The organism is Proteus vulgaris, from assembly GCF_023100685.1.
In the GTDB taxonomy this organism is placed as follows: domain Bacteria; phylum Pseudomonadota; class Gammaproteobacteria; order Enterobacterales; family Enterobacteriaceae; genus Proteus.
This window is the reverse complement of record NZ_CP090064.1, coordinates 1,726,805-1,784,475: the sequence shown is the minus strand read 5'-3', so window position 1 is coordinate 1,784,475 and position 57,671 is coordinate 1,726,805. Positions and strand designations below refer to the sequence as shown.

57 protein-coding genes and 6 pseudogenes (1 of these 63 cut by a window edge) are annotated in these 57,671 nt (G+C 36.3%); 18 read left to right on the top strand and 45 right to left on the bottom strand.

Translation table 11 applies throughout. From position 1 onward, the window contains the following. Window positions 1–188 precede the first annotated feature (188 nt). Window positions 189–1,274, top strand: coding sequence for a YedE family putative selenium transporter (gene yedE / locus LW139_RS08670; RefSeq protein WP_166541406.1), 1,086 nt, complete (start codon window positions 189–191; stop codon window positions 1,272–1,274). Beyond that, window positions 1,264–1,515 (top strand): putative Se/S carrier-like protein, encoded by a 252-nt coding sequence (locus LW139_RS08665; protein WP_109408620.1) that lies wholly within the window; start codon window positions 1,264–1,266, stop codon window positions 1,513–1,515. The genes yedE and LW139_RS08665 overlap by 11 nt, the downstream gene beginning before the upstream one ends. A gap of 165 nt (window positions 1,516–1,680) precedes the next feature. Here the strand turns inward: LW139_RS08665 and LW139_RS08660 are convergent, their stop codons facing one another. The 3 genes from LW139_RS08660 to LW139_RS08650 all read right to left on the bottom strand — a co-directional run bounded on the left by LW139_RS08660 (window position 1,681) and on the right by LW139_RS08650 (window position 3,198). Continuing rightward, window positions 1,681–1,902: a YdcH family protein gene (locus tag LW139_RS08660; RefSeq protein WP_072070432.1), complete on the bottom strand. Its 222-nt coding sequence runs from the start codon at window positions 1,900–1,902 to the stop codon at window positions 1,681–1,683. Between the two features lie 252 nt (window positions 1,903–2,154). Further along, window positions 2,155–2,496 carry an immunity protein Imm33 domain-containing protein gene (locus LW139_RS08655; RefSeq protein ID WP_247851067.1) on the bottom strand — a complete coding sequence of 114 codons (342 nt, stop codon included), beginning with the start codon at window positions 2,494–2,496 and terminating at the stop codon, window positions 2,155–2,157. Between the two features lie 546 nt (window positions 2,497–3,042). After that, window positions 3,043–3,198 carry a hypothetical protein gene (locus LW139_RS08650; protein ID WP_166541409.1) on the bottom strand — a complete coding sequence of 52 codons (156 nt, stop codon included), beginning with the start codon at window positions 3,196–3,198 and terminating at the stop codon, window positions 3,043–3,045. A gap of 202 nt (window positions 3,199–3,400) precedes the next feature. Between LW139_RS08650 and LW139_RS08645 the strand changes: the two genes are divergently transcribed. Both LW139_RS08645 and LW139_RS08640 read left to right on the top strand, forming a co-directional pair. Next, window positions 3,401–4,048, top strand: a complete 648-nt coding sequence (locus LW139_RS08645; protein WP_247851066.1) for a hypothetical protein — start codon at window positions 3,401–3,403, stop codon at window positions 4,046–4,048. A 267-nt stretch (window positions 4,049–4,315) separates the two neighbouring features. Next, window positions 4,316–6,481, top strand: a complete 2,166-nt coding sequence (locus LW139_RS08640) for an autotransporter outer membrane beta-barrel domain-containing protein (RefSeq protein ID WP_247851065.1) — start codon at window positions 4,316–4,318, stop codon at window positions 6,479–6,481. Window positions 6,482–6,556: 75 nt separating this feature from the next. Here the strand turns inward: LW139_RS08640 and LW139_RS08635 are convergent, their stop codons facing one another. From LW139_RS08635 to LW139_RS08610, 6 genes are all read right to left on the bottom strand, one after another. Then, window positions 6,557–7,060 carry a hypothetical protein gene (locus LW139_RS08635; RefSeq protein ID WP_166541413.1) on the bottom strand — a complete coding sequence of 168 codons (504 nt, stop codon included), beginning with the start codon at window positions 7,058–7,060 and terminating at the stop codon, window positions 6,557–6,559. A 110-nt stretch (window positions 7,061–7,170) separates the two neighbouring features. Further along, on the bottom strand, window positions 7,171–7,635 hold the full coding sequence (locus LW139_RS08630; RefSeq protein WP_109408615.1) for a hypothetical protein: 465 nt from the start codon (window positions 7,633–7,635) through the stop codon (window positions 7,171–7,173). Between the two features lie 272 nt (window positions 7,636–7,907). Continuing rightward, window positions 7,908–8,048 carry a hypothetical protein gene (locus LW139_RS08625; RefSeq protein WP_419894627.1) on the bottom strand — a complete coding sequence of 47 codons (141 nt, stop codon included), beginning with the start codon at window positions 8,046–8,048 and terminating at the stop codon, window positions 7,908–7,910. 7 nt (window positions 8,049–8,055) lie between these two features. Further along, window positions 8,056–8,268 (bottom strand): transcription antiterminator/RNA stability regulator CspE, encoded by a 213-nt coding sequence (gene cspE / locus LW139_RS08620; RefSeq protein WP_166541414.1) that lies wholly within the window; start codon window positions 8,266–8,268, stop codon window positions 8,056–8,058. Window positions 8,269–8,526: 258 nt separating this feature from the next. Then, the gene (locus LW139_RS08615; RefSeq protein WP_247851064.1) at window positions 8,527–9,030 is read right to left on the bottom strand and encodes a GNAT family N-acetyltransferase; all 504 of its coding nucleotides are present in this window, start codon (window positions 9,028–9,030) and stop codon (window positions 8,527–8,529) included. Window positions 9,031–9,098: 68 nt separating this feature from the next. Continuing rightward, a complete protein-coding gene (locus tag LW139_RS08610) occupies window positions 9,099–9,968 on the bottom strand; it encodes a LysR family transcriptional regulator (protein ID WP_247851063.1) in 870 nt (289 codons plus the stop codon). 230 nt (window positions 9,969–10,198) lie between these two features. On the opposite strand from LW139_RS08610, the gene LW139_RS08605 reads away from it, so the two are divergent. Continuing rightward, complete coding sequence (locus LW139_RS08605) at window positions 10,199–10,822, top strand: agmatine deiminase family protein (RefSeq protein WP_247851062.1); 624 nt, start codon at window positions 10,199–10,201, stop codon at window positions 10,820–10,822. A 415-nt stretch (window positions 10,823–11,237) separates the two neighbouring features. Here the strand turns inward: LW139_RS08605 and tnpA are convergent, their stop codons facing one another. The 7 genes and pseudogenes from tnpA to LW139_RS20730 all read right to left on the bottom strand — a co-directional run bounded on the left by tnpA (window position 11,238) and on the right by LW139_RS20730 (window position 16,521). Further along, the gene (gene tnpA, locus LW139_RS08600; protein ID WP_227336774.1) at window positions 11,238–11,669 is read right to left on the bottom strand and encodes an IS200/IS605 family transposase; all 432 of its coding nucleotides are present in this window, start codon (window positions 11,667–11,669) and stop codon (window positions 11,238–11,240) included. A gap of 126 nt (window positions 11,670–11,795) precedes the next feature. Then, window positions 11,796–12,296 carry a hypothetical protein gene (locus LW139_RS08595; RefSeq protein ID WP_161710458.1) on the bottom strand — a complete coding sequence of 167 codons (501 nt, stop codon included), beginning with the start codon at window positions 12,294–12,296 and terminating at the stop codon, window positions 11,796–11,798. 324 nt (window positions 12,297–12,620) lie between these two features. After that, window positions 12,621–12,998: a DUF6979 family protein gene (locus LW139_RS08590; RefSeq protein ID WP_227336773.1), complete on the bottom strand. Its 378-nt coding sequence runs from the start codon at window positions 12,996–12,998 to the stop codon at window positions 12,621–12,623. Between the two features lie 168 nt (window positions 12,999–13,166). Next, window positions 13,167–13,544, bottom strand: coding sequence for a lysis protein (locus tag LW139_RS08585; protein ID WP_247851061.1), 378 nt, complete (start codon window positions 13,542–13,544; stop codon window positions 13,167–13,169). A 288-nt stretch (window positions 13,545–13,832) separates the two neighbouring features. Then, window positions 13,833–14,246: pseudogene (locus tag LW139_RS08580) on the bottom strand (lysozyme). A gap of 513 nt (window positions 14,247–14,759) precedes the next feature. Then, entirely contained in the window at window positions 14,760–15,332 is a 573-nt protein-coding gene (locus LW139_RS08575) for a hypothetical protein (RefSeq protein WP_247851060.1), read from the bottom strand. Next, window positions 15,220–16,521 (bottom strand): annotated as a pseudogene (locus LW139_RS20730) (IS3 family transposase). Before LW139_RS20730 ends, LW139_RS08575 begins: the two are co-directional and overlap by 113 nt. A 612-nt stretch (window positions 16,522–17,133) precedes the next feature. Between LW139_RS20730 and LW139_RS08560 the strand changes: the two are divergent. Further along, window positions 17,134–17,349, top strand: coding sequence for a KTSC domain-containing protein (locus tag LW139_RS08560; RefSeq protein WP_247851059.1), 216 nt, complete (start codon window positions 17,134–17,136; stop codon window positions 17,347–17,349). A 27-nt stretch (window positions 17,350–17,376) separates the two neighbouring features. Here the strand turns inward: LW139_RS08560 and LW139_RS08555 are convergent. From LW139_RS08555 to LW139_RS08530, 6 genes are all read right to left on the bottom strand, one after another. Further along, a protein-coding gene (locus LW139_RS08555) for an IS3 family transposase (protein ID WP_247851058.1) occupies window positions 17,377–18,587 on the bottom strand; the annotation gives its coding sequence in 2 pieces (ribosomal slippage) (window positions 17,377–18,245 and window positions 18,245–18,587; 1,212 coding nt in all). A 152-nt stretch (window positions 18,588–18,739) separates the two neighbouring features. Then, entirely contained in the window at window positions 18,740–19,201 is a 462-nt protein-coding gene (locus LW139_RS08550) for a lysis protein (protein ID WP_247851057.1), read from the bottom strand. A 2-nt stretch (window positions 19,202–19,203) separates the two neighbouring features. After that, complete coding sequence (locus LW139_RS08545) at window positions 19,204–19,362, bottom strand: hypothetical protein (RefSeq protein ID WP_247851056.1); 159 nt, start codon at window positions 19,360–19,362, stop codon at window positions 19,204–19,206. Further along, window positions 19,344–19,814, bottom strand: coding sequence for a lysozyme (locus LW139_RS08540; protein ID WP_247851055.1), 471 nt, complete (start codon window positions 19,812–19,814; stop codon window positions 19,344–19,346). The genes LW139_RS08545 and LW139_RS08540 overlap by 19 nt, the downstream gene beginning before the upstream one ends. Next, window positions 19,814–20,083, bottom strand: a complete 270-nt coding sequence (locus LW139_RS08535) for a bacteriophage protein (protein WP_046334538.1) — start codon at window positions 20,081–20,083, stop codon at window positions 19,814–19,816. The genes LW139_RS08540 and LW139_RS08535 overlap by 1 nt, the downstream gene beginning before the upstream one ends. 64 nt (window positions 20,084–20,147) lie before the next feature. After that, complete coding sequence (locus LW139_RS08530; protein ID WP_247851054.1) at window positions 20,148–20,570, bottom strand: hypothetical protein; 423 nt, start codon at window positions 20,568–20,570, stop codon at window positions 20,148–20,150. A 618-nt stretch (window positions 20,571–21,188) separates the two neighbouring features. Between LW139_RS08530 and LW139_RS08525 the strand changes: the two genes are divergently transcribed. After that, a complete protein-coding gene (locus LW139_RS08525; protein ID WP_247851053.1) occupies window positions 21,189–23,585 on the top strand; it encodes an AAA family ATPase in 2,397 nt (798 codons plus the stop codon). Window positions 23,586–23,756: 171 nt separating this feature from the next. Here LW139_RS08525 and LW139_RS08520 read toward each other — a convergent pair whose 3' ends face one another. The 6 genes and pseudogenes from LW139_RS08520 to LW139_RS08495 form a co-directional block, all read right to left on the bottom strand. Further along, window positions 23,757–24,917 (bottom strand): IS30 family transposase, encoded by a 1,161-nt coding sequence (locus LW139_RS08520; protein ID WP_247851052.1) that lies wholly within the window; start codon window positions 24,915–24,917, stop codon window positions 23,757–23,759. 193 nt (window positions 24,918–25,110) lie between these two features. Beyond that, window positions 25,111–25,569, bottom strand: coding sequence for an Hsp20 family protein (locus LW139_RS08515; protein ID WP_247851051.1), 459 nt, complete (start codon window positions 25,567–25,569; stop codon window positions 25,111–25,113). Window positions 25,570–25,770: 201 nt separating this feature from the next. Further along, window positions 25,771–25,893, bottom strand: a pseudogene (locus LW139_RS08510) (cold-shock protein); the annotation flags it as partial. A gap of 7 nt (window positions 25,894–25,900) precedes the next feature. After that, window positions 25,901–26,113 carry a transcription antiterminator/RNA stability regulator CspE gene (gene cspE, locus LW139_RS08505; protein ID WP_006537195.1) on the bottom strand — a complete coding sequence of 71 codons (213 nt, stop codon included), beginning with the start codon at window positions 26,111–26,113 and terminating at the stop codon, window positions 25,901–25,903. A gap of 340 nt (window positions 26,114–26,453) precedes the next feature. Then, window positions 26,454–26,840: pseudogene (locus LW139_RS08500) on the bottom strand (antiterminator Q family protein); the annotation flags it as partial. Between the two features lie 12 nt (window positions 26,841–26,852). After that, window positions 26,853–27,964 (bottom strand): annotated as a pseudogene (locus tag LW139_RS08495) (IS3 family transposase). Window positions 27,965–28,063: 99 nt separating this feature from the next. On the opposite strand from LW139_RS08495, the pseudogene LW139_RS08490 reads away from it, so the two are divergent. Further along, window positions 28,064–29,197 (top strand): annotated as a pseudogene (locus tag LW139_RS08490) (site-specific integrase). 96 nt (window positions 29,198–29,293) lie between these two features. Here the strand turns inward: LW139_RS08490 and icd are convergent. Beyond that, the gene (gene icd / locus LW139_RS08485) at window positions 29,294–30,547 is read right to left on the bottom strand and encodes an NADP-dependent isocitrate dehydrogenase (RefSeq protein ID WP_006537208.1); all 1,254 of its coding nucleotides are present in this window, start codon (window positions 30,545–30,547) and stop codon (window positions 29,294–29,296) included. 138 nt (window positions 30,548–30,685) lie between these two features. Between icd and rluE the strand changes: the two genes are divergently transcribed. The 8 genes from rluE to LW139_RS08445 all read left to right on the top strand — a co-directional run bounded on the left by rluE (window position 30,686) and on the right by LW139_RS08445 (window position 38,665). Further along, entirely contained in the window at window positions 30,686–31,315 is a 630-nt protein-coding gene (gene rluE, locus LW139_RS08480) for a 23S rRNA pseudouridine(2457) synthase RluE (protein WP_227336726.1), read from the top strand. Continuing rightward, window positions 31,308–31,757 (top strand): NUDIX hydrolase, encoded by a 450-nt coding sequence (locus tag LW139_RS08475; RefSeq protein WP_109409357.1) that lies wholly within the window; start codon window positions 31,308–31,310, stop codon window positions 31,755–31,757. The genes rluE and LW139_RS08475 overlap by 8 nt, the downstream gene beginning before the upstream one ends. A 109-nt stretch (window positions 31,758–31,866) precedes the next feature. Further along, on the top strand, window positions 31,867–32,970 hold the full coding sequence (gene mnmA / locus LW139_RS08470) for a tRNA 2-thiouridine(34) synthase MnmA (protein WP_166540163.1): 1,104 nt from the start codon (window positions 31,867–31,869) through the stop codon (window positions 32,968–32,970). A 2-nt stretch (window positions 32,971–32,972) separates the two neighbouring features. Then, entirely contained in the window at window positions 32,973–33,602 is a 630-nt protein-coding gene (hflD, locus tag LW139_RS08465) for a high frequency lysogenization protein HflD (RefSeq protein ID WP_109409359.1), read from the top strand. Window positions 33,603–33,633: 31 nt separating this feature from the next. Then, window positions 33,634–35,004, top strand: a complete 1,371-nt coding sequence (gene purB / locus LW139_RS08460; RefSeq protein ID WP_166540164.1) for an adenylosuccinate lyase — start codon at window positions 33,634–33,636, stop codon at window positions 35,002–35,004. A 214-nt stretch (window positions 35,005–35,218) separates the two neighbouring features. Further along, entirely contained in the window at window positions 35,219–35,893 is a 675-nt protein-coding gene (gene phoP / locus LW139_RS08455; protein ID WP_109409361.1) for a two-component system response regulator PhoP, read from the top strand. 1 nt (window position 35,894) lies between these two features. Beyond that, complete coding sequence (phoQ, locus tag LW139_RS08450) at window positions 35,895–37,358, top strand: two-component system sensor histidine kinase PhoQ (protein WP_109409362.1); 1,464 nt, start codon at window positions 35,895–35,897, stop codon at window positions 37,356–37,358. Window positions 37,359–37,543: 185 nt separating this feature from the next. Beyond that, a complete protein-coding gene (locus tag LW139_RS08445; protein ID WP_075672658.1) occupies window positions 37,544–38,665 on the top strand; it encodes a cupin domain-containing protein in 1,122 nt (373 codons plus the stop codon). Window positions 38,666–38,763: 98 nt separating this feature from the next. Here LW139_RS08445 and LW139_RS08440 read toward each other — a convergent pair whose 3' ends face one another. Further along, a complete protein-coding gene (locus tag LW139_RS08440; RefSeq protein ID WP_166540165.1) occupies window positions 38,764–39,042 on the bottom strand; it encodes a hypothetical protein in 279 nt (92 codons plus the stop codon). Window positions 39,043–39,327: 285 nt separating this feature from the next. Here LW139_RS08440 and LW139_RS08435 point away from each other — a divergent pair, with 285 nt between their 5' ends. Then, a complete protein-coding gene (locus LW139_RS08435; protein ID WP_227336725.1) occupies window positions 39,328–40,038 on the top strand; it encodes a vWA domain-containing protein in 711 nt (236 codons plus the stop codon). An 88-nt stretch (window positions 40,039–40,126) separates the two neighbouring features. On the opposite strand, the gene pepT is transcribed toward LW139_RS08435, so the two are convergent. From pepT to lolC, 5 genes are all read right to left on the bottom strand, one after another. Beyond that, window positions 40,127–41,371, bottom strand: a complete 1,245-nt coding sequence (gene pepT, locus LW139_RS08430; RefSeq protein ID WP_109409365.1) for a peptidase T — start codon at window positions 41,369–41,371, stop codon at window positions 40,127–40,129. Window positions 41,372–41,423: 52 nt separating this feature from the next. Continuing rightward, on the bottom strand, window positions 41,424–42,281 hold the full coding sequence (gene cobB, locus LW139_RS08425) for a Sir2 family NAD+-dependent deacetylase (RefSeq protein ID WP_109409366.1): 858 nt from the start codon (window positions 42,279–42,281) through the stop codon (window positions 41,424–41,426). 84 nt (window positions 42,282–42,365) lie between these two features. Next, window positions 42,366–43,613, bottom strand: coding sequence for a lipoprotein-releasing ABC transporter permease subunit LolE (gene lolE / locus LW139_RS08420; protein ID WP_109409367.1), 1,248 nt, complete (start codon window positions 43,611–43,613; stop codon window positions 42,366–42,368). Then, a complete protein-coding gene (gene lolD / locus LW139_RS08415) occupies window positions 43,613–44,323 on the bottom strand; it encodes a lipoprotein-releasing ABC transporter ATP-binding protein LolD (RefSeq protein ID WP_166540194.1) in 711 nt (236 codons plus the stop codon). Before lolD ends, lolE begins: the two co-directional genes overlap by 1 nt. A 40-nt stretch (window positions 44,324–44,363) precedes the next feature. Continuing rightward, window positions 44,364–45,566, bottom strand: coding sequence for a lipoprotein-releasing ABC transporter permease subunit LolC (gene lolC / locus LW139_RS08410; RefSeq protein ID WP_109409368.1), 1,203 nt, complete (start codon window positions 45,564–45,566; stop codon window positions 44,364–44,366). A 193-nt stretch (window positions 45,567–45,759) separates the two neighbouring features. Between lolC and mfd the strand changes: the two genes are divergently transcribed. Beyond that, on the top strand, window positions 45,760–49,203 hold the full coding sequence (mfd, locus tag LW139_RS08405) for a transcription-repair coupling factor (RefSeq protein WP_227336722.1): 3,444 nt from the start codon (window positions 45,760–45,762) through the stop codon (window positions 49,201–49,203). 86 nt (window positions 49,204–49,289) lie between these two features. Here mfd and umoD read toward each other — a convergent pair whose 3' ends face one another. From umoD to holB, 10 genes are all read right to left on the bottom strand, one after another. Beyond that, window positions 49,290–49,790: a flagellar biogenesis regulator UmoD gene (gene umoD, locus LW139_RS08400; RefSeq protein ID WP_109409370.1), complete on the bottom strand. Its 501-nt coding sequence runs from the start codon at window positions 49,788–49,790 to the stop codon at window positions 49,290–49,292. An 854-nt stretch (window positions 49,791–50,644) separates the two neighbouring features. Beyond that, on the bottom strand, window positions 50,645–51,952 hold the full coding sequence (locus LW139_RS08395; RefSeq protein ID WP_166540170.1) for an NAD(P)/FAD-dependent oxidoreductase: 1,308 nt from the start codon (window positions 51,950–51,952) through the stop codon (window positions 50,645–50,647). Between the two features lie 450 nt (window positions 51,953–52,402). Next, complete coding sequence (gene ycfP, locus LW139_RS08390; RefSeq protein ID WP_109409372.1) at window positions 52,403–52,942, bottom strand: alpha/beta hydrolase YcfP; 540 nt, start codon at window positions 52,940–52,942, stop codon at window positions 52,403–52,405. Next, entirely contained in the window at window positions 52,939–53,958 is a 1,020-nt protein-coding gene (gene nagZ / locus LW139_RS08385; protein WP_072069890.1) for a beta-N-acetylhexosaminidase, read from the bottom strand. The genes ycfP and nagZ overlap by 4 nt, the downstream gene beginning before the upstream one ends. Before the next feature lie 38 nt (window positions 53,959–53,996). Beyond that, window positions 53,997–54,896, bottom strand: coding sequence for a phosphotransferase (locus tag LW139_RS08380; protein WP_166540171.1), 900 nt, complete (start codon window positions 54,894–54,896; stop codon window positions 53,997–53,999). Further along, complete coding sequence (locus tag LW139_RS08375; protein ID WP_166540172.1) at window positions 54,874–55,455, bottom strand: penicillin-binding protein activator LpoB; 582 nt, start codon at window positions 55,453–55,455, stop codon at window positions 54,874–54,876. The genes LW139_RS08380 and LW139_RS08375 overlap by 23 nt, the downstream gene beginning before the upstream one ends. A 17-nt stretch (window positions 55,456–55,472) precedes the next feature. After that, window positions 55,473–55,874, bottom strand: a complete 402-nt coding sequence (locus LW139_RS08370; protein WP_072069893.1) for a YcfL family protein — start codon at window positions 55,872–55,874, stop codon at window positions 55,473–55,475. 39 nt (window positions 55,875–55,913) lie between these two features. Continuing rightward, the gene (hinT, locus tag LW139_RS08365) at window positions 55,914–56,264 is read right to left on the bottom strand and encodes a purine nucleoside phosphoramidase (protein WP_098943364.1); all 351 of its coding nucleotides are present in this window, start codon (window positions 56,262–56,264) and stop codon (window positions 55,914–55,916) included. 42 nt (window positions 56,265–56,306) lie between these two features. Beyond that, complete coding sequence (locus tag LW139_RS08360) at window positions 56,307–57,092, bottom strand: metal-dependent hydrolase (protein ID WP_166540173.1); 786 nt, start codon at window positions 57,090–57,092, stop codon at window positions 56,307–56,309. Between the two features lie 84 nt (window positions 57,093–57,176). Further along, on the bottom strand, window positions 57,177–57,671 hold the 3' portion of the coding sequence (holB, locus tag LW139_RS08355) for a DNA polymerase III subunit delta' (RefSeq protein WP_247851050.1). 483 nt of this gene lie beyond the right edge of the window; the window shows 495 of its 978 coding nt (coding positions 484–978); its start codon lies beyond the right edge, outside the window; it ends in the stop codon at window positions 57,177–57,179.

The following is a 57,671-nucleotide window of genomic DNA, read 5'->3' as shown; positions in this document are numbered from 1 at the left end:
ATTTATTTAATTTATTATTAACTTATTGCTAATTAAATTAACATTTAAACTTTTAAATTTTGTTTTTATATGGTTTATTAATTTTGCCGTGATCTATATAAAAGAATCATGCTTCATTCTTATATATAGTTGCCCGTACTTAATAGGTTCTATTAGTCAGGGGGTTACCCCACCAACGGAGGCATTTAATGTCTATAAAATGGGTTTTAATTATATCTGGAATTGCTATTGGTGCTATCGCTTTACTTCTTGGTATTAACGGAAATCCCCCTAATATGGGTGTTTGTGTTGCTTGCTTTATTCGTGACAGTGCGGGCAGCATGGGATTACATAATACTGAAACAGTACAATATCTTCGTCCTGAAATATTCGGTTTTATTCTCGGTTCATTTGTAGCTGCTTTACTATTCAAAGAGTTTCAATCAAAAGCTGGATCAGCGCCAATTATTCGTTTTACATTGGGCTTTTTAATGATGGTCGGTTGCTTAGTTTTCTTAGGTTGTCCATTAAGAATGGTACTTCGTATTGGTGCGGGAGATTTAAACGCAGTAATAGGATTAGTTGGATTAATAATCGGAATTGGTATCGGAAGCTTATTCATAAAAAAAGGATTTTCCCTTCCCAGAAATTATCGACAATCTCCTGTAGAAGGTTTTATTTTACCAGTTATATGCGTATTCCTGTTTGCTTTATTCTTATGGAATAGTGATATTTTTAATTCCAGTGTGAAAGGCCCTGGCGCAAGTCATGCTCCAATATGGATGTCTATTATTGCAGGACTTATTATTGGCTTTATTATTCAACGAACTCGGTTTTGTTTTATTGGAATGGCAAAACATGTCTTTTTATCACGTAACTATAATATGGCGCTTGGGGTAATCGCATTAACACTTGTTGTACTCTTAGGTAATCTCTACTTAGGCAAATTTAATCTTGGGTTTGAAAATCAACCAATTGCTCATAGTGATGGACTATGGAATTTTCTCTCTATGGTGCTTGTAGGCCTTTGTGGTGTATTTATTACTGGTTGTCCATTACGCCAACTTGCCAATGCAGGACAAGGCAATTCCGATGCTGCAATTAGTGTATTAGGTATGTTAGTAGGTGCTGCTTTTGCTCATAATTTCTCTTATGCCTCAAGCCCCGCAGGTGTTACAGATAATGGCAAACTCGTTGTTATTATTGGTCTATTGGTTACATTCATTGTTGGTGTTATTTATACTTATGCCGCAAATAAAATAAACCACCATGAGACTAATAAAAATGACGCATAATTATTTATTTCTTTTTCATGAACAATATGCGGTCAAGAAACTTCACCATCAACTCCAAAAGGATAATTTTTTCTCAAGCATAATTGATGCACCAAGAAAATTATCTTCTGAGTGTGAATTAGCAGTATCTGTTTATTTTTCTAATAATGAAACTTATAAGCATTATATTAATGATAACATTAGAGTTATTTATAAAATAAATTCAGATCAATTTGATGTCCTATGGAAAGATAAAACTTGAAGTAAGATATTATTGAAACCTCAACAATGAAAGGCTACATGAGTAGCCTTTCATTAATCAAATAAATTTAGTGATTATACTTATTGTATTATTCAAATATAAAAAACCACCCAGATTTACAAAGGATGGTTTCAATATTTTAACTATTTATAAAATAATAATTTGCTATTCTTCTTCTGGTGGATTTTTGAGGATCTGATGAATTTCCTCTTTTAGTCTTAATTTTTGTTTTTTTAACTCTACAACTTCTTCACCATACCCTCTTCTATCCTTATGTTCCAATCTTACTATTTTATGGTCAAGTTCATTGTGTTGATCAAAAAGAGCGCGAAAATGAGGGTCTGTTTGGCGAAGCTTTGAAATTAAATCACGATATTCTGGAAACATAAATAGCTACCTTCCTTATTAATTGTGAATTAAGTACTATTTTAAGTCTTACTCAAACTGATTAACCTGTCATTGTCTTTATGTTAAAAATAAGACTAACATCAATTAATATTTCTAATTTAAAAATTACTAAGTATTTTTATATTAAACACTTTAATTATGATTTTTATACGTAATGCATTGAGTTATATGGCTTTATAAAGCTACTTATACTTAAGCAAATAAAAAGGAACAATACTTAGTTAATTTTTCCTATTCTGACCAAACATCTTCATAACCATCTCTATCAATAATAAAGTTATATCCTTCAGGGAGATAAAGATATTTCATTACCTCAGGTAACACTGTGTTTAAATGTTCTGTATGTAATGCCTGGTAAAAATCATCTCTTTTACAATATTCGCCACAATAAAAAAACCAACTTATCGTACCATCTTTAGATCTTTTTATACGTGTTCCATAGATAGGCGTTAAATTTAAGGTATCTAAAGCAATTGCTACCATCTCTTCCGGGTTTTCAGGTAAGACACCATATTTTTTGCATACGCTTTTTTGTTGTTCAACAATATGTAATATCTTGTTTTTATTTATCATCATATTCCAAAATTAAAAATGAGCTCAGTTAAAGCACTTTCCCCAGACAGGATTATAACGAGTTTGCTACTATGCACCTAACACCATAAAAACGAGCATTAATTTATTCAAACAGCTAGATACAAAAAACAGATAAATTCAAACAGAAAAGAATAAAAAAACACCAATTCACCTTAAAACTAGACAAAAAGCAGTATCACCGCATTTTTTGTTGAAAAAAAAGCACTTATTGTTAACTCATAAAATATAAATTCTCTATATTTGTAGTGATCTCTAATAGTTATTTATACCCATCTATTTGAGTCACTAAGCCCAATGCCGCCACATTGGGCTTTTTTATGAAGAATAGATCGATATTATTTTTCATTACAATAGCTTCAAACCTCTTTAAGTTTGTTCAAAAATACTAAACTGTAAAATCAATGGGTTTAATCAAAAATGTTTTAATTTTATATGATTTGAACAGTTTCCAGTAACCCTTAAATTTATACTAAAAATAGTAAAGTGGTTATTGCCGACCAACTCCTTTTTTACCGGCATCAATAACTATTTATTAGGTAAAAGATCCTGCTCTTGTAATTTAGAAAGTGCTAACTCTTTCATCCAATCTGCAAGTAGTGGCGCTGTTTTTATTGAATCCAATAATGCACGCTCTTTTTTTGTTAAACGAATAATAATAACTTCTGTTTTCATTGTAGACATAATAATTCCCCATTTATAAAAGAGAAAATATTGGCACAAAATAGTAACAGAAAGGTCTGACTTACACGGTTTTACAAAATCATCATTTAAAGATAATTAGTAATACGTTATCGATAGGACATTGGCAATATAGTTCATTGTTTATTTTTAGAAAAAACATTAACATACTTATGATAAATTAGAAAATAGATAGGTATTATTCATGTTTCTAAATCCCAAAAGAACCGTAAAAGCCAATGTAAGAAAAAGAAACTCCATTTTTCCTGGTTTGGGAACTACATACAGTATTAGTCTTTCTGATGATGGGCCATCACCACAAGAAATTCAAAAAATAGAATTTAATAAATTTGCAGATAAAGCTATTGATGAAGTCACTACAATGATCGGTTGTTTTGAAAGATCAGAGAAAAAAAGTAAAAGCCCCAACTCTGATAAATCTTTGCATTATGAGAAATTAGACAATGAGTTTCTCAGGCTTACTGTTTCATTTTTTCAAATTATTCAAGAAATTAGATATTCTGGTGACACTAGTCAACATGCAAAGAATAGAATTACCACCTCATTATTTGGGATAACACGCTGGCTAGATAATAAATATCCATCATGGAATAGTGAAAGAGCTGAAGTAGAAAGAAATAGTAAAGAAATTGAGAAAAGAGTTAAAAAAGAATTCAAAGCAAAAAGGTTTTATAAAACAAAATTTGCCATTTTAGCAGTTGCCACTTTTTGGGTTCCCTTTGTTTTTTGCTGGTTTTCTCTACAAAAAAAATATCCTAAATGGTTCAAAGTCATCAGTTTCTTATGGGCTATATTTGTTGCTCTTTTAGTATACAGAACACCTAAAATATAATAACTAGCTATTATATTACTCTCTTATCTTTATCTTATGGTGTTTCTTTTAAAATAAAAAATACCATAAGTCAAATAACCCACCTAAGATATATTATTATATATATTAAATAATTATATTTTTCTTTAATAGATTTCACCTTAAGAAAGATTATATTCTAAATATATTTTTTTAAGGTTATTTAAATTGATAAATAAAGCAAACAATATGATCATTAAGAATAATTTAATAGTTATTACACAATAAAAAATAAAAAGGTTATTTTTCATGATACTGAATAAACATTTTAGTAAAAATATTATTACTATTAGTCTTTTATCTTTCTTCGCTAATTCGGTTTATGCCAAAGAAAATAGTACAACGGACGGTCATCTCTCTAATAATGAAATTACATCTAATTCGACTTATAGCAATAAAACAAATCTTTATATAGATACAAACCACAAAATTCAAAATATTACTCTTGAAGATGAGGCAGTATTACGAATGAACGGCGACAGTCTAGCAATAGATACAATTATTAAAGATGATGCCAATATTAGTATGTATGCTCATGGTATAAAAGATGTGGGTATTCCCACGATTAAAGATACTATAATAACAGGTACAAGTAATATTGATATGAACGCAAATTCATCATCTATAGGCAAATTATTTATAGATAAAAATGCCAAATTATATATTGATAACATTGATTCTGAAACTACTGATGTATCCAAAAATGATCCTGTTCCTTCAGCTAACATCTTTATAGAAAATTTAACACTAGCAGGTAAAACATATATTGCACCTACATGGAACGAAATTTATGGTGATGATGGTGATGCCCCGAGACCAGAAAAATCAGGCCCAGAATTAATTACTCATATTAACAATTTAGAGATGCAAGCTAGTAGCCAATTAGAAATGGGTCATTATGCTTCTGGCATGCAATTTAATCGACTTGAATTAAAAACACTCGCTGGTGAAGGTACTTTTATTTTAAGTAGTAGCTTAGCTGATGGTTTAAGCGATAATATTTATATTTCAGATCATGCAACTGGATATTTCGGTTTAAAAATAAATGATATCGGAGAAGAAATATATGACCCTAAAAATGTTCAATTAGTTTATGTGAATAGTGGTGATGCTAATTTTAATTTATTAAATAAAGGTGGTAATGTTGAAATTGGTGTTTGGAAATATAAATTAAATAGCAAGACTAATGATGGTCATACAGAATGGTATCTTGTAGGTGGAAAAACTGGTGAACCGGATATTTCTAAACAGCCTGATACCTCCAAACAGCCTGATACCTCTAAACAGCCTGACACCTCTAAACAGCCTGACACCTCTAAACAGCCAGACACCTCTAAACAACCTGATACCTCTAAACAACCTGACACATCTAAACAGCCTGACACCTCTAAACAACCTGATACCTCTAAACAACCTGATACCTCTAAACAACCTGACACCTCTAAACAGCCTGACACCTCTAAACAGCCTGACACCTCTAAACAGCCTAGTATTAGTCAGCCTGTATTAAGTAATAGTGCTCAAGCCGTTATTAACATGGCCTCAGCACCGCAACATATATTAAGTGTTGAGACGAGCAATTTACGTCAAAGAATGGGTTTCTTACATGAGAATAACAATGATCTCGGTGTGTGGGTTCGCTATTTAAATGATAATTCTCATTTGAACGATAAAGGTTATAGTCAATTTCATTCAAATTTAAATGGAATGCAAATTGGTATAGATAAGAAAATAGCTATAAATAATGATCAATTGTTATTTGGTTTAATGACTTCTTATACTAAGAGTAAAATCAAATTTGATAATATTAATAATGGTGATATTAACAGCTATGGTGGTGGTATTTATTTAACTTGGCTTGATCATTCTGGCTTTTATGTAGACTCTTTATTTAAAATTAATCATCTTCATAGTGAAATCAATACTAATATGAATGAAGGAAGAAGAGTTAAAGGGAATTACAATCAACATGCAGTTACAGCATCAACAGAAATAGGTTATCCTATTGATTTTTCCAATAAATTAACTTTCACACCATACAGTCAGGTCATTTATTCTCATGTTAGTAAATCACATTATTTATTAGATAATGGAATGAAAGCAAACATCCACAATGCTGATAGCTTAAAGAATGAATTAGGAACTATATTAGAAAGCAATTTACTTATTGCAAACCATAGTGTTAAGCCTTATATAAAAGCAGCTATATCTCGTGAATTCATAAAAAATAATGAAATAGAAATTAATAATATATCATTTGATAGTCATTATTCTGGAAATGTTGGTAAATATGGTGCTGGCTTAACAACTAGCATAGGTAATGATGCTCTTTTCTATACAGAAATAAACTATCAAAATGGAAATAAAATAGAAACTCCAATATATATAACAGCAGGATTTAGAATGAATTTTTAACAATTTTATTTTATAAACCCAATACATAAAAAAACCTCATAAATTTTAATATGAGGTTTATATTTTAGCTTATTATTAGTATGTTTTGGCAGATATTAACTCAAAACCAAAAGTATTCGTTTTCTTAAAAATTACTGCATTCCCAGTTTCATAAATATTGCCATGAATAATTTTATTACAAACCTTTATTTCACCTTCATTCTCATCATTTACTTTTATACCTGAGCATGACCTTCTTCCTTCAACATATGAATAATTAGATTTATAACTACTTACTTCTCCACCAGTAAAATAAACGATATTAGAAAGTATAAAATATTGAATAAAAAATATAATCATAATTAGTGCTAAAGGATAAAATAATATTTTTTTTGCTGTCTTATTAAAAGTTTGTTTTTTATATATGAAAAAAAAGCATACTATAGAAATAATAACAGAAAATACTAATGCCATTTTAATTGATACTATTGAAACTATAACGTACTCTTTAATTTCAAACTTCCAATAGAAAAACACAGCTATGATAAATAAAATTAAAAATGTGTAACTGAATAGCTGAGTATATGAATATTTTTTCATATCAATCCTAATCTATTTATTATAAATACAATACTAGTTTTTATATAGCGAAACATTCTATATCAATCTAAAAGCATTAGATTTATAATCTAAGCAAAGTTAACACCACATTATATGATTAACTCACCATTAAATGTATACGTACAACAAGAACAATAGATAGGAATACTTCCTTTATCAAATAATGGATTTACTTTTTGTAAATATCCTTTATTATCAATATATAGTTGTGAATAATATGAACTATCACCGATCCGAACATATTCACGTTTTTCAGTATTATCTAAGGAAACCATCCAATATATTGGTTCTGTTTTATCTAAACGATTAACCACTTCACTAAAAATATCATTCCATAAACGACCTACTTTACTTAATAAAAATTGGAATAATGGTGTATAGTCATAACCTCTATTTACCTTTCCTTTCATTGATAAACGAGCGATGGAAAGCTCATTGATTTTATTATATTTTGTTCTTTCCCATTTATACTTTCCACCAGCATGATGTTCACAAGGGTGAATTCGTGTTGTTGTATTTTGTTTTCTGTATAATGGTTTTTTACCATATTTCATAAATCACCTATATAAATCTTTCTTATTCGTCAAATGTTTTTAAGTAATTTATGTTCTATACTAATTTTCTTTCGCTGACTTAAAAAGTAATTTTTTTATTATATTTTAATACCATTAATTAAAATTTACTTAACACTACCATAAGTTAATTTTTTATAGTTAAATTTTTTATTGGCTCATTTATAAATATAAAATACTAATACAACTTAAATGGGAAATACCATAAAAAAACCCCGCCGAAGCGAGGTTTTGTATATTCAACTATTTAATGCTTAACTCATTTGTGCTGTCATCACACTTTTGCAAAAGATACATTTTGCGCCGTGTGGATTATTCACTGTGACATCAAATTGTGATGTTCTATATTGTGAACTGCTACAACAAGGGCATTTAAAATAGAGGCGAATAGTAATAGCGCCTTTAGAGACCCACCACGTTGCCTGCTGCTGGGCCTTTCATACCATTTTCCATGGTGAATGAAACTTGTTGGCCTTCCGCTAATGTTTTGAAGTTATCACTTTGGATTGCAGAGAAATGTACGAATACATCTTTGCTGCCATCAGCTGGAGTAATAAAACCAAAACCTTTACCTTCATCGAACCATTTTACTGTACCAGTCATTGTATTAGACATAGAATTTCCTTTAATTTATTTAATTTGCCATAAGGCATAGGCGGTTTGTTTTGTATTTTTACTTATGGGAATTAATTAGAAGGAATTCGCAGTGAAGTGGTATCAAGGATAACGCTAAATGGGAACAACTTTAAACTTACTAACATAAATAGGCCTGTACTTCCAAACCAGTGACGCTATTAAGCCATAGAAAAAATCAGATAGCAAACTTTATTTTGAGAACAATATTTTTTATATTGAATATCCTCTTATAATTTTTTATTTAATCAATGTATAAACATGGTCATCAAAAGTAACATCACCTATAACATAATTATCTTTTAGAACTTGAGTAAGAATGAAACCATTTTTTTCTAAAACTCGTTCAGATGCTATATTTCCTGCAGTAACAATCGCTTGAAAATTTTTCAAACTAGCTAATTCAGGTAAATTTAATAATTGAGCTAAAGATTTTGTCCCTATAGACTTTCCTGTTTGTTCTGGAGATAGTATATAACCAATCTCTCCAATTAACTCTCCATCTTGATGAATAAGTCTTAATCCTGTTAAACCCAAAGGAGTGGTGTTTGTTTTATCATAGATAACAAAACATAACCAATGCAAAGATGACAAATTCCATTCAGGTAAACGACTATTAAATGCTTCTTTGATCTGCTCCTCAGTCATTGTATTTGAGATAAACTGCATAGCCTTTTCTGAATCATATAATTCTTTAAAAAAAGGCCAATCATCTTCAGTTATTTTCTTAAATATAAACTCCATAAATATCCTTAATAAATAAAATATTTTATATTATTATAAACTTCCACATGCTAAATCTTCAATAAATACTAAATAAATTCAGCAGTACATTTTGATAATTCATTCTCTAGCCATTGTAAAAAATATTGTGTCATCAAACCTAGTTCACTTTCATGATGAATAAGACATGACCAAACATTTCCTTTAATAGAATGTTTTGAAAGTGAACTGATTTTTTTATCTTTTTTAACTTGAAGTGTAAGTAGTTGACTTACCAAACCGATCCCTAACCCTTGGCAAATAGCATCTAATAATAGGCTTGGGTCTGAAAAATTAATTCCATTTAGTTGTTGCCCTACCGATTCGCCCCCCTGCAATGTCCAGTTACTCCAATCCATAATTCCTTCTCCATGTAAGGTTAACCTTTTCTGAGTATTGAGTAGAATTGGATTACATGCAGGATAAAGCTTATCGTAATAAAGTTCTTTATAAATACATTCTTTTTGTGCCGATATATCATCACGTATAGCAATATCAATTGTCTCTATTGCCATATCTGGTACTGCATAAGTAGTAAAAAGCCAAATATCTATTTCAGGGTATTTTTGATGAAATAAATCAAGACGAGGTAATAACCAATAACAAGCAAATGCGGGTGTAGTGTTAACAATCAATTGATTTGATTTTTTATATTGATCTAAACGACGTACACCAACAGCTAATTGCTGTAAGACATCTTGGGTACTATTGTAAAAGTCCACTCCAGCATCAGTTAATGTGACGCTTATACCTTCTCGAAAGAATAATGGTTGTTCAAGATAACTTTCCAAGCTTCTTATTTGCTGGCTAACAGCTGATTGAGTGATATTCAATTCTATTGCGACTTTATGAAAGCTACCAAGTCGAGCTGCAGATTCAAACCCTCGTAATGCATTTAGTGGTGGCCAATATTTTAACATCGCTGATAAGTCTATCTAATCAATTGTACGCTAATTATATCGTTAGTTCTTAGAGTATCAATACCAATAAAATGAAGCACTCTACTAAGTAGTTAGTATAGTTAAATTAAGAAAAAAGGAAGGTATTAATGAATTCAACTCGTCGCCAATTTATTCAACAAGCTACGGTGATTAGTGCGCTCAGTTTAGCTACATCTTTTGGTATTTCACTCTCAGCAAAAGGATAAAGTATGGTTGATAAACTAGGAGTAATGCCTGATGAAGGTGAATTACAACAATTGGCCTTTATAGCCTTTGGAGCACAACGGACTATATGGGGAAAGATAACTGAAGATGTACAAATTGCATTGGGAAACATTGCCCAAGCTATTGCAAAATATCAACCTGTAGTTATTTTCTGCCGTGAAAGTGAGCTAGATATTGCTGATGCACATGTAGATTTTTATGCTCGCTTTGTGAGGCCGGGTATTGTGGTCGCAAATTTAGATAATGATCCAGATTCGTACGATTATGATGTAACAAGAAACAATATAGAAATATTACAGAATTCTACTGATGCAAATGGAAGAAAACTACAAATCCATACAATGGAACCACCTTTATATCCTAGAGAGAGTATTTTCAGTAAAAACAATCCTGATTTTGCAGCTGGGTACATAAATTATTTCGTCATTAATGATGCTGTCATTGCTCCTGAATTTGGTGATGAGGAAGCAGATAATAAAGCCCAAAAAATGTTAACTGAATTATATCCAACCCGTGATATTGTCATGTTAAATATCGATGCTATCGCAGCTGGAGGTGGAGGAAACCATTGTGTTACACATCAGTTACCTTCTTTTAAGTCTATATAAGCATTACACTTTAATAATAAAGGCAGTAAAATAATGTTACTTGCTTCAGCAAGATGATGAAAATACGTCACCTTTTACAGGGTAAGGCTCATAGATATTTCTTTGCTAGATTAATGGTTCTTTACACTGATTAAGTCCATCAAAAAAGCGGTACCAAAAATACCGCCTATTTTAGTTAAATAAAATTCGTAAAGTTCAAGCAAAACGTCAGTGGAAGAGAATTAGGTAACACTGATTCGCATTTCAGGGGGAATATATTGCATATTAGCTTCAATCATAACCACCCGTAAAACGGGTGGTTTGCTCTTGCCCCTATAAGGGCTTATTACCGACCGCGCCTAAATGACGCTGCTTTCTCTTCGTTCAAGCTAAGTGTCTTTGCTACTTTGGCTTACCCTTTGAAGGGATTTACATATTATTTACTACTCAATTTATCCGAAATTAAATCCGACTTTTCTTGCTCTCTGATATACTTCTGAATTGTGGCTTCGTTTAGCCCCACTGTCGTGACATAGAACCCTTCAGCCCAAAACTTTCTGTTGCCAAATTTATATTTTAGATTGGCATGTCTATCAAAGATCATTAGCGAGCTTTTACCCTTCAGATATCCCATAAAGCTTGAAACACTTATCTTCGGTGCAATACTCACTAATATATGTACATGATCTGGCATGAGGTGACCTTCGATTATTTCCACACCTTTATACTTACAAAGGTCTCTCAGGATCTCACCTATACTTGAACGAATATTATTAAAAGTTACTTTCCGTCTATATTTCGGCAAAAAGACGATATGGTATTTACACAGCCACTTTGTATGTGCTGAGCTTTGTGCTTTAATGCCCATAAACATCTTTCCTTATTTAAGTTACGAATATTAGCTTGAACATCTATATCGTAACGGAAAGGTGTTTTTCTTGGTATAACCTTTGAATGCCTCCCGCATAGCGGGTGTTCACAGTGGTATTTAACTTTATTGTGTTAGGGAATCAATATAGTCAAAAAGAAATTGAGCATCTATCTCGTTTAATTTTTTAAAATATTCATCTTTTCTATCTTTAAAATCTTCACCTCTATGAGGCCATTTATTACACCAATAATCTATATTGGTATTTTTCTTGAACCATTGCTTTTGGTATTCATGTTCGTTGACCAATTTATAAAGTTCTTTTTTTGTCTGGCCTCTAGTTCTTGTTGCAGAAATTATGAAATTACAATTTTCTCCAATTAACTCTTCTACTGCTTTTTTTATAATTTTTTCGTTGTCACCACCTGTGGATATCCCTATTTTTAAACCTTTTTTCTCAAAAATAGCTATTTTGTCATTTTTAGCAAAAGGGTTTTCTTTTGGTTCTAAACGAACAGAATAGCTTTTATCTGATCCTAATTTTCTAATCAATTGAATTAGTGTTTGTGTTTTACCACGCTTACTTGCACCAAAAACACGTAACATTAATTTCTTTTCAAGTTTCATTATGAAAATTCCATTGTGAATAATAAATTATGATATACGTGCTGAATGTAATAAATACAAGTTACTACATCACATTCTTATGAATATTAAGAGAAATTCCTGTGGAAAATAATGAAACGTAAAATATGTTGATGAACAAAAAAACGTTCAAAACCATCAACACTTATTATTTATATATTTAAAAATCAATAGGTTGATTATGTAGTGATGATGCTGAAATAAAATGAAAAAATTTGGCGTTTCCCGCGAAGCCCCCGCCCCGTGGGAAGGGAAGCTATTGGGAGTACCTTTTCAATTAACTAACTGTTCTTCAGTCTAATTATATTATTTAATAAGATTTGCTTCTAAAAGGCTAATAACTACATCGGCTTGCCCATTATGATTTTTAGGTAAATCATTATTACTTTTTTGATATAGTCGAAAACACTCGGTAGCTGTTATGTTTGGATTCTCTATTGCTAATGCTAAAAGTTCTTTTGCATGGCGTTTATTATCGGCGCCCGCTTTATAATCATTTGGTGGGATGCTTTTCACTAAACCAAGCTCACATAAACCAAGAAATGCACTTTTAGGACATCCTTTATTAATTGATGATTTGCTAGTTGTTTCTTTTGATATTGCATTCATCCATTGTTCACGCAAATCTACTTTATTATCGTAATTCAATACAGTCTGTACTGCTGCTTTACCATAGTTTCCCATATATAACCTCATGCCTGATTAATATATTAATATTCGATAATACTAACACTCCGTAATAAATAATTAACTAATTTTGACCACACTTTGTGAAATTATTTATTTCTATTTAACAGTATTTATAATTTCCTTAATTATTCAACTTGTTTTTAGTTCATTTGAATAATTTCATTATTGTGAACACTCATATCTTATATATTCCTGCAATCCCTTAATCATTCTTTCAGACTTGGCAATTCTTTCTCTAAATAGCCAATAATTTCGGAGAGCAGTGTCAGTAGGTCTCGTGGGCATTGCATCATCCATGCTGGAGGTGAATTTTGTGATGATACGGGAGGGGCACTCTGCTCTGATATTCATTCGCTTAGGATTACGATCAGCCAAAATACGCAACCCATCAATTTCCTTTTTCGCATTAACTAATTCCTTAGTGTGTTTAATATCGAGCTGATTTAATAGAGTTACCCGTTTTCGATAATCGTAATTTATATTCACTAGCTCTTTTAAACGACTGGCTAGCTCCTTATTAGCATCGTTTAATCTATTCATTTTTTTTGATTACTCATTTACTACCATATAACCACCCGCAATGATAACTATCGCCATAGTCGCGATATAAACTTTCCAATTCATTATTGATTAATACCTATGATGAGTAATAGCGCGTCGACAGCGTTTAGCTAAACTCGCTTTATCATTGGAACAATGAAGGATCAATTGAGAAGGAAACAACGAAGATAACAATAAGAAAAAGAGTAATAATAAAACACAATACAATAATTAAAGATTTCCATGACATAAAGCAGATTCCATTTCACGGCGATTAATTAAACCCTTCTATACTTTTCCATCAGCATAAACTCAATGTTTCATTTCTTCACAAGCACCATGTTGATCACCCACATTTAATTTTTTGAGTAAAGTAGAACGTGCAAATGTTGTTATTCCAACATTATAAGCAAAAGAATATAAAGAGGCTTTAGTATGATTATCGAGAAATACTTTAACTAAAGCATCAACTTGTCGTTGTATTTTAATAAAACTCTTGTGTAAGAATACATCACATTCTTGTTGTGTGTATATTCTATTTTAAATAATGTCATTGCCAGTATGGCCATAGCAAACTGTCAAAACACCTGTAACATCATAATAGGATTTGTATTTTATTCCTTCCAAATAACTAATAAGGGTTAAGGCTATAGTAATGGCACTGGTGCTACTTAATACAATTAATTTTCGTTTTAATTTCACTTAAAATCCTTTTTATTAAAAAGCATCACTTCATAAATATAATTAAATCTTATAATTTAACTTTATATTTAATTATGTTATTATTGGATATAAAGATATAATTTAGAGATAAAAATATAATGAAAAAATTCGATATAGATAAAATAATGAACAACTTATCGGATAAAGATATAAAAAAATAAATCAAACTTACAACAACCAAAACAATAAAGAAGAAAATTTTAAAAAATGGTTTTTTGACACATTTATCTTTGATCGTATCTTATTTGAAGGATTATTTATTTCACTTACTATAGTTTTTATTTGCATAATTACATCAGAATCTACACCTCATCTATTCTATTCATTCTTAGTTTTAGTTTTTATTTACTTCACCATGAGTTTAGTAATTACTATCTATGATTGTATAAAGAATAAAATATCACTAATTTTATTCTTTAGAGTAAAGAAAATTGCAGTAATGACCTATATAATGAAAAAATGATCTGTTTTTAATTAGAGTATTAATCTAATTTATTTAATATTTTCAATAGCTAATTCTTCGTTGTTATATTTTTTCAATATTAAGATAAGTTTCCCAATATTATAGCCTAAAGTAGTGAGTAATATAGGATTGCTATGAACACTAAATTTTCGCTTAAAATCTAATGAACTCCAACGAAATAAGCGAGTACCTTTACTGATAAACAACCGATCAAAATGTGTTGCTCTATAAGTTCTCCCGCCCATCGTGACAGGTAAATGAATAATACGATTAGGTGAATCATATTTAGCAAAAGTAGCGAATCCATTATATACGCTAACAGTCATATCAATAACATCATAACCTATCTCACCATGACTCTCATTCAAACCTAAAAATTCAAATCCTTTCTGAATTCTCTCTTTAACGGGATCTCCACCAAAATTAATATCGCCATCAGTAAATTCATACACTATATCTGATACACCGTCAAAAAACTTACTGTAGTGGTCAACTAAAACTGGCCATCGTTTTAGAGTTTTTCCAGTATCTCTTTTCGGATTCGTTTGGTGATAATCCTCCGTTATATTCGTGAGGTCTGTGTACGCTGTAATACCCGACAATATAGTCCGTTATTGCATGGACAGCATCACTAAAACTTATGTAGCCAGTCATGGGTACCCACTCGTTCTTCAGGCTCCTAAAGAAGCGCTCCATTGGACTATTATCCCAGCAGTTTCCGCGTCTACTCATACTTTGTTTGATCCGATATCTCCATAGTAACTGCCGAAACTGATTACTTGTATAGTGGCTACCCTGATCACTGTGGAACATCATCCCTGCTGGTTTATCCCGAGTTTCCCACGCCATTTTCAGCGCTTTGATGGTCAATCGACTGTCCGGAGAGAACGACATTGCCCAGCCCACCGGTTTTCTGGCGAACAAATCGAGAACAACGGCGAGATACGCCCAGCGTTGGCCTGTCCAGATATAGGTGACATCGCCACACCACATTTGATTGGGCTCAGTCACTGCAAATTGACGTTCGAGATGATTCGATATAGCAATATGTTCTTGTCCGCCACGTTTGTAGCGGTGTTTCGGTTGTTGACAACTTACAAGGCCGAGCTATTTCATGAGCCTACCAGCAAGCCAACGCCCCATTGGGAAGCCCTTGAACGTTGCCATTATGGCAATACTCCTTGCCCCAGCAGAGCCATGGCTGATGTTGTGTAGTTCCTGAACTTGACTGCGCAATACGGTGCGTCTTCTATCAGGCTGAATAGGACGGGCATTCCAGTATTTATAACTGCTGCGATGAACCCCGAATACATGGCAGAGAGTGAGAGCCATGGCTGATGTTGTGTAGTTCCTGAACTTGACTGCGCAATACGGTGCGTCTTCTATCAGGCTGAATAGGACGGGCATTCCAGTATTTATAACTGCTGCGATGAACCCCGAATACATGGCAGAGAGTGGTTACGGGATAACGCGCCCTGAGCTTTCCGATTAACGTAAATTGTTCAGGGAGTCTGACATCAAGAGCGCGGTAGCCTTTTTTAATATTTCATTTTCCATTTCAATACGTTGAAGTTTCTTTTTGAGTTCACGTATTTCAATTTGCTCTGGCGTGATGGGAGAGGCTTTCGGCGTTTTGCCAGCCCGTTCATCGCGCAACTGTTTTACCCATCGGGTCATAGTGGAAAGACCGATATTCATGGCTTTAGCTGCGTCAGCAACAGTGTAGTTCTGATCAACAACTAACTGAGCAGATTCATGTTTAAATTCTGCACTGAAATTTCGTTTTTTCATTAAGGCACCTTTATTGTTTGAGGTAAGCATATCACCTCTATTCAGGTGGCCAAATTTATTAAACCACTACAGCTATAGCTGACTTCCTCGAAGGCTCATATCAAAGTGATCGGATTCGACGTTTGTGAATTGCTCTGTGAATGAGCGATGAAATGTGTATAAAAAAAGCCACCAGCGATTAACTGATGGCTATCCATATAAATAACTTATAAGGTCAGGCAGTTTTAATACCGCCTATTTGCATGTTTGTTATTACTAGCCTAATTTAATATGAACAAAGCTACCTTTAACCTTCAATAAATTATAAAACTCACCTAATTTTTCAGTACTGTCAGATAATTATTCATTTATTTTTTTAGCTAATAACCATTCTGCTTATTAACTTCTTGCAAGTGGGCAGGTAAGTGTTGGTATTTAAAATATTTCATTAATTATGTTAGGTACCCCACCAATAATTATTAAAATTTTCTTTATATTATCATTGTATCTAAAAAGAGCAACGATGTACTAATTACTGATTATTAGGTGTTCGTGATCAATGTCGAAGTTATTTTAGTTAAAATATTTTAATATTTTATAGGGATTTTCCCCCGTTAATAGGAGATTTAAAAATTGAATCGTGTTCCCGTCTCATCTTCAAACCTTCATTCTGTTGGTTACGATCAAGCGACTCAAACCTTGGAAATAGCGTTCCATAGTGGCGGTGTTTATCAATACTTAAATGTTCCACCCAAAATTCATCAAGACTTAATGAATGCAAGTTCAAAAGGTCAATATTTTGATGTGAATATTAAAAAAGCAAACTATAAGTTTCGTAAAATTGGATGACTAGTCCTGATATAGGTTGACAACTTTTCAGGCATAAAACGCTCGATGTACTTCATCGGGCGTTTTATAGTTTAACGATAAGTGTGGCCGTTTTTCATTATAGAGTTGAATTGATTCTTCTACTAATTTTCTTGCTTGTTCTAGATTACTCGGTTTTATCAGTAGATACTCCATTTTTAATGTTCCATTAATTCGTTCTGCTAAGGCATTTTGATAACAATCATACCCATCAGTCATAGAACATTGAATATTATGCTCTTTATGTATCTCCTGATATTCCGAAGAACAATACTGTATCCCTCGATCTGAATGATGGATTAACGAAGTTGTCGAAGTCCGTTTTTTTAACGCCTGAACCAACGATTTCTTCACTGAACTTGTTTTCATATTGTTATCTAAATGATATCCCACGATTTTTCGTGAATACGCATCCGTAATTAAACTTAAATAAGTATCACCTTCATGCGTCGATAAATAGGTAATATCTGCCACCCAAAGCTGTTCTGGTTGTGTGGGGATAAACCCTGACTTAATTAAATTTGGATGCCGATGAAAACGATGATGGCTTAAGGTTGTTCGATGATAAGCCCGTTTATTAGGCACCAGTAACTGATGTTCTTTCAATAAAGAAAATAGCCGATCACGACCAATAACCATCTGTTTTTGCTTTAAAATAAAATGTAATTTACGCCCACCCAGTCGAGGTTGTAAGACTCGTTCAGATTTAACAACATCAATAATGGCCGAATCTGCTTTCTTTCGTTCCTCAGTTCTATCCAGCCTCTTGTAATAAGCCTGTCGGCTGATCTGCATAAAACGGCAAGCAATTGTTACGGTGAGGTTTTTAACCGTTTTTTCTTTAATAACTCGGCTTTGCGCTTTTTTGACAAACGAACTCCAAAGTCTCTATCCATGACTTTAACCACAGCTTCGAAAAAATCGGATTTAAGCCGAGCTTCTTCAAGTTCCTTTTCAAGGATCTTAATGCGTTGTTCCGGCGTTTGTTGTTCAGAAGATTGGGTCATAGCTGAACCTCTATAAAAAGTATCAGGGGTACCGTTTGACCAATCTAACCTACCATGCTTACGAAGCCAAACTAAAACAGTAGAGCATCCTTGTATACCATAGTGATCTTGGGCTTGTTTATAGGTTATTTCGCCTTTTTCAACTTGGTCAACAAGCTGTAATTTAAAAGCGAGAGAATAATCGCGTTGAGTTCGTTTAGTGATTGGTTTCATTACATTCTCCAATTTCAGATTGGAAAAGTGTCAACCTTATTCAGGACGGGTCAGGATAATTAATTAAAGCGGGAACATCCCGCTTTTTTCAATTTATCGAATAAATTTATTTACCACTTCTAAGTAAACTCCTTCAATTAATTATGACCGGATCATCGTATACACACCACTCTAATGTAATCTTGCAGTCCCAATATCATTTGCTCTGACTCTGCAATTCGCTCTCTGAGTAACCAATAATTTCGGATAGCGGTGTCAGTAGGTCTGGTGGTGGTTGCATCATCCATGCTGGTGGCGGGAGTGGTTTCACTTTTGGGACACTCGGCTTTGATATACACCCGCTCAGGATGACGCTCGCTAATATCACGCAAGCGACTAATTTCATTCTTAGCATTCGCTAGCTCCTGCGTATATTGAATATCCAGTTGGTTTAATCGCATTATGCGTGCTTGATAATCAGTATTAATAGACTTTTGTTCTTCGAGAGCAATCGTTAGTTCTTTGTTTGTTTCTACTAACAGATTAATTCTGTTAGCTTGCCTGTTAATCACCCAATAGCCACCCACAATAATGCCTACCATCGCGATGACGGCATAGAGTTTTCCGTATTTCATGATTAATACCGATGATATGAGAGTGCAATTTGACAGCGTTTTTCTAAACTGACTTTGTCGTTAATACATGAATTATCAATTGAGAGATAAATGCCACCAGCGACTGTAATGAGTAATGCAAGGATAAAGCTGATAATGATGATTAAAGGTTTCCATGACATAGTGCTGACTCCGCCTCTCGACGACTGACAAGCCCTCGCCAAACCTTTCCACCCGCATATACCCAACGTTTCATTTCTTCACAGGCACCAGCTCTATCACCTGCATTTAGTTTCTTGAGTAATGTTGAGCGAGCAAATGCAGTTGTTCCCACATTAAAAGCAAAGGAATATAAAGCAGCTTTGGTGTAGTCATCAAGTGGTACTTTGATTAATGCATCGACTTGCTGTTGTGTCTTAATAAAATCGTTTTGTAATAACGCATCACATTCTTGTTGTGTGTATCTCTTACCCTGAATAATGTCTTTGCTTGTATGCCCATAACAAACCGTCAAAACACCTGCCACATCACGATAAGGTTCATAACGTACACCTTCAAAATGTGCTATTACTACTAACGCTATTGCTGTGGCTCCTGCTGTTGTTAGCGCAGCTATTTTCTGTTTGAGAGACATTAAATATCCTTTGGCGCTTTTACCATTAATTCAGCAAGCCTTTTTAAGGTTTCGGTCGGGTTTTGTGGGTCAACATGACGAACAAGCTCTTCAAATAATTGAGTGCGTTTTCGTTGTTCTCGACGAGTCATAAAATAAGTGGCTAAACCTAAAACCATGCTAAACGCCATCCCGATAACAAATCCCCATTCATATAATGAGAGACTGGCAAAAAAGGCCGTTAGGCCTGCTGTTCCATAAGTTACATTGGTTAATTTTTCCATACGCATAGTCACCCCCAGAGGAGTGTCCGTTGATGATTAGTGTGAGAGTTAAAAATGAAACGATAAAAAATTAGGCGGGTATTGATACTTTAAGTACCTTTAATAAACCTTCAGGCAACTGCTCTTCAAGTGACGCATTAGAAACAATCACAAGACCATACATAGATATCCATGTATTCGTTTGTTGTAAGTGTCCTTGAATAAATTGCTTCGCTTTCTCTAACAAATAAACACAACTCTCTTGTATGTTTTTGCGCCAATAGGATTCAATCGCCACCAGCAATGGGTCGCCTGCATCATTAATCTTTTGTGTACCGATTCGATATTGTTTTTTACCTGCGGGAGATGTTGTACAAATTAATTGTGTGAGTTGTTGAGTTTCGCCATCAGCCGTATGGATATTCGCCGTTAAAATGACGGAGGTATTCTTTTCACTGTCTGTTTCTGATGCATAGTGAAGACTAAACTGTAATTCGCTTATCTCTTTTGACATAAATATTTACCGATTTATTTAGTTAATAAGGTGCCGACTCACAGCTCTTGTGTGAACGGTATAAGTGGGTGTTGATTCTGTGGTCGGCGTAGACGGAAAGGCTACAAAGTAACCTTATTTAATTTAGGGTTGAATATATTAATGAGAATAATTATCATTACACATGTATCAAATTGACAGGTTTGATACGAATTAGTACGACATGACTTACATTGCTTCTTGCGTTTATTTTATATGCCGATATGACTCCTAGCGTATCGGCATTTTTTTATTTTGTGTTGGGTAGTTTCATATTAATAATTTAGATGTGTGTGATCAGATTCAACCTAATACTGCTATGATTTAAGGATAAAACTAATCAGATAGTCCACACAGTGCCAATAGTGGATATTGATACCATTCTATCTGCTTGTGCGGAGCAGAACACAGTTTCATTACCCTAGGCTATGTCTATGAACTTTTTATGGCCTTTAGATGGATGTTGAACCCCGCTTCATATAATACGTTCTATGCTGTATTAATAACCAGCCCAAACATTCCTTAATCTTAGAGTAAACTAAATGAACAATTTGTTTATTTGCAAATTGGCAACTAATAGCCAACATTAGAGGAGTGTTCATGTTCAGTCAGGTTGACATTGATAATTTTGGTAGTTTCACAAAACTTAGTTGGAGAAATAGCCTTAAAGATACAGGTAATAATGTCCAGAATTTCAAGAGGCTCAACATTCTCTATGGACGAAACTACTCTGGTAAAACTACACTCTCGCGAATTTTCCGTGCTTTGGAAACAGGACGCATTCCACACAACTTTGTGGATCCAAATTTTATTATTCGCGGTGATAACGGTGATGTAACACAGGCAAACCTTGTCGGTCATAGCTACGATGTTCGGGTCTACAATCGAGACTTTGTGAGCGATAACCTAAGCTTTTTGGTCAATCAAAGCGACGGAGAGATCAAGACGTTTGCTATCGTTGGTGAAAAGAATAAAGAGATCGAAGATGCCATTATCGCAATCCAAACTAAGTTAGGCAGTGTTGAGTCGAAGGCAGGCCTCCGACATGAACTTGAAGTTAAAAAGAAAGAACGAGATCGAACGAAAGGCATTCATAAAACTGCGTCTGATGCTCTGGAAGGCAAACTTCGTTCTCATGCCAACAGTAAGATTAAGCTGAATCGCATCTACGGCCCTGCTGTTTACAATATAGACAGTATCAAAAGAGACATTAGCTCTGTCAAAAAACCTAGCTTCATACCGCTGACAACCGAAGAACAAGCTACCAAGGTCAACCTCTTGAAGCAAGAGGCCCTACCTGATATTACCGATACCGTATCATTAAGCCTCAACATAGAATCAATAAGCAAGGAAGCTGAAGAACTCCTTTCAAGATTGATTAAGCCAACCCTGCCAATTCAGGAACTGTTGAATGAGGCGGCTCTTCAAACGTGGGTAAAGCAAGGCATACCGCTACATAAAGATAAACGAGACACTTGCGCCTTCTGTCGCCAAAGCCTTCCCCATGACATCTGGCAGGTATTAGACTCTCACTTTAGTAAGGAATCCTCGGATCTGGAGTCGTGTATCGATTCATGCCTGTCTTCCATCGCCACAGAAATCCAAGCCATTCCTAACTTTTTGGCTTTGACTGGTGATAAGTTCTATGCAGAAGAAAAAATCTTATTTGAAGCTAGCAAGAGAAAACTTGATAATTACCTGAAAGTTTACATGCAGGATCTCAAAGCTCTGAAGGCTGCATTGGATAAGAGAAAGAACACCATTTTTCAGCAGGTTGCCATACCTGTCTACATTCACGACCCGATTGCAATTCAGCAATGCGTGGGCGACATCAATGACCTGATCGCTAGAAATAACAGCCGTACAAGTTCACTGGGAAAAGATAAAAATATTGCACGCGAATCTCTTCGACTTACCGATGTAGCTTCCTTTATTGGAGACATTACCTACGATGCTGAGTTAACGCGTATTGCCAGTCTCAAAACAGATTCTGACACTGCAAACACTGTATTTACCGAGGCACAACTCGAAATTATCAAACAAGAGGCTGAAGTGACCCGCCTACTGGGCCAACAGAAGGATGAACGCAAGGGCGCGAAGCGAGTGAATGACTTGCTTAGTCACTTCTTTGGTCACGATGGCATCAAACTTGCCGCTAAGGACAATATTGAGAATAATTCAGTTAAGTTTGAAATCACCAGAGATGGTAAATCAGCCTACAACTTGAGTGAAGGCGAATGCAGTCTGATTGCTTTCTGTTACTTCATAGCCAAGCTAGAGGAGCCGGACAGCAAAGGCAAGGATCTGATCATTTATATAGATGACCCAATTTCCAGCCTAGACGGGAATCACATCTTCTTCATGTTCAGTTTGATTGAAAGCCTGATTGCGAAACCCATCAAGAATGCAGACGGAACAAACAGCTATCGCTACAAGCAGCTTTTCATATCCACCCACAACCTAGATTTCTTGAAATATCTAAAGAAAATATCATTTCCTAATGAGAAGAATCACGGTGGATACCAACATTTCATCGTGGAGAGAAACGAAGGGGCAAGTCAGATTTCATTGATGCCTTCATATCTGCGAGACTACATCACTGAATTCAACTACCTATTTCATCAGATCTACAAGTGCCGCAATCAAGGTGTAGCGAATGAATCTCATGAACCATTCTATGGATTCGGCAACAACCTCCGTAAGTTTCTTGAGGCATTTTTATTCTTTAAGTTCCCGCATCAAGATGACAAAAACGATGCCTTCGAGAGAATCAAGAAATTCTTTGGCGAAGAAGATCCGACTGCAATAGCTCTTGTGAATAGACTTAACAACGAATTTTCACATCTTGAATCGATCCCAGATCGTGGATTCAAACCTGTGGAGATTCCAGAAATTTCCAAGGTGGCAAATTACGTATTGGACAAGATTTATACGGCAGATCCGCATCAATACAATGCGCTGTTGAAGAGCATAGGTGAACCACCTAGGACACCTTAGAAAAAAGGCACAAAGAGTTTTTTGCGATGAGTGAGGCGCCATTTGGATCTGGAATGCGCCTCTCGAGCCTACCGAAAAGTGCTTACTGATGTATGAAAAATCGTAATTCTCAAAAGGAGTGTAGAACTAAAAACAGGTATGAATAATGAACTTCCGCTCTTCGCTGTGAGTTCAATCGGTGGATGCAACACACTGGTTAAATCGTTCTGCTGGTGATTCGTAACCTAGCGTTTTTCTTGGCCTCTCGTTGAGTTGTCTAGCTATGCTGTCTAACCGTTGCTGGCTATGAACGGATAAATCAGTACCTTTGGGAAAATATTGTCTGAGCAATCGGTTCGTATTTTCGTTTGAACCACGTTGCCACGGAGACTGAGGATCGCAGAAGTAGACTTGAATATCAGTCGCTACAGTAAATACTGCATGATTGGTCATTTCAACACCTCTGTCCCAAGTTAATGTTTTATATAGTTCAACGGATAATTGCTGAGCCTGTTTAATGAGAGTGGCTATCACCGTTGTTGTTTTATTATCACTGATTTTAGCTAGCATAACATAACGTGAATGGCGTTCTACTAAAGTGACAATATAAGAATTTTTAGAGCCTTGAATTAGATCCCCTTCCCAGTGGCCTGGAATTGCTCTATCCGCAACAGTCGATGGTCTTTCACTTATAGGAACGGCATTAGGGATTGAGCCTAATCCTTTTCCTTTAAGTGATGTGGTTCTAGATTTTCGTACCGTTCTTCTGCTTCTAAGATATTGCTGTAACTCTTTTTTTAAAGCTCCCCGAGTTTGTATAAAAAGTGTTTTATAAATCGTTTCGTGAGACACATTCATCTCCTGAGCATCTGGATTATTGCGTTTCAGCCAGCCAGCAATTTGCTCAGGCGACCAGCCTTGATGCATTTTTTCTGCGATTATTTTACACAATGTAGGGTTTTGACTTAATTTACAAGCTTTGGGTCTCAAGGCATTATCCCATGCTTTTTTATCCGCTTTTGCTGCACGGTAGTTGGTTAATCCACCATGTCTGCGGATCTCACGACTAACAGTTGAAGGGGCTCTTGATATTTTTTTAGCTATCTCCCTGATACTGCACTTTTCTGCTAATCCTCTCGATATTTCTTCTCTTTCATCAAGCGAAAGCGATAACCTGTGGCGTTTACGGACAGGAGGACGGAAGCCACCCGTTTGATAAATAGTGGGCATAATAGAAGAATGGTATCTATCAAACATTCTTGCTATCTCATGTAAAGAATCACCTTGTTTATATCTGTCCCAAATAATCGCTTTTTGTTCAGGTGTATAGTAAATACGTTTTCTTGGCTTCATAACAATGCCCTCCTTATTTAAGGATAGCGTTGCATTGATTAATTGAACTCACAGCTCAAACCAGACTGTAATTTCTAATAATATTCTACCTATGAGCCCCAAGTCTGAGCTAATACAATTTAAACCCCTCACAAAAACAATTAAGGCTACACACCATGCGTAGCCTTAATCTTATTCACGTTATCTAACTCAATTATTTTTTATCTTTATTCTCTATCGCTATTGTTTGCCGTTTTTCTTCTTCCGGTAACTCATACTCAATAGCAATAGTCAGAAGTCCACTTGATAAATTGGCTTTTTCTATTTTAACATTTTTACCGAGGTCAAATTGCAACGTAAATTGTCCTTGAGATATACCTCGGTGGATCCATTTATCATTGTCTTCTTCTGATTTTTCTTCTTTTTTCCCTTCAATCAATAAACGGCTTCCTTTTAATGAAACCGATAAGTCATCTTCTTGATATCCAGGCACACTGACTGTCAGTTCATAATGGTTATCATCAATCTGTTTCAGGTTATAAGTCTGTACAGGTGATGCAATAGGCTTACTGCCTGTTAACTGACTAAACAGGCGATCTATCTGATCAAAACGGTTTGAAAGTAAGTTATCAGATAATGTTGGGAATAATGAAAAAGGTTTAATGTTAGGCATATAACTCCTCCTTCAGTATTTAGTGAATTATGAGCGGTATCTTATTTACCCAAAATATAAATATGAACGAGCAAAAATTTTTCAAGGCCCAAAATCTAAATTTTTTATCTTTAACCAACATGGGATTGTAGATAGCAAAAAACCCCGCCGAAGCGAGGTTTTGTATATTCAACTATTTAATGCTCAACTCATTTGAGCTGTCATTACACTTTTGCAAAAGATACATTTTGCGCCGCGTGGATTATTCACTGTGACATCAAATTGTGATGTTCTATATTGTGAACCGCTACAACAAGGGCATTTAAAATAGAGGCGAATAGTAATAGCGCCTTTAGAGAGCCACCACGTTGCCTGCTGCTGGGCCTTTCATACCATTTTCCATGGTGAATGAAACTTGTTGGCCTTCCGCTAATGTTTTGAAGTTATCACTTTGGATTGCAGAGAAATGTACGAATACATCTTTGCTGCCATCAGCTGGAGTAATAAAACCAAAACCTTTACCTTCATCGAACCATTTTACTGTACCAGTCATTGTATTAGACATAGAATTTCCTTTAATTTATTTAATTTGCCATAAGGCATAGGCGGTTTGTTTTGTATTTTTACTTATGGGAATTAATTAGAAGGAATTCACAATGAAGAGGTATCGAGGATAACGCTAAACGGGAACAACTTTAAACTTACTAACATAAATAGGTCTGTACTTCCAAACCAGTGACGTTATTAAGCCACAGAAAAATGCAGATAGCAAACTTTATTTTTTAGCGATAAATCAGCTTAAGTAGACCTATAAAAAACATAACCCCGCTACACTCACGAGGTTTTTAATAGATAAGTCATGTAACATCAAAACCATTATTAACACAATATATTGTGTTTTGTAATTACGCAAGACTATAAATGTGGTGTTTTCTAATTATTTTATCCATGTCTAATTTTACGTTATCAACCGATAAACACCCTTCAATAAATCCTTCCGCTGTCTGCAATCGCTTAGCCACTTCATTATGAGAAATACCGAGTTTTGAAGCCATTGAACGCAAAGGATAATTCTTCACATAACACATAATAACCAACTGAAATAAATAACTATTATTTACCTTTAAATGTAATGCCGCTTTATTGATTTTTAAGCCATCATCATCTGAACATCGCTCTCGGCTTCGTCTTGAACTTGGAATTAATCCTTTAAAACCTGTGGCAATTGATGAGTAATCGATACTATTTCCCTCATTAGCTGACCACGCTCCCCAACGTGATAAAACTTGTTCTGCGCAACTAAATCAGGACACTTTTCTTAAGGAATTTTGTTCATACTCAATGGATGGCAGATCACCGTTGGCAGTATGAAGCCTTTCTAGGTTGTAATAGCGCATATACGCGGTAACATCTTCTTTCATCTGTTTCCGAGTCGGCTGTGGGATTTTTAGTACCCAATCGTGCTTTAAGCTACCAAAAAATCGTTCAACAACGGCGTTATCCCAACAGGCTCCAACATCGCCCATACTTGCTCGAATACCATAACTTGTCAGTAAGTGACGATAGCGCTTACTCGTATATTGTGACCCCCTATCACTATGGAAGACTAGTCCTTTTTCGGGCTGGCGTAAGTTATACGCCTTCATCAAAGCTTTACTGACTAAATTTGACGTCATTCGTTTATCGATGTATCAACCCACAATACGGCGAGAATATAAGTCCATCACGATGGCTAAATACATCCAGCCTTCGCCTGTTTTTAAATAGGTCACATCACCCGCCCAAACTTCGTTAGACGCATGAGGATTAAAATTTTGATTTAGCAAATTATCGGCTACTGCATCACAGTGTTTGCGCTTTGTGGTGACTTTGTAAGCAACGCGTTGAGTGACGACTGGACCCAGCTGAGCCATTAGCTTTTGAACGCCATACGCACTCGCGCTAAAGCCCTCTTTGCATAACCGTTTACGTAACGTTCTATAACCTAAGCTATTTCGACTCTGTTCAAAGATAACTTTGGCTCTACGGTACAGGCTAAGTTGTTCTGCTGTGATCAGTTTTACAGGGCGTTTGAGCCAAGCGTAATAGGCAGAACGGCTTATTTTCATTAATTTGCAGAGATTCAGTACGGGAAACTGTGAAGATAATTGCTTAATTGTTTTAAACGCTACTTGGTTTCCTTTAGCAGGAGGGCGCTGGCTTTTTTTAGGATCTCTTTCTCCATCCTAAGTTCTTTGTTTTCCTTTCGAAGCCTTAATAGCTCAGCGTCGAATTTTGCTTTCCAGTTATAAAGTAATTTATCGGTGATCCCTAAAGAAGCTGCCGCTTTTGGAACGCTATAACCTTGCTCGGTGACTAATGCGACCGCTTCTTGCTTAAACTCAGTGGTATAAAATCTATTTGTTCGTTTTTTCATTTAACACCTCAATAATTGGATTATATTCCATTATTAAAGTGTCCTGTTTGATTAAAGCAGATCATAAATCAACGGAACGACTTAAGAGGATAATTACAGATGGCTGCCCGACCACGAACCCATAAAATTATTATCCCTAATCTATATCGAAAGCTAGATAAACGTAACGGCAAGATTTATTGGCAATATAAACACCCCATCACCGGTAAATTTCATAGCTTAGGCACTGACGAGCAAGAAGCGAGAGAAACTGCCATTCAGGCCAATACAATTATTGCTGAACAACATACTCGACAGTTATTAAGTATTAATGAACGGTTATCAAAAATTAAGACAAACAAGTCTGAAATATCTGTCGATATATGGATGGATAAATATTTAGACATTCAAAAAGAAAGATTAGATATCGGTGAATTAAAAATTAATTCTTATCGACAAAAAATGAAACCTATTAATTTATTCCGTCAGTATTGTGGTACGAAAATATTAAAAGAGATAACCGCTTTAGATATTGCTGAAATAATAGATTCCATCAAAGTATTAGGGCATTCAAGAATGGCGCAGGTCGTTCGCATGGTGCTTATTGATGTATTTAAAGAAGCTCAACATGCTGGCTATGTTCCGCCTGGTTACAATCCCGCGAAAGCAACTAAACAACCACGGAACAGAGTGAAAAGAGAACGCATGACATGCGACGAATGGCGCACTATTTACCAGTAAGCTAAGAACCACCCTCCTTACCTGCAATGCGGCATGTTATTGGCTTTAACCACAGGTCAGCGGATCGGTGATATCTGTAAAATGAAATTCTCTGATATTTGGGATGATATGTTACATATACAGCAAGAGAAAACGGGCAGTAAGTTAGCCATCCCTCTCTCGCTAAAATGTGAAGCTATCAATCTCTCCTTAAGGGATGTTGTTGCTCAATGTCGTGATGCCGTTGTGAGCAAATATCTCGTGCATTATCGACATACCACCGCACAAGCGAAACGCGGTGAACAAGTCACACCAAATACGTTAACCACAACATTTAAAAAAGCACGAGATAAATGTGGGTTAACTTGGGAAAAAGGTACGGCACCAACTTTCCATGAACAGCGATCTTTATCCGAACGACTTTATCGAGAACAAGGAATTAATACACAAAAATTATTGGGGCATAAAACACAAAATATGACCGATAAATACCACGACGATAGAGGCAAAGAATGGCAAATTATTGCTGTTTAATTGAAGAGTTTTGGGGATATTTTGGGGAAGAATTTTATAGTACAAAAAATAAACGGGAACTAATAAGCTCCCGTTAACTATTTATCAAATCAACAATTACATATGTTTGATAATCGCGTCACCAAACTCGCTACATTTCAGCAGTTTAGCGCCTTCTAACTGACGTTCAAAATCATAAGTTACAGTCTTAGCGGCAATCGCGCCTTCCATACCTTTAATGATTAAGTCAGCTGCTTCAGTCCAACCCATGTGGCGTAACATCATTTCTGCGGAAAGGATAATTGAGCCAGGGTTAACTTTATCTTGCCCTGCATATTTTGGTGCAGTACCGTGTGTTGCTTCAAATAAAGCACACTCATCACCAATATTTGCACCCGGTGCGATACCGATACCACCTACTTGAGCCGCTAATGCATCGGAAATATAGTCACCATTTAGGTTCATACATGCGATTACATCGTACTCTGCTGGACGTAACAGAATTTGTTGCAAGAATGCGTCAGCGATAACGTCTTTAACGATGATCTCTTTACCTGATTTTGGATTTTTGATTTTAACCCAAGGACCACCATCTAATAATTCACCACCAAACTCTTCACGTGCTAATTCATAACCCCAGTCTTTAAAGGCACCTTCGGTAAATTTCATAATATTACCTTTGTGTACCAGAGTCACTGAATCACGGTCGTTATCGATCGCGTATTCAATCGCTGCACGCACTAAACGCTTAGTTCCTTCTTCTGAACAAGGTTTGATACCAATACCACAATCTTGTGGGAAGCGGATTTTGGTAACACCCATTTCATTTTGCAGGAATTTAATCACTTTATCGGCTTCTGCTGAACCCGCTTTCCATTCAATACCTGCATAAATATCTTCTGAGTTTTCACGGAAGATAACCATATCTGTTAGTTCAGGTTGTTTAACTGGGCTTGGTGTGCCTTTGTAGTAACGTACTGGACGTAGGCAAATATAGAGGTCTAGTTGTTGACGTAATGCAACGTTTAATGAACGGATACCACCGCCAACTGGGGTAGTAAGAGGACCTTTAATAGAAACACGATATTCACGGATAAGATCTAAGGTTTCTTCTGGTAACCAAACATCTTTACCATAAACCTGCGTTGATTTTTCGCCAGTGTAGACTTCCATCCACTCAATCTTACGTTCTTTGCCGTAAGCTTTCTCAACTGCTGCATCAACAACTTTTAACATTGCTGGCGTGACATCGATACCGATACCGTCCCCTTCGATATAAGGGATAACCGGATTATTTGGAACAACAAGCTTACCTTTAGCATCTAGTGTAATTTTAGCGCCATTAGCCGGAACAACTACTTTGCTTTCCATTTACCTCTCCTTTCATGTAAGCGCACGCTTTGTTAATTTTTTGTAAGAGACCTGTCAATACTACTTGATTATTCAGCTAACGCCAATCGCTTCTCTTTTAAGGTATAATCAATCTCCCATTTTTTACAAAAATTAACTATGGCAAATCAACTTAAAAATAGCGCTAAATCGAGAAAACACCACACTTCATTAGCACAAAGAAAACCAGTGCGCCCAAGAGGTGAGCGTAAAGTCGTTATCTTCAACAAGCCCTTCGATGTTCTTGTACAATTTACGGACGAGAGTGGCAGAAAAACACTAAAAGATTTTATTCCTATTCGTGATATTTATGCGGCAGGACGTTTAGATAGAGATAGTGAAGGACTTTTAGTCTTAACAAATGATGGAAAACTACAAGCAAAATTAACACAACCGGGTAAAAAAACAGGAAAAATCTACTATGCTCAGGTAGAGGGTGTTCCTTGTACCGCCGCATTACAACAATTTCGAGATGGATTAGAGCTTAAAGATGGCAAAACATTGCCAGCACAAGTCGAAATAGTTGGGCAACCCGAATGGTTATGGGAGAGAAACCCGCCGATTAGAGAACGCCAAACTATTCCAACAACTTGGCTAAAAATCACCTTATTTGAAGGTAAAAACCGTCAAGTGAGACGAATGACTGCTCATGTTGGTTATCCTACATTGCGCTTGATCCGCTTTAGTATGGGAAATATTACATTAGATAATTTATTACCCGGTGAATGGAAGGAGATTGATTTTGTTTAAACCTCATGTGACTGTCGCGTGTATCGTTCATGCGCAAAATAAGTTTCTCGTTGTTGAAGAAACTATCAATGGAAAAGCAACGTGGAATCAACCAGCAGGGCACCTTGAAGCCGATGAAACACTTATTCAAGCCGTTCAGCGTGAGTTATGGGAAGAAACAGGATTAACGCTTCCTGTTCAATATTTTCTTAAATTACATCAATGGATTGCGCCTGATAAAACGCCTTTTTTACGTTTTCTCTTTTTAATTGAAGCACAAGAACAATTTGACACTCACCCTAATGATAGCGATATCAATTGTTGTCACTGGGTTAGCGCAGATGAAATTATCCAAAGCCAGCAATTACGCTCACCTTTAGTGAGAGAAAGCCTGTTATGTTATCAACAAGGTGAACACTACCCTCTTTCTATTTTAACTAGCTTTGGCGCACCCTTTAACTAAATGACAGAGAATGGAAAAACAAAGCATCAAAAACAGAGCAACACTTGATGCACCTGTGTCAGTGATATGGTAAAGTATGGCGCTTATTTTTCCGCAGTGAGATCCAGTCATGTCAGATAACAGCCAAAAAAAAGTCATCGTAGGAATGTCCGGTGGCGTAGATTCATCCGTCTCAGCCTATCTTCTTAAGGAACAGGGATATCAGGTCGTTGGTCTGTTTATGAAGAACTGGGAAGAAGACGATGATACAGAATATTGCTCAGCTTCAACGGATCTTGCCGATGCGCAAGCCGTATGCGATAAACTTGGCATTGAGCTTTATACTATCAATTTTGCCGCTGAATATTGGGATAATGTTTTTGAACATTTTTTATCTGAATATAAAGCAGGCCGCACCCCAAACCCCGATATTCTGTGTAATAAAGAAATAAAATTTAAAGCATTTTTAGAATATGCGGCAGAAGATTTAGGTGCTGATTATATCGCAACAGGTCACTATGTTCGCCGTCGTGATATTAATGGCAAAAGCCAATTACTTCGTGGCGTCGATAACAACAAAGACCAGAGTTATTTCTTATACACGTTAAGTCACGAGCAAATCGCACAAAGCCTTTTCCCTGTTGGTGAAATGGAAAAGCCTGAAGTTAGAAAAATTGCTGAAAAACTTGATTTAGCAACAGCAAAGAAAAAAGACTCAACGGGTATTTGTTTTATTGGTGAGCGTAAATTTACCGATTTCTTATCACGTTACCTCCCAGCTAAACCTGGTCCTATCATCACAGTTGATGGTGAAACCATCGGTGAACACCAAGGATTGATGTATCACACATTAGGTCAACGTAAAGGTTTAGGTATCGGTGGAACAAAAGACGGTGGCGATGATCCTTGGTATGTCGTTGATAAAGATGTTGAAAATAACATTCTTGTTGTGGCGCAAGGTCATGAACATCCAAGATTAATGTCTGTCGGCTTAATTGCTCAACAATTGCATTGGGTATCGAGAGAAACAATTACTGAAGCGTTCCGCTGTACTGTTAAAACACGATATCGCCAACCTGATATTGCGTGTACAGTAACACCATTAAGTGAAGATAAAATTGAAGTCCGCTTTGATTATCCCGTTGCGGCTGTAACACCGGGACAATCAGCCGTCTTTTATCAAGACGAAGTCTGTTTAGGTGGCGGTATCATTGAAACCCGTATTCAGGAGTAGACGTGGCTAAAGATTTTCGTGATATTACACTTGCACTGGCAGGCGTCTGCCAGGCAAGTCGTCTTGTTCAGCAAATAGCTTACCAAGGTAGTGCGAACGAGAATGATGTTGAAGTGATGGTTAACAGTATTTTTAATCTCAATCCAACATCAACACTTGATGTTTATGGCAATCAAATCAGCCATTTAAAATTAGGCTTTCAAACACTGAAAGCTATCCATCAGGCAGTAAGAAGAGAAAAATTAACACTGGAGTTGATGACTTATCAACAAGGTTTAATCAACTTAGAACGCTTAATCGGACGAAATGACGATTATAGTGCACGTTTATCACAAAAAATTTCTCAATTAGAGCGTCAAAAAAGCTATTTTGAACCTATGTCCGAAGGTGTATTTAATGCCCTTGCTGGCGTTTATGTTGATGCAGTTAGCCCTGTAGGCCCTCGCATTCAAGTTCATGGCTCTATCGAACTGTTAAAAAACCCAATTATTCAAGCTAAAGTTAGAGCGCTATTATTAACGGGTATCCGTAGTGCTGTGCTCTGGCGTCAAGTTGGTGGTCGCCGTTTTGATTTTTTATTGCATCAAAAAACGATCATCCGACAAGCTGATGATTTTCTCGCTCAATGTTAATACTTTAAATTCAACCTGGGAGTTGCCAACAATGGAATTATCTTCGCTGACAGCGATTTCACCGATTGACGGTCGTTACGGTAGTAAAACTTCGTCGTTACGTTCTATTTTTAGTGAATTCGGTCTTCTGAAATTCCGTGTACAGGTAGAAGTTCGCTGGCTGCAAAAGCTGGCATCTTGCGCCGACATTAAAGAAGTTCCCGCCTTTGAAAAAAACGCAAACGATTACCTTGATGCAATTGTTGCTAATTTTAATGAAGAAGATGCGGCACGCATTAAATCTATCGAACGCACCACTAACCACGATGTAAAAGCCGTAGAATATTTCTTAAAAGAAAAAGTGGCGACCATCCCTGCTTTACATCAGGTTTCTGAATTTATTCACTTTGCTTGTACTTCTGAAGACATTAATAATCTGTCTCATGCTATTATGCTAGAAACAGCCCGCCAAGAGATCCTGCTACCTGTATGGCGTGAACTTATTGATACAATTAGTAAAATGGCACAAGAATACCGCGACTTACCTCTTCTTTCTCGCACTCATGGTCAACCTGCTACCCCATCTACAATGGGTAAAGAGTTTGCTAACGTTGCTTACCGCATGGAACGCCAATACCGTCAACTTACACAAGTTGAGATCTTAGGTAAAATTAATGGTGCCGTCGGTAACTATAACGCTCACTTAGCCGCATATCCTGAAGTAAACTGGCACCAATTTAGTGAAGAATTTGTGACTTCATTAGGTATTACATGGAACCCATACACAACGCAAATTGAACCGCATGATTATATTGCTGAACTTTTTGATTGTATTAGCCGTTTCAATACCATTTTGATCGATTTCGATCGTGATATTTGGGGTTACGTTGCACTGAATCACTTCAAACAAAAAACGATTGCGGGCGAAATTGGCTCATCCACCATGCCTCACAAAGTCAACCCTATTGATTTTGAAAACTCTGAAGGAAACTTAGGGTTAGCAAATGCCGTTATGGGGCACCTTTCTAGTAAACTACCGCTTTCTCGTTGGCAACGTGATTTAACTGATTCAACCGTTCTGCGCAATTTAGGTGTGGGTATTGGTTATGCATTAATTGCTTATCAATCAACCATGAAAGGCCTTAATAAGCTTGAAGTAAATGAAAAACATCTTCGTGAAGAATTAGACTGTAACTGGGAAGTATTAGCAGAGCCAATCCAAACTGTAATGCGTCGTTATGGCATTGAAAAACCGTATGAAAAACTAAAAGAATTGACTCGTGGTAAGCGTATTACTGAGCAAGATATGGTTATTTTCATCGATGGTTTAGAGTTACCTGAGCATGAAAAAACTCGTTTAAAAGCGATGACTCCTGAAAGTTATATTGGTTTTGCAACTCAGTTTGTTGATAAGTTAAACTAATTTATCACACGAAAAAGGCAGATAATTTCTGCCTTTTTTTATAACAAAAAAACGAAGAAAACTATCTATAACCTAAACACTTTGCTGGCTACAGTATTTTTTAATCAATAGATTGTCTATGATAACCTTATATTTTTATCTAATAGACTGACTATCATGTCCTATATTTATTTTACAACGGTGTCTTTTTACCGATTGTACTCAAGGTGGAATAATGCGGATCTTAATTATTGAAGATAATATTTTACTTCGTCATCACTTATCTGTGCAGTTTCGTGATGCAGGCCATCAAGTTGACGCAGCAGAAGACGCTAAAGAAGCAGATAGTTTTATAGCAGAAGGTACACCCGATGTTGCTATTGTAGATTTAGGATTACCCGATGAAGATGGTATTAGCCTTATTCGAAGATGGCGAGAAAACAATATCACGTTACCTATTATGGTGTTAACTGCGCGTGAAAGTTGGCAAGAAAAAGTCTCCGCATTAAATGCTGGTGCTGATGATTATGTGACAAAACCTTTTCATTTTGAGGAAATTGTTGCACGTATTCAGGCATTAATGCGAAGAAACATGGGAATTGCATCGCAAACACTCTCTATTGAGCCTTTTGAGTTGGATTTGTCACGTAAAGAGTTCATGATTTCAGGCGAGCAAATCAAATTAACAGCGTTTGAATATACGATCTTAGAAACATTAATGCGCAATCAAAATAAAGTTGTTAGCAAAGATGCATTAATGCGTCAGTTGTATCCAGATGCTGAATTAAAAGAAAGCCATACTATTGATGTACTAATGGGGCGATTACGTAAAAAAATCTTAGAAAAATACCCTGATGATGTTGTCGTGACAGTACGTGGACAAGGCTACCGTTTTGATATGAAACCTTAATATGCAAAAAAAACAGCGCTCTCCACTCTCATTACGAACACGATTTTTACTTGCAACGAGTGCCATTATTTTGGCTCTTACGCTCTCTTATGGGTTGGTTGCTATAGTCGGTTCTATTGTCAGTGTAGATAAAACCACTTTTATGCTGATGCGCAGTCAGAGTAATCTTTATTACAGTTTAGCGCAGTGGAATAAAGGCAAGCTGAATATTGAGTTTCCAACAAATTTGAATAATAACAATACATCGCTGGTGGTCGTTTTTGATGATAAAGGTAATGTCTTATGGACACCTTCTGATTTACCTAAAGCTATTCCTGATAGCATTAAGCATAAATGGCGTCATGAAGAAGGGTTATTTGAAATTTCGGTTGATGTCAAAATAACTCGTTTAATGCTAAAACAGTTGCCTCAATACCGTGTTTATCTCAAACGACTTGAAGAATATTCAAGTAACGAATTTTTAACTCACTCAGTGGTAATTAATCATTATCCTGCGGCTGATAATATGCCTTACATGGCAATCGCAGTTATCGATCCTATACCTCAGCGTATGCAAAAAGTCAGTCAGGTTTGGGACTGGTTTTTATATATCATTCTCGCTAATTTGTTCTTAGTTGTACCTTTAATTTGGTTAGCAGCACACTGGAGTTTACGGCCTATTAAACAATTGATAGAACAAATAAGTGCATTAGAAAAAGGAACACGTAATGATTTGGATGAAAATCCGCCAACCGAATTAAAGGGCTTAGTCCGAAATTTAAATGTATTATTACGTAATGAACGAAGCCGTTATAGTAAATATCGCACAAGTTTATCTGATCTTACCCATAGCTTAAAAACGCCCCTTGCCGTATTACAATCAACATTACGCTCTTTACGATCAGGTAAGCAAATGACGATAGAGCAAGCTGAGCCTATCATGCTCGATCAAATAGAACGAATTTCACAACAAGTCGGTTATTATCTGCATCGGGCATCTATTCATGGTGATCACGACATTACCACGCGAAAACTCCATTCACTGTCAGGGTTGTTAGATAATCTTTGTAGCGCTTTAAGCAAAGTTTATCAGTCAAAAGGCGTTGATTTAACACTCAATGTTTCACCTGAAATCATGTGGTTAGGTGAGAAAAATGATTTTATGGAAGTGATGGGCAATATTCTGGATAACGCTTGTAAATACTGTTTAGAGTTTGTTGAAATCAATGTAAGTAATAATGAAAACAGCGTAATAATTATTGTTGATGATGATGGCCCCGGTGTTAGCCCTGAAAAAAGAGAGGCTATTTTCCAGCGAGGAACAAGAGCAGACACGTTGCGACCGGGGCAAGGTTTAGGATTATCTATCGCTGTAGATATTATTGAACAATACAGTGGCGAAATTACTATTACCGATAGCCCTTTAGGTGGCGCTCGTATCACTGTAACCTTTGCTGAGCAACAACTTACCACTGAGCGTGAATAACCTCTCTTGATAAAAAATGTTTTTTATCAAACTTCCCTCCACTCTGTATACTGCATTATGTATGATATCTATGCAGTTATTACAGCGTTACTCGCTATTACTCACATTGCTCAAAGGAATGTTTAGCAGGAAGTTAGAATTCATTATACTATGACTTCAGGCTTCCCGAATTCAGGTTATACACAATGGACTATAAACTTAATTTAGATTGGCAATCATTCCTCGAAAGCCATTGGCAAAAACGCCCTTTATTAATTAAAAACGGCTTCTCACGTTTTGTTGATCCTTTATCTCCTGACGAACTTGCTGGTCTTGCAATGGAAGATGAAGTAGATAGCCGTCTTGTTAGCTGTCAAGACGGACAATGGGGAGTCAAACATGGGCCTTTTGAGCACTTTGAAGGACTTGGTGATAAAGATTGGTCTTTACTTGTACAAGCCGTCGATCACTGGCATTTTCCTAGTGCGGCATTAATGAAGCCTTTTCGTGTATTACCCGATTGGCGCATTGATGATTTAATGATCTCTTATTCTGTTCCCGGTGGTGGTGTAGGTCCGCATCTCGATCAATATGATGTCTTTATTATTCAAGGACAAGGTCGTCGTCGCTGGCGTGTGGGTGAAAAAATCCCAATGAAACAACATTGCCCTCATCCTGATCTGCTGCAAGTTGATCCTTTTGAAGCAATTATTGATGAAGAATTAGAACCGGGTGATATTCTTTATATCCCACCTGGATTCCCACATGAAGGCTATGCGATTGAAGAATCGCTAAACTACTCTGTTGGTTTCAGAGCACCTAATGCGCGTGAACTTTTCAGTGGTTTCGCTGACTATGTGTTAGCTAATGATTTAGGCAGCTATCGTTATAGCGATCCAGATCTAACACCGCGTGAAAACCCAGCATTAGTGCAACATCAAGAGTTAAATAAACTTCATGACATGATGGAAGATTTACTTGCTCAACCAGAAGTATTTCGTCATTGGTTTGGTGAATTTATTTCTCAATCTCGCCATGAACTTGATCTCGCAGTTCCAGAGCCTTTATATGAAAATGCAGAAATTCATGATTTACTGCAACAAGGTGAGCAACTTCATCGTTTAAATGGTATTCGTGCGTTACGTGTTGGCGATAACTGTTTTGTAAATGGCCAATTGATGGATACTGATCATATAGAAGCGGTGGATGCACTTTGCCAATATGATTATATTGATAAACAACACTTGGGCGATGCATTAGCTGATCCAAAATTTGTGCGTTTATTAACTCAGCTAGTTAATCAAGGTTATTGGTATTTTGAAGATTAATTATCACTAATTTTCAATAATAAGTTATAAAGCCCTGAGATATTAATTACAGGGCTTTTTTATTATTAAATACTTTAAAATATCACTTCTTATAAAATTTAACGAATTAAATAATTTATCGATTCTTTTAAAAGTACTCTTGTATTACGAAAGAGAAAAGGAATAACAACAAAAAATGTACTCTGTAAGAAAAAAAGTAATAACGTATGCTTACTATTTGTTGCATAAAGAGAAAATGAGATTAAATAAGTTATCAGAAAATAACTAGAAATAATAATAAATGACTGTCGATCAGCTTTTTTAATTACTTGCTTTTTATGAGAAATTAACTTCTCTTCTATTACCGGTTTTAATAATTCTCCTGTTATGGTTTCCATTCAATATCCTTATATTATATTTATTCATCACACTGTGATTATAAGAGATATTCAATAAAATCAATTTATCAAAGAGTTATTAATATTAAGCCTATATTAAAAGTTTAATATTAAATAATATGTAAGCCCATCATTACAAAATCATTCTATTTTTAATTAAGTACGTTTACTCATTAATGTAATGTCTATTTTTCAGTCATTTCTCCTATTTTATTTTATCAATTCCTCCTAAGATAAAATTAGATTTTTACTACCTTACTTCTTTTTTCGACAATGGAGTCGTCTATGAAAAAGTTTATTATTTTAATTGCTGCGTTTATTTTACCGTCCATGGTATTTGCAAAAACAGTAGAAATAACCAAGGAGAAAGCACCACCTGCACAAACGGATATCATTTTTGTATTAGATAAAAGTGGTTCAATGCAAGGATATGAAAAAGATACTATTGGTGGATTCAATACCATTTTAGCTGAAAATAAAAATCGCCCAGAAAAAGTCTATATCAGCACAATTTTATTTGATAGTAAGGCTAAAAAATTACATAACCGCATTGATATTAATAAGATAAATGATTTAACTGCTAATGATTATTTTGCATCAGGTAATACCGCATTGCTAGATGCGGTGGGAAATGCAATCACTGAAGGAAATAAACCAAATTCACCTTATAAAAATGTCATGATGGTGATCATCACTGATGGCGAAGAAAATAGTAGCCGTGAATATTCGCTAGAAAAAGTGAAATCATTAATTACTTCAGCAGAAAAAGAGAAAGGCTGGGAGTTTATCTTTCTAGGTGCCAATTTTGATGCGATAAGTGCAGCGGAAAGTATTGGTATTAAATCATCTAACTCAACTCAATATATTCAAGATGCCAAAGGCTATGGAAATGCCTATGAATCGGTTAATAAAGCCGTTCAGTCTAAGATTGAAGGTAAAGAATTAAATGAAGATTGGAAATCTTCTGTTGAGCAAGATTATAACGAGCGTAAATAAGTCATCTAAGTTAACAATATAACTAAGATATATAACTAAAAAATAATAGCCGACATATCGGCTATTATTTTATACACTCAATACATGATTAATTAATCACTTTAGCCTTTTCTCTTTCAGCCGTAATTTCAGCTATACGCATGATCACACTCACCGCAGCCTCCATTCCTTCTAAAGAGATAAATTCATGCTTACCATGGAAATTATAACCGCCAGTAAAAATATTAGGGCAAGGTAATCCACGATAAGAAAGCTGAGCACCATCTGTGCCACCACGAATAGGTTTGATGTTAGGCTCAATATCACAATCAATCATTGCTTGTTTTGCTATTTCAATGATGTGTGGGAATTGAACAACTTTATCATGCATATTGTAATAACTATCATCAATAGTCAGCTCAATATAGCAATCTGGATGTAAGCCTTTACCTACTTTTTCTGCAATCGCAATCATATTCTGTTTGCGTTTTTCAAATAAGTTACGATTAAAATCACGGATAATATAATGCATTTCCGCCCTTTCTACCGTACCTTTAATACTTTGCAGATGGTAGAAACCTTCATAACCGTCGGTATTTTCTGGTGTTTCATCAATAGGTAATTCTTGATGAATGCGTGTTGCTAATCCTAATGCGTTTACCATCACCCCTTTTGCACTACCAGGGTGAACATTGTTACCAACAATTTTGATATTCACTGATGCGGCGTTGAAGTTTTCATATTCCAATTCACCAACACCACCACCATCGACGGTATAAGCCCAACTTGCACCGAATGCATTTAAATCGACATAATGCGCACCACGACCTATTTCTTCGTCAGGTGTGAACGCAATACGAATATCACCATGAGGCCTATTTGTTTCTTTTAAACGCACCATGGCAGTAATAATTTCAGCAATACCTGCTTTATCATCAGCACCTAATAAGGTTTTACCGTCTGTGGTGATTAATGTTTTACCAATCATGGAGTGTAAGATTGGAAACATAACCGGTGATAACACTTCATCACCAATACCCAATGCAATATCACCGCCACGATAATCTTCAAGCACTTGTGGTTTTACATGCTTACCAGAAAAATCCGGCGCTGTATCAAGATGCGAAATAAAACCAATTACAGGCACCGGCCAAGAGACATTGGATGGCAAACTTGCCATTACACATCCTTTGTCACTGAGTGTTACATCAGCAAAACCCAGTTTTTTTAATTCTTGTGCCAATGCCTTAGCTAGTTTTAGCTGACCATCACTGCTTGGTGACATTTTTGAAGATGGTTTTGATTGTGTATCAAAATTAATATATTCAAAAAAACGTTCTAATAATTTATCCATTTTGCCCCCTAAGATCTCTCTAATAACAATAATAGGGAACTCTATAAAATAATTATTGCGTCAAATCAGCTTTAGGATCATTAATTAATTCAAACAATTTATGAACATATTCATCAACAACCTGACTTGCTGGCCCATAATGTTTTTCTTCAAACTGGCTTTCAACCAAACTTGGCTCAAGATTTAGCTCAACAGTGTGAGCACCTGTTAGCCTAGCTTCATGAACAAAACCCGCCGCAGGATAGACATTACCAGAAGTACCAATAGAGATAAAAATATCAGCCTCAGCCAACGCTCGATAAATTTCATCCATGCCAATAGGCATTTCACCAAACCAGACAATATGCGGACGTAGTGGTGATGGAAATTGGCAACAATGGCAGTGATCTGTTGTTTCTAAATCACCTTTCCATTCAAAAACTTGGCGGGATTGTGGGCAACGTACTTTTAATAATTCACCATGCATATGTAAAACATGCTGACTCCCCGCTTTTTCATGTAAATTATCAATATTTTGCGTTACAAGAAGGAAGTTATCTTTACCTAAACGTTGCTCAAGTTTCGCTAGTGCATAATGCGCTTCATTCGGCTGAATGGTAGGTTGTTGCAATTGACGACGGCGTTCATTATAAAACTGCTGAACCAATTGTGGGTTGCGTTGATAACCTTCAGGTGTAGCAACATCTTCAACACGATGTTCTTCCCACAATCCATCTTCTGAACGAAATGTTTTAATTCCTGATTCAGCAGAAATGCCAGCCCCTGTTAATACGACAACTTTGGGTAAATTCATTTCATGTTCCGTTTTATGGGTGAGATGAAAATAACGACAACGTGAATGTTGTCTGCGTAAACTTTTGATCTTACGAAACTTCCTAAGCCGACGATGACGAAGTTTAAGTTTCATCATTACAATCCTTGGTTTTCAAGTTTAAATATCGCGTTTCTAGCGTCACTATTTTAAGCGTTTTTTCTTCTTTGTATGTCAATAAACTTATTGTCCACTTAAAATTCTTGCAGGATCTAGTTTAGTGGCTCGACGAGCAGGATACCAACTTGCTATCAGGCTTAAGATCACAGTGGTGATAAATACAGAAAACACATCAATCAAATGCACTTCTGAAGGGAGAAAATCGACAAAATAAACATCACCAGAAAGTACACTATGCCCTGTTAATGATTCAATAACAGATACTAAAGGTGTCAAATTATAAGCCACTAATACACCAAAAATAACACCTGCAATACAGCCAATCATGCCTGATAATAAGCCGTACCATAAAAAGATATTACGAATATGGCTATCACGTGCGCCGAGCGTACGTAAAATAGCAATATCACTGCTTTTATCTCTTACCGCCATAATCAGTGTTGAAACAATATTAAAACAAGCCACACCAATCACTAAGATCATGGATAAATACATAATGCTACGGATCATTTGAATATCGCTATACATATAGCCATAATCACTTATCCAGCTTTTAGCATAAACATACTCTTCACTATTTAAACCTGCATTATGAATAATTTCATTAGCCAAAAACGGATCAACCGTTTTCACTTCAATCCCTGTAATACCTTGGCCGTAATCCATATATTGTTGAGCATCTGCTAGAGGAATTAATGCTAATTGGTGATCAAGCATTCCACTCAATTTAAATATGCCACTGACTTGTAGGCGAATACGTTTAGGCTGTAATAGCTTAGTTGGATCATCATTATTCGGAATTAATACCGTTAGCCAATCACCTTGTTTAATTTTTAATGCGTCTGCAACACCTTGCCCAATAATAATTTGTTGCTTACCCGCCCGAAAATCTTGCCATGCATTATTTTGTACATAGCGAGGTAATAAGCTGATATCACCTTGTTTTTCAGGAGATACGCCCATAACTTGCACTGCTTTTAGTTCAGTACCTTTCTCTAACAACCCTGTTAATAAGATATACGGCGCAGCCGCGACAACCCCTGGTGTTTTTTCAATCCGAGGTAATGCCGATTGCCATTGTACAAATGGCTGTTCAACTGAATAAATTTGACCATGAGGAACGACAGATAAAATACGGTTTTTTAATTCGCGTTCAAATCCATTCATAGCACTTAAACCGATAATTAAAACAGCAACCCCAAGCATAATACCCAGTGTTGAAATAACCGAGATTAATGAAACCATTCCCGCACGTTTTCGCCCTCTTGAAAAACGTAAAGCTGTCACTAATGCAAGTGGCAATTGCGCCATTATTTCACTCCTGAAATCATGTTTTGTGGCTGTAATTGACCATCTTTCATTTCAAGTTGACGCTGAAAACGAGCCGCCAGTGATAAATCATGCGTCACCACTAGAAAAGCCGTTTGCTTCTCTTTATTTAATTTTATCAATAACTCGAAAATACCTTCGGCATTTTTCTGATCAAGATTACCTGTTGGCTCATCCGCAAGTACTAATGCAGGATCGTTAACCAATGCTCTTGCAATCGCAACACGTTGTCTTTCACCACCTGAAAGCTCTGAAGGTCGATGATGAGCACGCTCTTTTAAGCCAACCGCTTCAAGTAAAGACATCGCTTTCTCTTTCGCCTTTACAACACTAACTCCACCAATCATTAATGGCATTGCCACATTTTCAAGTGCAGTAAAATCCGGTAATAAATGATGGAATTGATAAATGAAACCCAGTTGTGTATTACGTAGATCGGCTTTTTCTGAAGAAGATAATGTATTAAGTGATTGCCCTTCAAAGAAGACTTCACCTGATGTCGGTGAATCTAAGCCACCTAATAAATGTAATAAGGTACTTTTACCTGAACCAGAACTCCCCACAATCGCTAAAAAATCACCTTTTTCCATTTTAAATGAAACCGATTTCAGCACTTGGGTTGAAATTGTACCGTCTTGGTATTGTTTACACAGGGCGTGACAATCCAATAAACAATTTTTGTCAATTTGCATATTTTTTTCTGATGCCATTGGCTGTTTATTAATCGAAGAATTACTCATAACGTAGCGCCTCTGCTGGCTGAATAGTCGCGGCCCGCCAAGACGGGTATAAAGTAGATAAAAGGGAAATTATAATGGCAGCAAAGCCAATCATAAATACACGGCCCCACTCAAGCGTTGCAGGCAATTCAACACCTTGTGGAATAAGTCCTACCGCCGGCATAATAGTATTTAATTGGCTAGAGAGTAATGCTCCCAAAAGACCACCAGCAACAGCACCTAACATACCTGCACCAGCACCTTGCAACATAAAAATGGACATAATCTGAGAACGTTTTAAGCCCATGGTTTGCAAAATAGCCACTTCTCCTTGTTTTTCCATAACTAATAAAGAAAGTGAGGTAATAATATTAAAAGCAGCCACAGCAATAATTAAGCTTAATAATAATCCCATCATATTTTTTTCCATTTTAACTGCCTGGAAAAATTCACCTTTACGTTCGCGCCAATCTTTCCAGCTTAAATTTTCAGCTAAAGGTTTAGCACTGTATTTTTCAATATTGAGAGGATCAGAAAAGAAAAGACGCCATCCTGTAATATTACCCGGCTGATAACGCATTAAACGTGCTGCATCTTGTTGATTAACTAAGATTTGAGAGGCGTCAGCATCTCCACCACTTTGGAAAATGCCTTTAACAGTAAATAATCGTTGGCTGGGTAATCTTCCCATTGGAGTGAGTTGACTAACACTTGGCACAATCAGACGGATTTTATCCCCTTCTTTTGCTTTCAGTTGTTTAGCCAAGCCACTTCCTAAGATCACGCCATACTCACCCGATTTAAGCATAGAGAAATCACCATAACGAATATGTTTTGTTAAAGGTTCATCTTGTGCTTTTTCAATCCCTAACATGACACCAACGCTGATATTGTCTTTACTTTGCAAAACAACATCACCTTCTACTAAAGGGACAACGTTTATGATACCTTCTCGCGTCAGTAGATTTTCGGCTATATTTGATTGTCGGGGTAATTGTCCGTTAGGTGATGTCACTATGGCTTGAGGAAGATAAGCAAGAATACTTTCTTGCAATGAACGCTCAAAGCCATTCATGACAGAAGTCACTGTGATAAGCGCTGCTACACCTAACATGATCCCTAAAGCGGATAGCCATGAGACGAAGCGGCCGAACTTATCGACCGCGCGACCCCGCATATAACGGAGCCCTATATAAAATGAGACAGAATTGTACATGAAATCTGTGCTGTTCCTGTTGCTAATGCGAAGTGTTCAGGGATAATAAAGGGTAGTCTTACTGAATGGAACCACTCTATTCCCAAACTGTGGTTTTTCTTTTATCTTAACCTGCCCGCCAGTTTAAGCTTTAGCGAGTACGCTGAAGATGTGTTGGGAGTTAACTACAACAAAGAGTTCACATTACACGCTTATGTCCTCAGAATATCGTTATCAACTTCCTATAAAACAAGGGGATACTCGCCAGCTAGGTCAACTGACTGGTGCCGCTTGTGCTCTAGAATGTGCAGAGATCATCAAACGTCATTCTGGATTAGTCGTCCTTGTTACTCGTGACATGCAAAATGCATTACGTTTACAAGATGAAATCCGTCAGTTTTGTGATTATCCAGTAGAGACATTATCGGACTGGGAAACGCTGCCTTATGACAGTTTTTCGCCTCACCAAGAAATTATCTCAAACCGCCTTTCTACGCTATACCGTATTCCATCACTTCTCAAGGGAATTTTAATCTTACCCGTCAATACGTTAATGCAGAAAGTTTGCCCTACGGATTATCTCGCAAGTCATGCGTTGGTAATGCAAAAAGGAGAGGTACTTTCTCGTGATAATTTACGTAAAACACTCGATGAAGCGGGATATCGCCATGTAGAGCAAGTGTTAGAACACGGGGAATATGCAACACGCGGTGCATTGCTTGACTTATTTCCTATGGGAAGTGAATTTCCTTATCGTATTGATTTTTTCGATGATGAAATTGATAGCCTGCGTACTTTTGATGTTGATACCCAAAGAACATTAATAGAAGTGGAGCAAATAAATTTATTGCCCGCACATGAATTTCCTACAGATGCTAATGCGATTGAGCTCTTTCGTAGTCAGTGGCGTGAGCGCTTTGATGTAAGACGTGATCCTGAACATATTTATCAGCAAGTCAGCAAACACATATTGCCTACTGGGATTGAATATTGGCAATCGCTATTTTTTGAACAGCCTTTATCTAACTTATTTGCTTATTTTCCCAAAAACACGCTGATAGTAACGCAAGATCTACAAGATTTCGCAGATAAGTTCTGGCAAGACATCAACCAACGTTTTGAAAGTCGTCGTGTTGACCCAATGCGACCATTGCTTCCTCCTGATGATATTTGGCTCAGTGTTGATAAATTTAATAAAGAACTTAAACAGTGGCCACGAATTCAACTTAAAACAGAAACATTGCCAGAAAAAGCAGGACAAACTAATTTAGGTTATCAACCACTTCCTGATTTATCGATCAACGCGCAAAGCAAATCCCCTTTAGACAATCTACGTCGATTCCAAGAACAATTTTCAGGTAGTGTGATTTTCTCTGTTGAGAGCGAAGGCCGACGTGAAACGGTACAAGAACTGTTATCACGGATAAAAATTGCCCCTAAACAGATCATTGAGTTATCAGATGCCCAAGAAAAAGGAACCTATTTTATTATTGGTGCAGCTGAACACGGTTTTATTGATAGTCATCGTCAATTAGCCATGATCTGTGAAAGCGATATGTTAGGCGAAAGAATTAATCGTCGTCGTCAAGACAATCGTCGGGCAATTAATACCGATACTTTAATTCGTAACCTTGCCGAATTAAGCATAGGCCAACCTGTTGTTCATCTTCAGCATGGTGTTGGACGCTATCAAGGTATGACAACCTTAGAAGCAGGCGGCGTTAAAGCTGAATACTTAATGTTAAGCTACGCAGGTAATGACAAGCTTTATGTCCCTGTTTCATCATTGCATTTAATCAGTCGTTATTCCGGTGGTGCTGATGAAAATGCCCCTTTACATAAATTGGGGGGCGATGCATGGGTAAGAGCTCGTCAAAAAGCGGCTGAAAAAGTCCGTGATGTTGCAGCGGAACTGTTAGATGTTTATGCCCAGCGTGAAATAAAAACGGGCTTTGCCTTTAAAATGGATAAAGAGCAGTATCACGCATTCCGACAAAGCTTTCCTTTTGAAACTACCCCCGATCAAGAAACAGCGATCAATGCCGTATTAAGTGATATGTGCCAAGCTATTTCAATGGATAGATTAGTCTGTGGTGATGTTGGTTTTGGTAAAACAGAAGTGGCAATGCGCGCTGCATTCCTCGCGGTTAACAATAATAAACAAGTTGCAATTTTAGTCCCAACCACCCTATTGGCTCAGCAGCATTTTGATAATTTCCGCGATCGTTTTGCCAATTGGCCCGTTAATATTGAGATGATCTCGCGTTTTCGTAGTGCAAAAGAACAGCAACAAATTACAGAAAAACTGGCTGAAGGTACTGTTGATATCGTCATTGGTACACACAAATTACTACAGCCTAGCATTCACTGGAAAGATTTAGGGCTACTCATTGTTGATGAGGAGCATCGCTTTGGCGTTCGCCACAAAGAACGCATTAAAGCCATGCGTGCTAATGTAGATATTTTAACACTGACAGCAACGCCTATTCCTCGCACGTTAAATATGGCCATGAGTGGTATGCGTGATCTTTCTATTATCGCAACGCCACCTGCACGCCGTTTATCTGTGAAAACCTTTGTGCGGGAATATGATGATTTAGTGGTGCGAGAAGCCATCTTGCGTGAAACATTACGTGGTGGACAAGTTTATTATTTGTATAACGATGTTGAAAATATTGAAAAAGCGCGTGAAAGACTAGCTGCACTCGTACCAGAGGCACGTATTGGAATTGGTCACGGACAAATGCGTGAACGTGACCTTGAGCGTGTGATGAATGATTTCCACCATCAACGTTTTAATGTGTTACTTTGCACTACCATCATCGAAACAGGTATTGATATACCTAGCGCGAACACCATTATTATTGAGCGTGCCGATCACTTTGGTTTAGCACAATTACATCAGTTACGTGGTCGTGTAGGTCGTTCTCATCATCAAGCTTATGCTTATTTGTTAACACCACACCCTAAAGCTATGACAAAAGATGCTCATAAACGTTTAGAGGCAATTGCTTCACTGGAAGATCTGGGCGCAGGTTTTGCATTGGCAACACATGATTTGGAAATTAGAGGTGCAGGAGAATTACTTGGTGAAGAACAAAGCGGTCAAATGAATACCGTAGGCTTCTCACTTTATATGGAATTATTAGAAAGCGCGGTAGAAGCTCTTAAAGATGGCAGAGAGCCATCGCTTGAAGATCTTACTAATCAACAAACTGAAATTGAATTAAGAATGCCCGTCTTATTGCCTGATGATTACATTCCAGATGTAAATGTCAGACTCTCATTCTATAAACGAATTGCAAGTGCGATTGATTTAAATGAACTTAATGATTTAAGAGCAGAGTTAATTGATAGATTTGGTAAATTACCTGATGCTGGTCGTTATTTACTGCGTAATGCAGCTATTCGTTTAAACGCTATGGGCCTTGGTATTACTCGTATTGAAGCCCATGACAAAGGTGGATTTATTGAATTTGGCGAGAAAAACAAGGTTGATCCGGGCTATTTGATTAGTTTGCTTCAAGAACAACCTGCTGTTTTCCGCTTAGATGGCCCATCTAAATTGAAGTTTATTATTGATTTAGCTGAACGTGAAAAACGTCTTACTTTTATTGATGATATGTTAAGCGCATTCGATGATCATAAGATGAAATAACGCAAGAGCTAACCGTTACTTAAGCTAATAAAAAGGCGTAACTGAAGTGATTTTTTCCTTCATTACGCCTTTTTATATTATTGGTATTAGTCTTTACGGCAAGGAATTTTTTCATTCATTGAACAATAGGGTTCTTGTTCTAAGATCAGCCTACCATCAGCGTCTAAAGCAATAACTTCGCCAGGTTTAAACGTGGTGCGCACTTTACCCGGCGTGCCATCAATAGTGTAAAGTACATCATAACCTACAATTCTACGTTCTTGTCGATAAATCGGAATACACTCTTTGAATTGAGGATAAGGGAAATTTGCGATATTGCTGTTATTAAGTGCTTCAATCATATAAAACACACGGCATTCTTGCTCTGCCGGATGAAATCGTGACAATTTTTCGGGTGTAAAAGGTGTTGGTAAACCGATTCGATGACAGTACTCTTCTGTCACAAATACTGTTGATTTAATCGGTGTAGCGGAAACGACATGAGCAAATTGAGGCTGGGGAAATACCCACCTCCATGCAATAAATAAAAGAATAGCTAATGCAATGATTAGTCCTATCAGTGTGTACTTTCTGACATCAACACTCACTTTTACCCCTTTTTATCTGTTTTATCCTTAATTGCTACAGATGTGCAATACAAAGCCATTTTTTTCACGATAACTGGCTAATATATTTAGTATTCAATGAATGAATTCTCTATCTGATAGCTTAATTCAACATCCATGCTGATTAGCATAATAAGCAAACCACGTATTTATGACATGTTAAATACACCACTTATTTCTGTTTTAATTACTTAATTAAATAAGTACCACCACTTTTTTAGAATTTACCTATTATATTAAGCGTGTTCTTAATTTATTTTTCTGAAAAAATTAAAATCGTCATACTATTTATAATACATCATTATGATAACACGAGGTTAACAATTGTTGCTTAGAAATATGTGGCATTTCATTTTATATTCATATTTTAAAAATTATCCCAAAGGCTTATGAAAATATTTTAATCAATTAAAATTGAGTAAAAATAACAAGTTAAGCTTACATTTAACACTTTTTACTTATTATATTTTTAATACAAATTAGAGAAATACCATAACACTTTATTTGATAAATTAATGAATTAAACATCATTTTTTATTTAAGAAAAGTCTTAAATAGTTTAGCATAATAATCAAAAACAGATCTGGACTTTAATATTACTCATTTAATCTTAATGATAAAATAATATTTACTATTGTCTTATTGAGCTTTAGAGTTATTGGTTATTTTTGATATAAACAGATAAATCATCTAGTCATTTATGCTGAGATTTTTTATCTTATTTAGATATTCTCATTTAATTATTTAATTTGAAAGAAAAAACAGATAAAAAACCCTCATATAATATGAGGGTTTAAAAAGATAACTTTTGTCTTACTTACAAAGCAAAAGATAAATTAATGAAGTTTTAGCTTAGGTCTGATCACTCTGTTGATAGAACCAACCAACATCATAAGCCCTGTCTTGATATAGCCATGTAATGCAATTTGATGCATTCGATATAAAGAGATGTAAACAATCCGAGCAATCCGCCCTTCGATCATCATGTCACCTTTCATCAAATTGCCCATTAAACTTCCTACCGTACTAAATTTAGAAAGAGAAACTAATGAACCGTGATCGGTAAACACATAATCTTTTAACGGCTTATCTTTTAACATTGCGATAATATTACTATAACAGCGACTCGCCATTTGATGTGCAGATTGTGCTCTTGGTGGAACAAAGCCACCTTCTTTACGAGGGCATGATGCACAGTCACCAATAGCAAAAATCGATCCGTCTAAAGTTGTTTGCAAAGTCGGCTTAACAACTAATTGATTAATACGATTGGTTTCTAGGCCTGCGATCTCTTTCATAAAATCAGGTGCTTTAATACCTGCCGCCCACACCATTAAGTCAGCATCAATATGCTCACCCTCTTTAGTGTTTAATCCACCTTCATCTGCACTTGTGACCATAGTTTTGGTCATGACTCGCACACCTAATTTTGTTAATTCCTGATGTGCTGCGCTCGAAATACGCACTGGTAATGCAGGAAGAATTCGCTCTCCTGCTTCAACTAAAGTGATATTTAACGCAGAAGGTGCTAATTTTTTTAATCCATAACTATTTAGTTGGCGCACTGCATTGTGTAATTCAGCAGAAAGTTCAACACCCGTTGCACCACCGCCAACAATAGCGATATTCACTTTGCGATCTTCAGCTTGTGCATTAGCATCAGCTGAATATTTCAAGAATAAATTCAGCATTTCATTATGGAAACGATGAGCTTGCTGCGGGCTATCTAAGAAAATGCAGTTTTCTTTAATGCCTGGAGTACCAAAATCATTCGATTTACTGCCCAATGCCATGACTAAAATATCATAATCAAGCGTACGTTCAGGGACGAGCAATTCTTGGTCTTCATCATAGATAGCTGCTAATGTAATATTTTTTTGTTCGCGATCAAGCCCCATAAGCGAGCCTAATTGGAAGTTGAAATGATGGTTATAACCATGAGCTAAATAACTTAGTGCATCAACTCCATCGTCTAAAGAGCCAGTCGCTACTTCATGTAATAACGGTTTCCATAAATGGCTATTATTACGATCAACTAAGGTGATTTCTGCTTTTTTGCTGCGGCCTAATTTATTGCCTAATTTTGTCGCAAGTTCCAAGCCACCAGCGCCACCACCGACAATAACAATTTTTGTTAATGACATTTAACGTCACTCCATAAAGATATTTACTGTTGTTATTTAAATAGCCTTGGTGAAATCTACTTATATAACGACAGTTAAATCGTTTCGGCTGTTATTTTTGTTCTTAAACAAAGTAATTGGAAAGATGGTCATACCAAAGTTGATTTATATCAAAAACAGTTGAATATTCATATCTCTTTTTTGAAGAAATCGACGATAACGTGCCTTTTTTTGATGTTTAAATAACCACCATAAAGATATGGATAATGGAATTTTCAAATGAATACAAAAAGTTAAGGTATAAAAAGAGACGTTAGCGTAATAAAACAGACTCTGATCATTAGATGATGAAAATTTCATCTTAAAACAATCGTTCTAAAGTTGAAGGCGTTAAGAAAGAGATAAAAATCTTAGGCAGGTAGAAATAAAAATGGATGGAAAACCACCCATTTTTCAGAAGCGATTTTGATCTTAATTTTTGCTATAAAATGCTTTAATTTTAAATAGATGTTCAGAGAGACTCTTAAATTTATGCGTCTGCACTTCATCCCAAATCACCGAATAATAAGGTGATAATTCATCAGCAGAACGCTGATTATCTAAGCTCTCATCATTGCGGGATAAAATCACTAAAGCATTATCTTTATTTTTAGAACGAAAATCTTTAATACATTTCGTTGCGATATCTAAATACTCTTCAGGCCTGTCGATCTTATCAGTCATGTTTTCATAAGGAAAAAGATTAGGATTAATCATTACCTGACGAATATTACATAAGAAACCAATACGCTCTGCCCAATATCCCCCTAACCCAACACCGCAAATTAATACGGGCTCTTTAGTGGATTTAATCACTTTATCCGTTTCTTTCAGCAAATGTTGCATATCATGACGAGGATGCAAGGTACTGTAACTTAGAAAACGAACATCAGGATCAATAAACTGTAGCTGTAAAACCTTCTCATGATTTCCAGGACTTGTGGAATCAAAACCATGTAAATATATAATCATGCGCGCTCCTGCCATTGCTCCTGTAATTGGGTCAGCAACTGATTCGCTTTTTTCCAGCGATCAGAAGTTTGTAGCTCACTCAATGTGTAACGACCACGGTGATGGTACAATGTGGAAATACGTTCTGCTTTGACTGAGGACAGGTTATCTAACACACTCACAGCACCTTTTCGGTTATTACACACTAAAAGCATATCACAACCCGCATCAAGGGAGCGCTGCGCTCTTTCTGCGTAACTTCCCATAATAGCAGCACCTTCCATGGATAAATCATCAGAGAAAATAACGCCTTGGAAACCAAGTTGTTCTCGTAGAATTGATTTCAACCAGTAGGATGAACCACTTGCTGGACGATCATCAACTTGAGAATAGATAACATGGGCTGGCATAATCGCATCTAATAATTGACGCTGAATAAAATCTTTAAAAATTGACATATCACGTTGGCGAATATCATTTAAAGAGCGATCGTCACGAGGAGTTTCTTTGTGAGAATCAGCTCTTACAGCCCCATGTCCTGGGAAGTGTTTACCTGTTGATTTCATACCCGCTGAACGCATGCCTTTAATAAAGCTTTCTGCCATTGTCATCGCAATTTCAGGAGAATCATGGAAAGAACGCTCACCAATCGCAATACAGTTATGGCCTAAATCAAGAACTGGTGCAAAACTGATATCAATATCCATAGCAATCATTTCTGACGCCATTAACCATCCTGCTTCTTGTGCTAAATGGCTAGCTTGATAGCTTTCATTTAATGCTGCATAGGATTGCGCCGCGGGTATCCGTGTAAAACCATCGCGGAAACGTTGTACCCGCCCACCTTCTTGGTCGACGGCAATCACCAGTCGTTCATGAGATGCATCACGAATTTGACGGACTAATTCATTTAATTGTTCAGCATCGTGGAAGTTGCGGGTAAAAAGGATTAATCCACCGACAAGAGGATGTTTTAAAATTTCACGCTCTTCACTATCGAGTTCATATCCTTCAACATCAAGCATTACTGGACCCATAACATTCCTCTCTTTGTAATTGTGACAAGATAATGTCTTTAATTCGTCAGACTAAAATAACGACGTAAAGGTTCAGACATTATTAAAAATGATCCATTTTTTGTTTGTTGCCAACGGACTTCATACCACATTAGCATCATATAAAAAATGAATGGTTCTCTTGAAAGAATACGCTTTCTTAACTCTCTGGCAGAATAAGAGTAAACCTCTTTTTGCTTTGTATAATGACAATGATACGCACAATAATAATCTAAAAATGCCGTTTGTTGCGTTTCATCTAATTGATTTGTGGCAAAGAACGTCATTAATGAATCAGCCGTATCAATATCTGCCGCATATTCCCAATCGATAAATTTTATACCTGAATCACTAAGAAGAATATTCTCAACGTGCAAATCCATGTGAGCTGGCGCGTATTTTATGAGATTTCGTTGAGGTTGACGTAAAAAATGTTGTTGTAAGCGTAGCCATTTAGCGGATAACCGTTTTCTATCGATCCTTTGCCAATAAAGAGATAACTCATGATTTAAATTAAGAGGAAAACCAAACGGTGTTTGCTGATGTAACGTTGCTATTTTTTCAGCTAATGGCTTTAAATAGGCACTAAAAAGTGATTGATGGGTAAGGTGCTCACCGGGTAACCAGTGAAGAAAAAACCATTCTCCATAGCGTGTTGCAACTTCAGGGGATAAATCACAACCTGCCAGCTGTTTTAAAATGGCGTATTCTTTTCTTCCGTGTACATAAAGTCCTTTTCTTTCATCTCCGTAGTAGCGAGCAATCCAATCAATATCAGCATATTGCACACGAAAAGAACCGCCGCCTAATCCTGTTAATGCTGTTATCCTCCATTTACTTAATGCCTTTGCAGGAAAAAGTGTTTGCAAGGCATTAAGTAAACTTGAGTCATACCGATCACTCAACCTTGTTGCGTCCATTCCAAAGAATTTCGCCAGAAGAAACTGACATTAGTTGCATACTAATAACACGGTTATCTTTTTTGCCATCAACCGTTGAGAATAAAATATAATCTGCTGTTAAATGACGCGCTAACCCAATAGCAGCACTACGAAGACCTAAACTGTCCTCTCCTGATAAACCAAGCGCTTTTCGTGCTGACATCATTTGTGCGTAAGGTACAGTTTGCAATGAACTAATACTATTAACTGATTCTATAATTGTATTGGTTGCATTTACTGCTTGGATGTTTCCACCTGAATTATTTTTGACATTATCAATAACAATTAATTTACCCGTTTCTAAATCGTCAGTGACTGCCATATCTCTAATTAAAGGTGTCACCACATTATTCCAATTAATACTGGTGATTTTAGGTGGAGTTGGTACTACTTCAATTGGTGGTTCTATGGGTTTAGGTGGCTCTACCGGCTCAATGGGTGTAACCGGCTCCACAGGTACGGGCGGTTGTTGTGGCAACATAGACGGACAACCCGCTAATAAAAACACAGACATCGCCACAAATAGAAGTCTTTTCATACTCGCGTTACCTTATCCTAAGTAAAAAGATAAACTCTGACATAACTAATGGTTTTATCTGGAACATCGGCGCTAATTTCCGTATCTCCATCACCAAGGATAGTCACATCATTTACATGTCCAGCAGGAGATACTTCAAGCCCTTGTTCGTTATACCAATAAAAGCGATAGCGAATTGAAACAGGGTAAGATTGTGTATTTGACAGCATAACTGTCGCTCTTGTGCCGTTAGTATGGTGTTCAAGGATCGGTTGTCCCGCCACAATTCCCACGGCTAAGACCGAAGGCTCCATAATAATAGCCTGCTGACGATTAAAATAGAGTTTATTATCTGAATGAGATGATAAACACCCAGAGAGCAATGTCGTCATACACATAGCGATAAGTAATGAGTAAATAGCCTTACTTTGTCTTATCATGTATTACTTCCTGTTATCTCGCTTTTAGCATCATATCGATCATTGACTTAATAATGGCCCTAATGGTTTTCCACCTAATAAATGCATGTGAATATGGAAAACTTCTTGTCCACCATGTTTATTGCAGTTCATCACTAGACGATAACCATCTTCAGCAATACCTTCTTGTTGAGCTATTTTTGCGGCAACAACAAACAGGTGTCCTAACACTTGTTCATCTTCAACAGTAACATCATTCACCGTAGGAATAAGTTTATTAGGAATAATCAAAATATGCGTGGGTGCTTGTGGCGAAATATCACGAAATGCAGTGACTGTATCATCTTGAAAAACAATGTTAGCCGGAATTTCACCACGAATAATTTTACTGAAAATTGTTTCTTCTGCCATTTCCATCACCTTATTATTTATTTTAATTCCTGATTAATTCAATTAAGCAGGTAAGTTTTGAATATGAAAGAGCTTAGCAAAATTGCGCGTTGTTTGTTGCGCTAACTCTTCAACACTCACCCCTTTTAATACAGCCATATATTCCGCAACGTCACGAACATAAGCAGGTTGATTTTCTTTGCCACGATGAGGAACTGGCGCTAAATATGGGGAATCTGTTTCAACTAAAATTCTATCAAGAGGAACAATACGTGCAGCTTCTCTAATTTGTTCTGCATTTCTAAATGTCACAATACCTGAAAAAGAGATATACATTCCAAGATCTAGTAATGCTGTTGCCGTTTCTTTATCTTCAGTAAAACAATGTAATACACCACCACAATCTTGCACGTTCTCTTCTTTTAAAATCGATAACGTATCTTCGCGTGCGCTACGAGTATGCACGATAACGGGTTTGTTAACTTGTCGGCCAATACGGATATGTTCACGGAAAATTTCACGCTGTAATGCTGCATTTTCTTGCTGGTAATAGTAATCTAGCCCTGTTTCACCTAACGCCACAACATCAGGCGCAGCAGCTAAGTGCGCTAATTCTTCAACGTCGTACCCTTCGTCTAAATTCAAGGGATGAATACCACAAGAGAATGCAATATTGTCACGTTTGCCGATAAGTTCACGCATATTCTTGAACCCCGGCAAAGTTGTTGCTACAGCTAACATATATTGAACATCACGCTGCTGTGCTTTTTCGACAACATCATCAATATTTTCATGTAGTTTTTCATAATCTAAGCTGTCGAGATGGCAGTGTGAATCAACTAAAAACATAACGTACTCTCATTTATCTGGTATGACTTATAGGTGTTTTTTATTACAGCTAGCTCACAATTAAATTTGTGTTGCTAATTAATGTTATATTGCTAACTGATTTTCCCAATCTAGCAACTGTTCTGCTAGTAATAATTCTTTATTCAGGGCTGGAATGGTCATTAGTTGATAACGACACTGTTTCCATCCATCAATAATGGCTAACACAATATTTGAAGGTAATTGTGATAACGCCATAATTAAAGGTTGTTGATCTTGGTTGATACAATAAGCTTGTGCATTTGTTTGATACTTTAATGCATCGAGTAAAAGTGATAGCAACCAATACAAGCGACGATCTACATTATCTTGATTTAACTGCGGAAGAAATCCAAATAAATCACGTTGTTGCAAACTTGAATATAACGCTTGGCAAAAAGTTTCTCTTTCTTGCCATTCATCTTTCAGTAATGAAAGCGCCGCTATTGGTGCATTCTGTGATAAATTCAACGCAGTTACACTATTAGCATAAGGGACATTCGGCAACTGCTGTTGTATCCAGTGTATAGCATGCTGATGATCAGGCGTGGCTAAATGATA

Bases quoted from the DNA above. Each gene is read 5' to 3' on its own strand.
- yedE (WP_166541406.1), top strand. From the start codon at position 189: ATGTCTATAAAATGGGTTTTAATTATATCTGGAATTGCTATTGGTGCT.
- LW139_RS08665 (WP_109408620.1), top strand. From the start codon at position 1,264: ATGACGCATAATTATTTATTTCTTTTTCATGAACAATATGCGGTCAAG.
- LW139_RS08660 (WP_072070432.1), bottom strand. From the start codon at position 1,902: ATGTTTCCAGAATATCGTGATTTAATTTCAAAGCTTCGCCAAACAGAC.
- LW139_RS08655 (WP_247851067.1), bottom strand. From the start codon at position 2,496: ATGATAAATAAAAACAAGATATTACATATTGTTGAACAACAAAAAAGC.
- LW139_RS08650 (WP_166541409.1), bottom strand. From the start codon at position 3,198: ATGTCTACAATGAAAACAGAAGTTATTATTATTCGTTTAACAAAAAAA.
- LW139_RS08645 (WP_247851066.1), top strand. From the start codon at position 3,401: ATGTTTCTAAATCCCAAAAGAACCGTAAAAGCCAATGTAAGAAAAAGA.
- LW139_RS08640 (WP_247851065.1), top strand. From the start codon at position 4,316: ATGATACTGAATAAACATTTTAGTAAAAATATTATTACTATTAGTCTT.
- LW139_RS08635 (WP_166541413.1), bottom strand. From the start codon at position 7,060: ATGAAAAAATATTCATATACTCAGCTATTCAGTTACACATTTTTAATT.
- LW139_RS08630 (WP_109408615.1), bottom strand. From the start codon at position 7,635: ATGAAATATGGTAAAAAACCATTATACAGAAAACAAAATACAACAACA.
- cspE (WP_166541414.1), bottom strand. From the start codon at position 8,268: ATGTCTAATACAATGACTGGTACAGTAAAATGGTTCGATGAAGGTAAA.
- LW139_RS08615 (WP_247851064.1), bottom strand. From the start codon at position 9,030: ATGGAGTTTATATTTAAGAAAATAACTGAAGATGATTGGCCTTTTTTT.
- LW139_RS08610 (WP_247851063.1), bottom strand. From the start codon at position 9,968: ATGTTAAAATATTGGCCACCACTAAATGCATTACGAGGGTTTGAATCT.
- LW139_RS08605 (WP_247851062.1), top strand. From the start codon at position 10,199: ATGGTTGATAAACTAGGAGTAATGCCTGATGAAGGTGAATTACAACAA.
- tnpA (WP_227336774.1), bottom strand. From the start codon at position 11,669: ATGGGCATTAAAGCACAAAGCTCAGCACATACAAAGTGGCTGTGTAAA.
- LW139_RS08595 (WP_161710458.1), bottom strand. From the start codon at position 12,296: ATGAAACTTGAAAAGAAATTAATGTTACGTGTTTTTGGTGCAAGTAAG.
- LW139_RS08590 (WP_227336773.1), bottom strand. From the start codon at position 12,998: ATGGGAAACTATGGTAAAGCAGCAGTACAGACTGTATTGAATTACGAT.
- LW139_RS08585 (WP_247851061.1), bottom strand. From the start codon at position 13,544: ATGAATAGATTAAACGATGCTAATAAGGAGCTAGCCAGTCGTTTAAAA.
- LW139_RS08550 (WP_247851057.1), bottom strand. From the start codon at position 19,201: ATGAAATACGGAAAACTCTATGCCGTCATCGCGATGGTAGGCATTATT.
- LW139_RS08545 (WP_247851056.1), bottom strand. From the start codon at position 19,362: ATGTCATGGAAACCTTTAATCATCATTATCAGCTTTATCCTTGCATTA.
- LW139_RS08540 (WP_247851055.1), bottom strand. From the start codon at position 19,814: ATGTCTCTCAAACAGAAAATAGCTGCGCTAACAACAGCAGGAGCCACA.
- LW139_RS08535 (WP_046334538.1), bottom strand. From the start codon at position 20,083: ATGCGTATGGAAAAATTAACCAATGTAACTTATGGAACAGCAGGCCTA.
- LW139_RS08530 (WP_247851054.1), bottom strand. From the start codon at position 20,570: ATGTCAAAAGAGATAAGCGAATTACAGTTTAGTCTTCACTATGCATCA.
- LW139_RS08525 (WP_247851053.1), top strand. From the start codon at position 21,189: ATGTTCAGTCAGGTTGACATTGATAATTTTGGTAGTTTCACAAAACTT.
- LW139_RS08520 (WP_247851052.1), bottom strand. From the start codon at position 24,917: ATGAAGCCAAGAAAACGTATTTACTATACACCTGAACAAAAAGCGATT.
- LW139_RS08515 (WP_247851051.1), bottom strand. From the start codon at position 25,569: ATGCCTAACATTAAACCTTTTTCATTATTCCCAACATTATCTGATAAC.
- cspE (WP_006537195.1), bottom strand. From the start codon at position 26,113: ATGTCTAATACAATGACTGGTACAGTAAAATGGTTCGATGAAGGTAAA.
- icd (WP_006537208.1), bottom strand. From the start codon at position 30,547: ATGGAAAGCAAAGTAGTTGTTCCGGCTAATGGCGCTAAAATTACACTA.
- rluE (WP_227336726.1), top strand. From the start codon at position 30,686: ATGGCAAATCAACTTAAAAATAGCGCTAAATCGAGAAAACACCACACT.
- mnmA (WP_166540163.1), top strand. From the start codon at position 31,867: ATGTCAGATAACAGCCAAAAAAAAGTCATCGTAGGAATGTCCGGTGGC.
- purB (WP_166540164.1), top strand. From the start codon at position 33,634: ATGGAATTATCTTCGCTGACAGCGATTTCACCGATTGACGGTCGTTAC.
- phoP (WP_109409361.1), top strand. From the start codon at position 35,219: ATGCGGATCTTAATTATTGAAGATAATATTTTACTTCGTCATCACTTA.
- phoQ (WP_109409362.1), top strand. From the start codon at position 35,895: ATGCAAAAAAAACAGCGCTCTCCACTCTCATTACGAACACGATTTTTA.
- LW139_RS08445 (WP_075672658.1), top strand. From the start codon at position 37,544: ATGGACTATAAACTTAATTTAGATTGGCAATCATTCCTCGAAAGCCAT.
- LW139_RS08440 (WP_166540165.1), bottom strand. From the start codon at position 39,042: ATGGAAACCATAACAGGAGAATTATTAAAACCGGTAATAGAAGAGAAG.
- LW139_RS08435 (WP_227336725.1), top strand. From the start codon at position 39,328: ATGAAAAAGTTTATTATTTTAATTGCTGCGTTTATTTTACCGTCCATG.
- pepT (WP_109409365.1), bottom strand. From the start codon at position 41,371: ATGGATAAATTATTAGAACGTTTTTTTGAATATATTAATTTTGATACA.
- cobB (WP_109409366.1), bottom strand. From the start codon at position 42,281: ATGATGAAACTTAAACTTCGTCATCGTCGGCTTAGGAAGTTTCGTAAG.
- lolE (WP_109409367.1), bottom strand. From the start codon at position 43,613: ATGGCGCAATTGCCACTTGCATTAGTGACAGCTTTACGTTTTTCAAGA.
- lolD (WP_166540194.1), bottom strand. From the start codon at position 44,323: ATGCAAATTGACAAAAATTGTTTATTGGATTGTCACGCCCTGTGTAAA.
- lolC (WP_109409368.1), bottom strand. From the start codon at position 45,566: ATGTACAATTCTGTCTCATTTTATATAGGGCTCCGTTATATGCGGGGT.
- mfd (WP_227336722.1), top strand. From the start codon at position 45,760: ATGTCCTCAGAATATCGTTATCAACTTCCTATAAAACAAGGGGATACT.
- LW139_RS08395 (WP_166540170.1), bottom strand. From the start codon at position 51,952: ATGTCATTAACAAAAATTGTTATTGTCGGTGGTGGCGCTGGTGGCTTG.
- ycfP (WP_109409372.1), bottom strand. From the start codon at position 52,942: ATGATTATATATTTACATGGTTTTGATTCCACAAGTCCTGGAAATCAT.
- nagZ (WP_072069890.1), bottom strand. From the start codon at position 53,958: ATGGGTCCAGTAATGCTTGATGTTGAAGGATATGAACTCGATAGTGAA.
- LW139_RS08380 (WP_166540171.1), bottom strand. From the start codon at position 54,896: ATGGACGCAACAAGGTTGAGTGATCGGTATGACTCAAGTTTACTTAAT.
- LW139_RS08375 (WP_166540172.1), bottom strand. From the start codon at position 55,455: ATGAAAAGACTTCTATTTGTGGCGATGTCTGTGTTTTTATTAGCGGGT.
- LW139_RS08370 (WP_072069893.1), bottom strand. From the start codon at position 55,874: ATGATAAGACAAAGTAAGGCTATTTACTCATTACTTATCGCTATGTGT.
- hinT (WP_098943364.1), bottom strand. From the start codon at position 56,264: ATGGCAGAAGAAACAATTTTCAGTAAAATTATTCGTGGTGAAATTCCG.
- LW139_RS08360 (WP_166540173.1), bottom strand. From the start codon at position 57,092: ATGTTTTTAGTTGATTCACACTGCCATCTCGACAGCTTAGATTATGAA.